The sequence below is a fragment of the Pandoraea sp. PE-S2T-3 genome, assembly GCF_002179965.1.
Classification (GTDB): Bacteria; Pseudomonadota; Gammaproteobacteria; order Burkholderiales; family Burkholderiaceae; genus Pandoraea.
Genome location: NZ_NGUQ01000018.1, coordinates 115,344 through 170,733, shown reverse-complemented (window position 1 = coordinate 170,733; position 55,390 = coordinate 115,344). Strand labels below are relative to the sequence as shown.

56 protein-coding genes and 1 other RNA gene (2 of these 57 only partly in view) are annotated in these 55,390 nt (G+C 63.3%); 41 read left to right on the top strand and 16 right to left on the bottom strand.

The features are described from left to right. From CDV46_RS16225 to CDV46_RS16210, 4 genes are all read left to right on the top strand, one after another. Positions 1 to 1,416, top strand: partial view of an acyl-CoA dehydrogenase C-terminal domain-containing protein gene (locus tag CDV46_RS16225; RefSeq protein ID WP_087689341.1) — the 3' portion only. Its footprint begins 372 nt before the window's first position; the window shows 1,416 of its 1,788 coding nt (coding positions 373–1,788); its start codon lies beyond the left edge, outside the window; its stop codon occupies positions 1,414 to 1,416. A 17-nt stretch (positions 1,417 to 1,433) separates the two neighbouring features. Beyond that, positions 1,434 to 3,878 carry a 3-hydroxyacyl-CoA dehydrogenase/enoyl-CoA hydratase family protein gene (locus CDV46_RS16220; RefSeq protein WP_087723623.1) on the top strand — a complete coding sequence of 815 codons (2,445 nt, stop codon included), beginning with the start codon at positions 1,434 to 1,436 and terminating at the stop codon, positions 3,876 to 3,878. A 17-nt stretch (positions 3,879 to 3,895) separates the two neighbouring features. Continuing rightward, the gene (locus CDV46_RS16215; RefSeq protein ID WP_058377423.1) at positions 3,896 to 5,095 is read left to right on the top strand and encodes an acetyl-CoA C-acyltransferase; all 1,200 of its coding nucleotides are present in this window, start codon (positions 3,896 to 3,898) and stop codon (positions 5,093 to 5,095) included. 126 nt (positions 5,096 to 5,221) lie between these two features. Beyond that, positions 5,222 to 5,989, top strand: coding sequence for an enoyl-CoA hydratase (locus tag CDV46_RS16210; RefSeq protein WP_087689335.1), 768 nt, complete (start codon positions 5,222 to 5,224; stop codon positions 5,987 to 5,989). 120 nt (positions 5,990 to 6,109) lie between these two features. Here the strand turns inward: CDV46_RS16210 and CDV46_RS16205 are convergent, their stop codons facing one another. Next, positions 6,110 to 6,529, bottom strand: coding sequence for an acyl-CoA thioesterase (locus CDV46_RS16205; protein WP_058377425.1), 420 nt, complete (start codon positions 6,527 to 6,529; stop codon positions 6,110 to 6,112). A 207-nt stretch (positions 6,530 to 6,736) separates the two neighbouring features. On the opposite strand from CDV46_RS16205, the gene CDV46_RS16200 reads away from it, so the two are divergent. The 7 genes from CDV46_RS16200 (at position 6,737) to CDV46_RS16170 (ending at position 14,468) form a co-directional block, all read left to right on the top strand. Next, complete coding sequence (locus CDV46_RS16200; protein ID WP_087689332.1) at positions 6,737 to 8,659, top strand: ABCB family ABC transporter ATP-binding protein/permease; 1,923 nt, start codon at positions 6,737 to 6,739, stop codon at positions 8,657 to 8,659. A gap of 94 nt (positions 8,660 to 8,753) precedes the next feature. After that, positions 8,754 to 9,710, top strand: coding sequence for a LysR family transcriptional regulator (locus CDV46_RS16195; RefSeq protein ID WP_058377427.1), 957 nt, complete (start codon positions 8,754 to 8,756; stop codon positions 9,708 to 9,710). Positions 9,711 to 9,854: 144 nt separating this feature from the next. Beyond that, positions 9,855 to 11,144, top strand: coding sequence for a Glu/Leu/Phe/Val family dehydrogenase (locus tag CDV46_RS16190; RefSeq protein WP_058377428.1), 1,290 nt, complete (start codon positions 9,855 to 9,857; stop codon positions 11,142 to 11,144). Between the two features lie 165 nt (positions 11,145 to 11,309). Next, complete coding sequence (locus tag CDV46_RS16185) at positions 11,310 to 12,218, top strand: glutamate/aspartate ABC transporter substrate-binding protein (protein ID WP_087689329.1); 909 nt, start codon at positions 11,310 to 11,312, stop codon at positions 12,216 to 12,218. A gap of 107 nt (positions 12,219 to 12,325) precedes the next feature. Further along, on the top strand, positions 12,326 to 13,066 hold the full coding sequence (locus CDV46_RS16180) for an amino acid ABC transporter permease (protein WP_058377430.1): 741 nt from the start codon (positions 12,326 to 12,328) through the stop codon (positions 13,064 to 13,066). Further along, positions 13,066 to 13,746, top strand: a complete 681-nt coding sequence (gltK, locus tag CDV46_RS16175; RefSeq protein ID WP_058377431.1) for a glutamate/aspartate ABC transporter permease GltK — start codon at positions 13,066 to 13,068, stop codon at positions 13,744 to 13,746. Before CDV46_RS16180 ends, gltK begins: the two co-directional genes overlap by 1 nt. Beyond that, positions 13,743 to 14,468: an amino acid ABC transporter ATP-binding protein gene (locus tag CDV46_RS16170; RefSeq protein ID WP_058377432.1), complete on the top strand. Its 726-nt coding sequence runs from the start codon at positions 13,743 to 13,745 to the stop codon at positions 14,466 to 14,468. Before gltK ends, CDV46_RS16170 begins: the two co-directional genes overlap by 4 nt. 139 nt (positions 14,469 to 14,607) lie before the next feature. Here CDV46_RS16170 and CDV46_RS16165 read toward each other — a convergent pair whose 3' ends face one another. Further along, complete coding sequence (locus CDV46_RS16165; protein WP_058377433.1) at positions 14,608 to 15,438, bottom strand: class II glutamine amidotransferase; 831 nt, start codon at positions 15,436 to 15,438, stop codon at positions 14,608 to 14,610. Between the two features lie 174 nt (positions 15,439 to 15,612). On the opposite strand from CDV46_RS16165, the gene pyrC reads away from it, so the two are divergent. The 3 genes from pyrC to rnpB all read left to right on the top strand — a co-directional run bounded on the left by pyrC (position 15,613) and on the right by rnpB (position 17,982). Further along, positions 15,613 to 16,650: a dihydroorotase gene (gene pyrC / locus CDV46_RS16160; protein ID WP_058377434.1), complete on the top strand. Its 1,038-nt coding sequence runs from the start codon at positions 15,613 to 15,615 to the stop codon at positions 16,648 to 16,650. Positions 16,651 to 16,665: 15 nt separating this feature from the next. Continuing rightward, positions 16,666 to 17,520 carry a DUF3025 domain-containing protein gene (locus tag CDV46_RS16155; RefSeq protein WP_087723621.1) on the top strand — a complete coding sequence of 285 codons (855 nt, stop codon included), beginning with the start codon at positions 16,666 to 16,668 and terminating at the stop codon, positions 17,518 to 17,520. A 53-nt stretch (positions 17,521 to 17,573) separates the two neighbouring features. Further along, an RNA gene (gene rnpB / locus CDV46_RS16150) (RNase P RNA component class A) lies at positions 17,574 to 17,982 on the top strand. 104 nt (positions 17,983 to 18,086) lie between these two features. Here rnpB and CDV46_RS16145 read toward each other — a convergent pair. After that, on the bottom strand, positions 18,087 to 18,509 hold the full coding sequence (locus CDV46_RS16145; RefSeq protein ID WP_087689323.1) for an OsmC family protein: 423 nt from the start codon (positions 18,507 to 18,509) through the stop codon (positions 18,087 to 18,089). Between the two features lie 666 nt (positions 18,510 to 19,175). Here CDV46_RS16145 and rplM point away from each other — a divergent pair. The 4 genes from rplM to erpA all read left to right on the top strand — a co-directional run bounded on the left by rplM (position 19,176) and on the right by erpA (position 21,687). Next, positions 19,176 to 19,604, top strand: a complete 429-nt coding sequence (gene rplM / locus CDV46_RS16140; RefSeq protein WP_010805091.1) for a 50S ribosomal protein L13 — start codon at positions 19,176 to 19,178, stop codon at positions 19,602 to 19,604. A 9-nt stretch (positions 19,605 to 19,613) separates the two neighbouring features. Next, entirely contained in the window at positions 19,614 to 20,009 is a 396-nt protein-coding gene (rpsI, locus tag CDV46_RS16135) for a 30S ribosomal protein S9 (RefSeq protein ID WP_058377436.1), read from the top strand. Positions 20,010 to 20,180: 171 nt separating this feature from the next. After that, complete coding sequence (argC, locus tag CDV46_RS16130) at positions 20,181 to 21,224, top strand: N-acetyl-gamma-glutamyl-phosphate reductase (RefSeq protein ID WP_058377437.1); 1,044 nt, start codon at positions 20,181 to 20,183, stop codon at positions 21,222 to 21,224. Between the two features lie 97 nt (positions 21,225 to 21,321). Then, positions 21,322 to 21,687 (top strand): iron-sulfur cluster insertion protein ErpA, encoded by a 366-nt coding sequence (erpA, locus tag CDV46_RS16125; RefSeq protein ID WP_058377438.1) that lies wholly within the window; start codon positions 21,322 to 21,324, stop codon positions 21,685 to 21,687. A 112-nt stretch (positions 21,688 to 21,799) separates the two neighbouring features. Here erpA and CDV46_RS16120 read toward each other — a convergent pair whose 3' ends face one another. Both CDV46_RS16120 and CDV46_RS16115 read right to left on the bottom strand, forming a co-directional pair. Then, positions 21,800 to 22,957 carry an anhydro-N-acetylmuramic acid kinase gene (locus CDV46_RS16120; protein ID WP_087723619.1) on the bottom strand — a complete coding sequence of 386 codons (1,158 nt, stop codon included), beginning with the start codon at positions 22,955 to 22,957 and terminating at the stop codon, positions 21,800 to 21,802. 113 nt (positions 22,958 to 23,070) lie between these two features. Further along, positions 23,071 to 24,348: a M23 family metallopeptidase gene (locus tag CDV46_RS16115; protein WP_322788727.1), complete on the bottom strand. Its 1,278-nt coding sequence runs from the start codon at positions 24,346 to 24,348 to the stop codon at positions 23,071 to 23,073. A gap of 269 nt (positions 24,349 to 24,617) precedes the next feature. On the opposite strand from CDV46_RS16115, the gene tyrS reads away from it, so the two are divergent. The 4 genes from tyrS to CDV46_RS16095 all read left to right on the top strand — a co-directional run bounded on the left by tyrS (position 24,618) and on the right by CDV46_RS16095 (position 27,894). Continuing rightward, complete coding sequence (tyrS, locus tag CDV46_RS16110) at positions 24,618 to 25,862, top strand: tyrosine--tRNA ligase (protein ID WP_087689318.1); 1,245 nt, start codon at positions 24,618 to 24,620, stop codon at positions 25,860 to 25,862. A gap of 30 nt (positions 25,863 to 25,892) precedes the next feature. Then, on the top strand, positions 25,893 to 26,360 hold the full coding sequence (gene dtd / locus CDV46_RS16105) for a D-aminoacyl-tRNA deacylase (RefSeq protein WP_087689316.1): 468 nt from the start codon (positions 25,893 to 25,895) through the stop codon (positions 26,358 to 26,360). Positions 26,361 to 26,441: 81 nt separating this feature from the next. Further along, complete coding sequence (locus CDV46_RS16100) at positions 26,442 to 27,068, top strand: YbhB/YbcL family Raf kinase inhibitor-like protein (protein ID WP_087723617.1); 627 nt, start codon at positions 26,442 to 26,444, stop codon at positions 27,066 to 27,068. A gap of 115 nt (positions 27,069 to 27,183) precedes the next feature. Next, complete coding sequence (locus tag CDV46_RS16095; protein WP_087723615.1) at positions 27,184 to 27,894, top strand: histidine phosphatase family protein; 711 nt, start codon at positions 27,184 to 27,186, stop codon at positions 27,892 to 27,894. 22 nt (positions 27,895 to 27,916) lie between these two features. On the opposite strand, the gene CDV46_RS16090 is transcribed toward CDV46_RS16095, so the two are convergent. From CDV46_RS16090 to ruvC, 3 genes are read right to left on the bottom strand one after another with little or no spacing between them, the layout of a single operon-like run. Then, positions 27,917 to 28,903 (bottom strand): oxygenase MpaB family protein, encoded by a 987-nt coding sequence (locus tag CDV46_RS16090; protein WP_087689310.1) that lies wholly within the window; start codon positions 28,901 to 28,903, stop codon positions 27,917 to 27,919. A gap of 31 nt (positions 28,904 to 28,934) precedes the next feature. Next, positions 28,935 to 30,020 carry a Holliday junction branch migration DNA helicase RuvB gene (ruvB, locus tag CDV46_RS16085; protein WP_087689308.1) on the bottom strand — a complete coding sequence of 362 codons (1,086 nt, stop codon included), beginning with the start codon at positions 30,018 to 30,020 and terminating at the stop codon, positions 28,935 to 28,937. A 26-nt stretch (positions 30,021 to 30,046) separates the two neighbouring features. After that, positions 30,047 to 30,589: a crossover junction endodeoxyribonuclease RuvC gene (gene ruvC / locus CDV46_RS16080; RefSeq protein WP_058377446.1), complete on the bottom strand. Its 543-nt coding sequence runs from the start codon at positions 30,587 to 30,589 to the stop codon at positions 30,047 to 30,049. Between the two features lie 272 nt (positions 30,590 to 30,861). On the opposite strand from ruvC, the gene CDV46_RS16075 reads away from it, so the two are divergent. From CDV46_RS16075 to CDV46_RS16065, 3 genes are all read left to right on the top strand, one after another. Beyond that, positions 30,862 to 31,278, top strand: a complete 417-nt coding sequence (locus CDV46_RS16075) for a CopD family protein (protein ID WP_058377447.1) — start codon at positions 30,862 to 30,864, stop codon at positions 31,276 to 31,278. Between the two features lie 82 nt (positions 31,279 to 31,360). Continuing rightward, entirely contained in the window at positions 31,361 to 31,981 is a 621-nt protein-coding gene (locus CDV46_RS16070) for a 2-hydroxychromene-2-carboxylate isomerase (protein WP_087723613.1), read from the top strand. Between the two features lie 41 nt (positions 31,982 to 32,022). Further along, positions 32,023 to 33,003: a 2-hydroxyacid dehydrogenase gene (locus CDV46_RS16065; RefSeq protein ID WP_087723611.1), complete on the top strand. Its 981-nt coding sequence runs from the start codon at positions 32,023 to 32,025 to the stop codon at positions 33,001 to 33,003. Between the two features lie 9 nt (positions 33,004 to 33,012). Here the strand turns inward: CDV46_RS16065 and CDV46_RS16060 are convergent, their stop codons facing one another. Continuing rightward, the gene (locus CDV46_RS16060; protein ID WP_058377450.1) at positions 33,013 to 33,858 is read right to left on the bottom strand and encodes an SIS domain-containing protein; all 846 of its coding nucleotides are present in this window, start codon (positions 33,856 to 33,858) and stop codon (positions 33,013 to 33,015) included. 424 nt (positions 33,859 to 34,282) lie between these two features. Here CDV46_RS16060 and edd point away from each other — a divergent pair, with 424 nt between their 5' ends. The 5 genes from edd (at position 34,283) to CDV46_RS16035 (ending at position 40,304) form a co-directional block, all read left to right on the top strand. Then, the gene (gene edd, locus CDV46_RS16055; RefSeq protein WP_087723609.1) at positions 34,283 to 36,118 is read left to right on the top strand and encodes a phosphogluconate dehydratase; all 1,836 of its coding nucleotides are present in this window, start codon (positions 34,283 to 34,285) and stop codon (positions 36,116 to 36,118) included. Positions 36,119 to 36,173: 55 nt separating this feature from the next. Continuing rightward, the gene (gene eda / locus CDV46_RS16050) at positions 36,174 to 36,800 is read left to right on the top strand and encodes a bifunctional 4-hydroxy-2-oxoglutarate aldolase/2-dehydro-3-deoxy-phosphogluconate aldolase (RefSeq protein WP_058377452.1); all 627 of its coding nucleotides are present in this window, start codon (positions 36,174 to 36,176) and stop codon (positions 36,798 to 36,800) included. A gap of 175 nt (positions 36,801 to 36,975) precedes the next feature. Next, complete coding sequence (locus tag CDV46_RS16045; protein WP_058377453.1) at positions 36,976 to 38,331, top strand: GntP family permease; 1,356 nt, start codon at positions 36,976 to 36,978, stop codon at positions 38,329 to 38,331. Between the two features lie 70 nt (positions 38,332 to 38,401). Further along, positions 38,402 to 38,944, top strand: coding sequence for a gluconokinase (locus tag CDV46_RS16040; protein ID WP_087689274.1), 543 nt, complete (start codon positions 38,402 to 38,404; stop codon positions 38,942 to 38,944). 49 nt (positions 38,945 to 38,993) lie between these two features. Continuing rightward, entirely contained in the window at positions 38,994 to 40,304 is a 1,311-nt protein-coding gene (locus CDV46_RS16035) for a THUMP domain-containing class I SAM-dependent RNA methyltransferase (protein WP_087723607.1), read from the top strand. A gap of 98 nt (positions 40,305 to 40,402) precedes the next feature. Here the strand turns inward: CDV46_RS16035 and CDV46_RS16030 are convergent, their stop codons facing one another. From CDV46_RS16030 to CDV46_RS16015, 4 genes are all read right to left on the bottom strand, one after another. Next, positions 40,403 to 41,170: a 5'-methylthioadenosine/adenosylhomocysteine nucleosidase gene (locus tag CDV46_RS16030; RefSeq protein WP_087723605.1), complete on the bottom strand. Its 768-nt coding sequence runs from the start codon at positions 41,168 to 41,170 to the stop codon at positions 40,403 to 40,405. Positions 41,171 to 41,291: 121 nt separating this feature from the next. Next, positions 41,292 to 42,734 carry an NAD(P)(+) transhydrogenase (Re/Si-specific) subunit beta gene (locus CDV46_RS16025; protein WP_058377457.1) on the bottom strand — a complete coding sequence of 481 codons (1,443 nt, stop codon included), beginning with the start codon at positions 42,732 to 42,734 and terminating at the stop codon, positions 41,292 to 41,294. Next, entirely contained in the window at positions 42,731 to 43,051 is a 321-nt protein-coding gene (locus tag CDV46_RS16020) for an NAD(P) transhydrogenase subunit alpha (RefSeq protein WP_058377458.1), read from the bottom strand. Before CDV46_RS16020 ends, CDV46_RS16025 begins: the two co-directional genes overlap by 4 nt. 16 nt (positions 43,052 to 43,067) lie before the next feature. Next, positions 43,068 to 44,198 (bottom strand): Re/Si-specific NAD(P)(+) transhydrogenase subunit alpha, encoded by a 1,131-nt coding sequence (locus tag CDV46_RS16015; RefSeq protein WP_087689266.1) that lies wholly within the window; start codon positions 44,196 to 44,198, stop codon positions 43,068 to 43,070. Between the two features lie 397 nt (positions 44,199 to 44,595). On the opposite strand from CDV46_RS16015, the gene CDV46_RS16010 reads away from it, so the two are divergent. The 11 genes from CDV46_RS16010 (at position 44,596) to CDV46_RS15960 (ending at position 53,146) form a co-directional block, all read left to right on the top strand. Further along, a complete protein-coding gene (locus CDV46_RS16010; protein WP_087723603.1) occupies positions 44,596 to 45,072 on the top strand; it encodes an NUDIX hydrolase in 477 nt (158 codons plus the stop codon). Next, complete coding sequence (gene mnmA / locus CDV46_RS16005; protein ID WP_176399098.1) at positions 45,069 to 46,241, top strand: tRNA 2-thiouridine(34) synthase MnmA; 1,173 nt, start codon at positions 45,069 to 45,071, stop codon at positions 46,239 to 46,241. Before CDV46_RS16010 ends, mnmA begins: the two co-directional genes overlap by 4 nt. A 73-nt stretch (positions 46,242 to 46,314) precedes the next feature. Then, positions 46,315 to 47,916, top strand: coding sequence for an FMN-binding glutamate synthase family protein (locus CDV46_RS16000; protein WP_087689260.1), 1,602 nt, complete (start codon positions 46,315 to 46,317; stop codon positions 47,914 to 47,916). A gap of 216 nt (positions 47,917 to 48,132) precedes the next feature. Then, positions 48,133 to 48,933 carry a helix-turn-helix transcriptional regulator gene (locus CDV46_RS15995; RefSeq protein WP_249277614.1) on the top strand — a complete coding sequence of 267 codons (801 nt, stop codon included), beginning with the start codon at positions 48,133 to 48,135 and terminating at the stop codon, positions 48,931 to 48,933. Further along, the gene (sctF, locus tag CDV46_RS27170) at positions 48,930 to 49,148 is read left to right on the top strand and encodes a type III secretion system needle filament subunit SctF (RefSeq protein ID WP_170936034.1); all 219 of its coding nucleotides are present in this window, start codon (positions 48,930 to 48,932) and stop codon (positions 49,146 to 49,148) included. Before CDV46_RS15995 ends, sctF begins: the two co-directional genes overlap by 4 nt. Further along, entirely contained in the window at positions 49,145 to 49,582 is a 438-nt protein-coding gene (locus CDV46_RS15985) for a DUF1039 domain-containing protein (RefSeq protein ID WP_087723599.1), read from the top strand. Before sctF ends, CDV46_RS15985 begins: the two co-directional genes overlap by 4 nt. Continuing rightward, the gene (gene sctI, locus CDV46_RS15980; RefSeq protein WP_087689251.1) at positions 49,579 to 49,926 is read left to right on the top strand and encodes a type III secretion system inner rod subunit SctI; all 348 of its coding nucleotides are present in this window, start codon (positions 49,579 to 49,581) and stop codon (positions 49,924 to 49,926) included. Before CDV46_RS15985 ends, sctI begins: the two co-directional genes overlap by 4 nt. A 17-nt stretch (positions 49,927 to 49,943) precedes the next feature. After that, positions 49,944 to 50,693 carry a type III secretion system inner membrane ring lipoprotein SctJ gene (gene sctJ, locus CDV46_RS15975; RefSeq protein WP_087723598.1) on the top strand — a complete coding sequence of 250 codons (750 nt, stop codon included), beginning with the start codon at positions 49,944 to 49,946 and terminating at the stop codon, positions 50,691 to 50,693. Then, positions 50,690 to 51,358, top strand: a complete 669-nt coding sequence (locus tag CDV46_RS15970; RefSeq protein WP_176399097.1) for a type III secretion system domain-containing protein — start codon at positions 50,690 to 50,692, stop codon at positions 51,356 to 51,358. Before sctJ ends, CDV46_RS15970 begins: the two co-directional genes overlap by 4 nt. Beyond that, complete coding sequence (locus CDV46_RS15965) at positions 51,334 to 52,023, top strand: hypothetical protein (protein ID WP_087723594.1); 690 nt, start codon at positions 51,334 to 51,336, stop codon at positions 52,021 to 52,023. The genes CDV46_RS15970 and CDV46_RS15965 overlap by 25 nt, the downstream gene beginning before the upstream one ends. Then, positions 52,016 to 53,146, top strand: a complete 1,131-nt coding sequence (locus CDV46_RS15960) for a TyeA family type III secretion system gatekeeper subunit (protein WP_087723592.1) — start codon at positions 52,016 to 52,018, stop codon at positions 53,144 to 53,146. Before CDV46_RS15965 ends, CDV46_RS15960 begins: the two co-directional genes overlap by 8 nt. 75 nt (positions 53,147 to 53,221) lie before the next feature. Here the strand turns inward: CDV46_RS15960 and CDV46_RS15955 are convergent, their stop codons facing one another. From CDV46_RS15955 to sctD, 3 genes are all read right to left on the bottom strand, one after another. Further along, positions 53,222 to 53,695, bottom strand: coding sequence for a hypothetical protein (locus CDV46_RS15955; RefSeq protein WP_140413398.1), 474 nt, complete (start codon positions 53,693 to 53,695; stop codon positions 53,222 to 53,224). Positions 53,696 to 53,897: 202 nt separating this feature from the next. Next, positions 53,898 to 54,194, bottom strand: coding sequence for an EscE/YscE/SsaE family type III secretion system needle protein co-chaperone (locus CDV46_RS27640; protein WP_087723588.1), 297 nt, complete (start codon positions 54,192 to 54,194; stop codon positions 53,898 to 53,900). Continuing rightward, positions 54,169 to 55,390, bottom strand: partial view of a type III secretion system inner membrane ring subunit SctD gene (sctD, locus tag CDV46_RS15945; RefSeq protein WP_087723586.1) — the 3' portion only. It continues 161 nt past the right edge of the window; 1,222 of the gene's 1,383 nt are visible here — the last part of the coding sequence; its start codon lies off the right edge, out of view; the stop codon is at positions 54,169 to 54,171. The genes CDV46_RS27640 and sctD overlap by 26 nt, the downstream gene beginning before the upstream one ends.

Sequence of the window (55,390 nt, the reverse complement as noted above, 5' to 3'; positions counted from 1 at the left end):
TGGACGATGTACCCGGGCCTGTCGCATGGCGCCTACGAATGCCTGCACGCGCACGGCACCCCCGAACAACAAGCCACCTATCTGCCGAAGATCGTCTCGGGCGAATGGACCGGCACGATGTGCCTGACCGAACCGCATTGCGGCACCGATCTGGGCATGCTTCGCACGAAGGCCGAGCCGAACGGCGACAACTCGTACGCCATCTCGGGCACCAAGATCTTCATCTCGGCTGGCGAGCACGACATGGCCGCCAACATCATCCACCTTGTGCTGGCACGTCTGCCGGATGCGCCCCCGGGCACCAAGGGCATTTCGCTGTTCGTCGTGCCGAAGTTCATCCCCGACGCCAACGGCGCACCGGGCGAGCGCAACGGTATCAAGTGCGGTTCGATCGAACACAAGATGGGCATTCACGGCAATGCCACTTGCGTGATGAACCTCGACGGCGCGAAGGGCTGGCTCGTCGGCGAACCGAACAAGGGCCTGAACGCCATGTTCGTGATGATGAATGCCGCACGCCAGGGCGTGGGCATGCAGGGTCTGGGCCTGACCGAAGTCGCTTATCAGAACTCGCTGGTGTACGCGAAGGAACGCATCCAGATGCGCTCGCTCACCGGCCCGAAGGCACCGGACAAGCCTGCCGATCCGATCATCGTCCACCCGGACGTGCGCCGCATGCTGCTCACGCAAAAGGCTTACGTCGAAGGCGGCCGTGCGTTCTCGTACTGGACGGCACTGCACATCGACAAGGAACTCTCGCACGGCGACGAAGCCGAGCGTAAAGAGGCTGCCGATCTGGTCGCGCTGCTCACGCCGATCATCAAGGCCTTCCTGACCGACAACGCGTTCGAGTGCACGAACCACGCGATGCAGATCTACGGCGGTCACGGCTACATCGCCGAGTGGGGCATGGAGCAATACGTGCGCGATGCGCGTATCAACATGATCTACGAAGGCACGAACACGATTCAGGCACTCGACCTGTTGGGCCGCAAGGTGCTGGGGGACATGGGCGCCAAGCTCAAGAAGTTCGGCAAGCTCGTGCAGGACTTCGTCGAAGCCGAAGGCGTGCGCGAAGACATGCAGGAGTTCGTCAACCCGCTCGCGGACATCGGCGACAAGGTCCAGAAGCTGACGATGGAAATCGGCATGAAGGCGATGGCCAACCCCGACGAAGTCGGCGCGGCGGCTGTGCCGTACCAACGCGTGGTCGGCCATCTCGTGTTCGCCTACTTCTGGGCGCGCATGGCAAAGATTGCCCTCGACAAGCAAGGCAGCGGCGACAAGTTCTACGAGTCGAAGCTCGCTACGGCGCGTTTCTACTTCGCCAAGCTGCTGCCTGAGACCGCGTATCACATCCGCGTGGCACGTGCCGGCGCGAAGACGCAAATGGAAGTCGACGTCGACCTGTTCTGAGAGCGGAGGAGATCACCGTGAGTCAAACCAACAAACCCCTGGTCGTTCGCAAGGTAGCCGTGCTCGGCGCCGGCGTGATGGGCGCGCAGATTGCCGCTCATCTGGTCAATGCGAAAGTGCCTGTCGTGCTGTTCGATCTGCCGGCGAAAGAAGGCCCGAAGAACGGCATCGTGTTGCGCGCCATCGACGGCCTGAAGAAGCTGAGCCCCGCGCCGTTCGCCGATAAGGCCGACGCGCAATACATCGAAGCCGCCAACTACGAAGACGACCTCGAAAAGCTGGCCGGTTGCGACGTCGTGATCGAAGCGATCGCCGAGCGCATGGACTGGAAGCACGACCTGTACAAGAAGGTCGCCCCGCATCTGGCCAAGCACGCGATCTTCGCGTCGAACACGTCGGGCCTGTCAATCACCGAACTCTCGGAAGGTTTCGACGCGGAACTGAAGGCACGCTTTTGCGGCGTGCACTTCTTCAACCCGCCGCGCTACATGCATCTGGTTGAACTGATCCCGACCGCCACCACGGCGCCGGCGATTCTCGACCAGCTCGAAACGTTCCTCACCTCCACGCTCGGCAAGGGCGTGGTGCGCGCGAAGGACACGCCGAACTTCATCGCCAACCGTGTGGGCGTCTTCTCGATTCTGGCGGTGTTCGCCGAAGCGCAGAAGTACGGTATCCCGTTCGATGTTGTCGACGACCTGACCGGCAGCAAGCTGGGACGCGCCAAGTCGGCCACGTTCCGCACCGCCGATGTGGTCGGTCTGGACACGATGGCGCACGTCATCAAGACGATGCAGGACGGCCTCAAGGACGATCCGTTCGCACCGACCTACGCCACGCCGCCCGTGCTGAAAGCACTGGTAGAAAAGGGCGCACTGGGCCAGAAGTCGGGCGCGGGCTTCTACAAGAAGGAAGGCAAGGTCATCAAGGTGCTCGACCCGCAATCGGGCGAGTACGTCGAGTCGGGCAAGAAGGCCGACGAGATGGTCGTGCGCATTCTGAAGAAGGCACCGGCCGAGCGCCTGCGCCTGCTGCGCGAATCGACCAACCCGCAGGCGCAGTTCCTGTGGGCCGTGTTCCGCGACGTGTTCCATTACATCGGCATGTATCTCGATCAGATCGCCGACAACGCGCGTGAAGTCGATTTCGCCATTCGCTGGGGCTTCGGCTGGACCACCGGTCCGTTCGAAGACTGGCAAGCCGCCGGCTGGAAGGACGTGGCCCAGTGGGTCAAGGAAGACATCGACGCGGGCAAGGCCCTGTCGAACGCGCCGCTGCCCGCTTGGGTAACGAGCGGCAAGGTCGCCGAAGCCGGTGGCGTTCACTCGGCCGAAGGCTCGTACGCCCCTGCCAAGGACGCCTTTGTGCCGCGCAGCACGCTGCCGGTGTACCAGCGTCAGGTGTTCCCGGCGGCGCTCGTCGGCGAAGCCGGCAACGACCCGCGCAAGTTCGGCAAGACGATCGAAGAGAACGACGCCGTGCGTCTGTGGGTCGACGAGACCCCGGGTCAGGACGACGTGCTCATCGTCTCGTTCAAGTCGAAGATGAACACGATCGGACCGGCCGTCATCGACGGTCTGGTGCGCGCCATCGATCTGGCCGAAGAACAATATCGCGGCGTGGTCGTGTGGCAACCGACGTCGCTCAAGCTCGGCGCGCCGGGTGGCCCGTTCTCCGCAGGTGCCGATCTGGAAGCCGCCATGCCGGCCTTCATGATGGGCGGCGCGAAGGGTATCGAGCCGTTCATCAAGAAATTCCAGGACGGCATGATGCGTGTGAAGTACGCGCAGGTGCCGGTCGTCTCCGCCGTCTCGGGCATCGCCCTCGGCGGTGGCTGCGAACTGCTGCTGCATAGCGCCAAGCGCGTGGCGGCACTGGAGAGCTACATCGGTCTGGTGGAAGTCGGCGTAGGCCTCGTGCCGGCCGGCGGCGGTCTGAAGGAAGCTGCGATTCGTGCGGCAGAAGCAGCCACCGCAGCAGGCAGCGTCCAGTATCTGCAATTCGTCACCAAGTCGTTCACCAACGCCGCCATGGCGAAGGTCTCGGCCTCGGCCATCGATGCGCGCGACATGGGCTACCTGAAGCCGTCGGACACCATCGTCTACAACGTTCACGAGCTGCTGTCGGTTGCCCGTAACGAAGCCCGCGCGTTGTCGCTGGCCGGTTACCGCCCGCCGCTCAAACCGGCCGGTATTCCGGTGGCAGGCCGCTCGGGTGTGTCGACGATCAAGGCGCAACTGGTCAACATGCGCGACGGCAACTTCATCTCGGCGCACGACTTCCTGATCGCCTCGCGTATCGCGGAAGCGGTGTGCGGCGGTGACGTCGAAGCCGGTAGTCTGGTGAACGAAGAATGGCTGCTGGCGCTCGAGCGTCGCGCCTTCATCGAAATGCTGGGCACGTCGAAGTCCCAGGAACGCATCATGGGCATGCTGCAAACCGGCAAGCCGGTGCGCAACTAAGCCGATCGGAGACTGACATGAGCAAACAACTGCAAGACGCCTACATCGTTGCCGCCACGCGCGCCCCGATCGGCAAGGCACCGAAGGGCAGCTACAAGAACACCCGTCCGGACGACCTGCTCGCGACGATTCTCAAGAGCGCGCTCGCTCAGGTGCCCGATCTCGATCCGAAAGTGATCGAAGATGCGATCATCGGTTGCGCCATCCCCGAAGCCCAGCAGGGCCTGAACGTGGCGCGTATCGGTGCGCTGCTCTCGGGCCTGCCGAACACGGTGGGCGGCGTGACGGTCAACCGTTTCTGCGCCTCGGGCCTGACGGCCCTCGCGATGGCGGCCGACCGCATTCGTGTGGGTGAAGCCGACGCGATGTTCGCCGGCGGCATCGAAAGCATGAGCATGGTGCCGATGATGGGCAACACGCCGTCGCTCTCGCCGTCGATCTTCGAGCGCGACGAGAACGTGGGCATCGCCTACGGCATGGGTCTGACCGCCGAGAAGGTGGCGCAGCAGTGGAAGGTCTCGCGCGAAGCGCAGGATGCCTTCGCACTGGCTTCGCACCAGAAGGCCATCGCTGCGCAGCAACGCGGTGAGTTCACGAACGAAATCACGCCGATCGAGATCGTTGAACGTTTCCCGAATCTCGCCACCGGTGAAGTGTCGATCAAGACGCGTACGCTGTCGCTCGACGAAGGCCCGCGCCCGGATACGACGATCGAAGGCCTTGCCAAGCTGCGTCCGGTGTTCGCCAACAAGGGCTCGGTCACGGCCGGTAACAGCTCGCAGACCTCGGACGGCGCCGGTGCGCTGCTCGTCGTGAGCGAGAAGATCCTCAAGCAATTCAACCTCACGCCGCTCGCGCGTTTCGTGTCGTTCGCCGTGCGCGGCGTGCCGCCCGAAATCATGGGCATCGGCCCCAAGGAAGCCATTCCGGCGGCGCTGCGTGCCGCAGGCCTCAAGCAGTCGGACATGGACTGGATCGAGTTGAACGAAGCGTTCGCCGCACAGGCGCTCGCCGTGATTCAGGATCTGGATCTCGACACCAGCCGCGTCAATCCGATGGGCGGTGCCATTGCGCTGGGCCACCCGCTGGGTGCCACCGGTGCGGTGCGTGCGGCTACGGTCGTGCATGCCCTGCGTCGTCACAACCTGAAGTACGGGATGGTGTCGATGTGCGTGGGCACGGGCATGGGCGCAGCGGGGATCATCGAGCGCATGTAAGGACGGGGACCGGACAGGCAAGTGACCGGTCATCAGGCGCCGGGGTGTGGATCGCGTAGTGCGCGTATCTGCCCCCGGCGTTTCTCATAAGACGAACGCGACATTCAGGATCAGGAGACAGTCGAGATGGACGACGTATTGGTGCAACGCCAAGGCGCGGTACAGGTGCTGACCTTCAACCGTGCACACAAGAAAAACGCGATCACCGCCGAGATGTATCAGGCGCTTGCCGATGGGCTGGCCGAGGCGGATGCCGATCCTGCCATTCGCGTGATCCTGATTCAGGGGCAGCCGGAGGCATTCTCCGCCGGCAACGATCTCGAAGACTTCCTGAAGCACCCGCCGAAGGACGACGACGCGCCCGTGTTCCAGTTTTTGCGCCAGATCAGTCAGGCGACCAAGCCGATCGTGGCTGCGGTGGCGGGCAACGCCGTGGGTGTCGGCACGACGATGCTGCTGCACTGCGATGTGGTGTACGCCGCCGAGACGGCGCGCTTCTCGCTGCCGTTCTCGCAGTTGGCGCTGGTGCCGGAAGCCGCGTCGAGCTGGCTGTTGCCGCGCGTGGCGGGCTATCACCGCGCTGCCGAGAAGCTGCTGTTCGGTGAGCCGTTCGACGTGAATGAAGCCGTGGCGATGGGGTTTGTGAACCGGATCGTGCCGGCGGCTGAACTGGCGGAGTTCGCGGCGAAGCGCGCCGCGCAACTGGCCGCCATGCCGGCGGGCTCGCTGCGGGTGACCAAGCAACTGATGAAGGGCGACAGCGCGCGCGACGTGCAGGAGCGCATTCGCGACGAGGCGCTGGAGTTTGGCAAGCGGCTGCTGTCGCCCGAAGCGCGCGAGGCGTTCACCGCTTTCTTCGAGAAGCGCAAGCCGGACTTCAGCCAGTTTTCGTAAGACGGAAACCGGGCGCTCCGGCGTAATGTCGCAACGTCGCAATGTCGCGATGATAAAAAGGCTGGCAACCCTCGGGTCGCCAGCCTTTTTTTTACTGCTTTTTGACGACTTCCCCGGCGTTCAGCCCAGCGTTTCGAGCTTGGGCAATTGGCGCGGGCGACGGTCCTCGTCGGTGGCCACGTAGGTGACCATGGCCTCGGTCACCTTCACGATCTCGTGCGACAGGCGCATGCGCTGTGCGTAGGCCTCGACGTAGACGGTAATCGACGTGTTGCCGGTCTTGACGATCTTCGCGTAGAAGCTCAGCAGATCGCCGACGAATACCGGCTGCTTGAACAGGAACGAGTTGACGGCAATCGTTGCCACGCGGCCATTGGCGCGTTGTGCGGCGGGAATCGAGCCGGCGATGTCGACCTGCGACATGATCCAGCCGCCGAACACGTCGCCATGGGCATTGGCGTCGGCGGGCATCGGCATCACGCGCAACGCCAGTTCTTTTTCGTCCGGCAGGGCCGTGAGGGCAGGGGTCGGGGTACTCATGGGGTTCCTTGCGTGAGCCAAAAAGCGGGAAAACTCGGGAATGCGCCGGCAGGCGGGGCATTCGAGGGGGCTCCCCCAAAGGAGAAGCCCGCCCGGCGCTGGCTCAGCATGAGACGCCGGGTTCTGCGAAAATACGCCATTGACGATTTTAGCGGAAAGCCCCCCACCGGACCTGTTGCCCGGGCCGGACCCCGCCCCCACAGCATCATGAGACGTTTTACTCCGGCCGAGCCTGCGCCGGCGGCGGCCAATGCCCCGAACGCAAAGAACCTTCCGAAGAAGCCGCGCAACGACTGGCAGGTGCTCAAGTCGCTGCTGCCATACCTGCTCGAATTCCGCGGGCGGGTAACGCTCGCGTTGTCGTGCCTGATTCTGGCCAAGGTGGCCAACCTCGGTGTGCCGATTCTGATGAAGCACATCGTCGATGCGCTGGGGCCGGTGGCAACGCTTTCTGCCACCGCCCGTGCCACCGCCGACCCGGCGCTGATCGTGGTCGGCGGGCTGGGCATGCTGGTGATCGCCTACGGGGTGGTGCGCCTGTCCACGTCGCTCTTCACCGAACTGCGGGAAATCCTGTTCTCGAAGGTGACGGAAAGCGCCGTGCGGCAAGTGGCGCTCAGGGTGTTCCGCCATCTGCACGCACTCTCGCTGCGCTTCCATCTGGAGCGACAGACCGGGGGCATGAGCCGCGACATCGAGCGAGGCACGCGCGGCATCCAGTCGATGATCTCGTACTCGCTGTACAGCATTCTGCCCACGCTCATCGAAGTGGCGCTGGTACTCGGTTTCTTCGTCGTGCGCTATGACGCGTTCTACGCACTGGTCACGCTCGCGGCGCTCGTGTTCTACATCGCGTTCACGGTGAAAGTGACCGAGTGGCGCACGCACTTCCGCCGCACGATGAACGAGCTCGATTCGAAGGCTAACGCGCGCGCCATCGATTCGCTCATCAACTACGAGACGGTGAAGTACTTCGGCAACGAGGCGTTCGAGACCGAGCGCTATGACGAGAATCTGAAGCGCTATCGGGCGGCGGCCATCCGTTCGCAGAATTCGCTTTCCGTGCTCAACTTCGGGCAGCAGGTGATCATTGCCACCGGGCTGATTCTGATTCTGTGGCACGCCACGCAGGGCGTGATGAGCGGCAGGATGACGCTGGGCGATCTGGTGCTGGTCAACACGTTCATGTTGCAGCTCTATATCCCGCTGAATTTCCTCGGCGTGATCTATCGCGAACTCAAGCAGGCCATGACGGACATGGACCGCATGTTCACGCTGCTCGACGTCAACCGCGAAGTGGCCGACCCGCCCGGCGCACCCGCGCTGATCTGCACCGGCGGCACGGTGAGCTTCGAGCATGTGAATTTCGGCTACGAGACGACGCGCCAGATTCTGCACGACGTGGATTTCACCATCGCCGCAGGCACGACCACTGCGGTCGTGGGCCACAGCGGCTCGGGCAAATCGACGCTGTCGCGTTTGCTGTTCCGCTTCTATGACGTGGGCTTCCCCGGCACCACCGCGGGACGCATCACCATCGACGGGCAGGATATCCGCGACGTCACGCAAGACTCGCTGCGGGCCGCCATCGGCATCGTGCCGCAGGACACGGTGCTGTTCAACGACACGATCTACTACAACATCGCTTACGGGAATCCGTCGGCCTCGCGCGAACAGGTCATTGCTGCGGCGCGCGCGGCACATATTCACGACTTCATCGAGAGCCTGCCGGCGGGCTATGACTCGATGGTCGGCGAGCGCGGGCTGAAGCTCTCGGGCGGTGAAAAGCAACGTGTCGCGATTGCACGCACGATTCTGAAGAATCCGCACATCCTGATCTTCGATGAAGCGACGTCGGCACTCGATTCGCGCTCGGAGCAGGCGATTCAGACGGAATTGCGCAATATCGCCCGGGAACGCACCACGCTTGTGATCGCGCACCGGCTGTCGACGGTCGTGCACGCGGCGCAGATCATCGTGCTCGACAAGGGCCGCATCGTCGAGCGCGGCACCCACGACGAGTTGCTGCATGCCGAAGGGCTGTACGCGCAGATGTGGGCGCTGCAACAACAGCGGCGTGGCGGCGAGGGCGACGCCGAGGCATCGCACTTCGCGACGGTGGTGTCCTGAGCGGCCGACGCCTCACCGTTGGGTGCGGCCCTGTCGCGCGCGCGGGCGATTGAGTAGACTAGCGCGCTGACACCGTCAGCCCCGGGGGCTCCGCATGGAAATCAAATGGCTCGAAGACTTCGTGTCGCTCGCCAAGACGCACAGTTTCAGCCGCTCGGCCGAGTTGCGCCATGTGACGCAGCCCGCCTTTTCGCGCCGCATTCAGGCCCTTGAGGCGTGGCTCGGCAGTGAGCTGATCGACCGGTCGAGCTATCCGACCCGGCTCACCCCTGCGGGTGAAGTCTTCTACGAGCAGGCGCTCGCGTTGCTCTCGCAAGCGCAGGAAGCGCGGGCCTTGCTGCGCGAGCAGCGTTCTGCCGACCATTCGGTGCTCGACTTTGCCGTGCCGCACACGCTGTCGATGACGTTCTTCCCGCGCTGGCTCAAGACGCTGGAAAAGCGGCTCGGCCTGTTGCGCACCCGTCTGCGGGCGCTCAACGTGCACGACGCAGCGATGTCGCTGACCGACGGCGGCTGTGACCTGCTCATGTGCTACTACCATCCCAGCCAGCCGTTGCAGCTCGACGTGGCGCGCTACGAGATGGTCGTGCTCGGCAGTGAGCGCTTCAGTCCCTACAGCGCGCCGACGCCGCAAAAGCGGGCGCGCTTCAAGCTCCCCGGCACGGCGGAAGCGCCGGTGCCTTATCTGGCCTACACGTCGAACGCCTACCTCGGGCGCATGGCCGACCTGCTGGTTGGCGACACGACCAGCCCGCCTCATTTCGACAAGGTCTACGAGACCGACATGGCCGAGGCCCTCAAGGCCATGGTGCTGGCGGGGCACGGCGTGGCGTTTCTGCCGGAAAGCGCCGTGGTCGACTCGGTCGCCCGCGAGGAACTGATCGACCTCGCGCCACCGGGCAAGACTGCCGCGCCGTGGCATCTCGATATGGAAATCCGGCTCTATCGCGACCGTCTGGCCTACGCCGACGCCAGCAACCGCCGCGAGAAGGCCAAGCGCGAAGCCGTCGAGGCGTTCTGGCAGGCCGTGCGCGATCAGGTCAAAGGGTGAGATTTGTAATCTATGCACGAAACGCATAGATGCATGTTTATTCGGCATTGGATTGTTCTTTGCGGCTCTAGGTAAAGTGCCTGCCATTCGTGTCGCAAGCACGGTGTGTGCGTGCGGCGCTGATTGAAGCCGGAGAATCCAGAGATGTCTCAATCGTCACAACACGCCTTGCCTTCCTACCTCCAAGCCGATGATCTCGGCCCCTGGGGCAACTATCTTCAACAGGTCGACCGCGTTACGCCCTATCTGGGCAACCTCTCGCGTTGGGTCGAAACCCTCAAGCGCCCGAAGCGCATCCTGATCGTCGACTGCCCGATCGAACTCGATAACGGCACCATCGCCCACTTCGAGGGCTATCGCGTCCAGCACAACACCTCGCGCGGTCCCGGCAAGGGCGGTGTGCGTTTCCACCAGGACGTCACGCTCTCCGAAGTCATGGCCCTGTCGGCCTGGATGTCGGTCAAGAACGCCGCAGTGAACGTGCCGTACGGCGGCGCCAAGGGCGGTATCCGCGTCGACCCGCGCAAGCTCTCGCGCGGCGAACTCGAACGCCTGACGCGTCGTTACACCAGCGAAATCAACATCATCATCGGGCCGACGAAGGACATTCCGGCACCCGACGTCAACACGAATGAGCAGATCATGGCGTGGATGATGGACACGTACTCGATGAACGAGGGCTCCACGGCCACGGGCGTCGTGACCGGCAAGCCGATCTCGCTGGGTGGCTCGCTGGGCCGTCGCGAAGCGACCGGCCGCGGCGTGTTCGTGGTGAGCTGCGAGTCGGCCCGCCGTCTGGGCATGGACGTGCGCGGTTCGCGCGTGATCGTGCAGGGCTTCGGCAACGTGGGCGGCATTGCGGCCCGCCTGTTCGCGGAAGCCGGCGCGCATGTCATCGGCGTGCAAGATCACACCGGTACGATCTACAAGTCGGATGGCCTCGATGTGCCGAACCTGCTCAAACACGTGGCCGAAACCGGCGGCGTGGGCGGTTTCCCGGCAGCCGAGACCATCAAGGACGATGAATTCTGGTCGCTCGACTGCGAATTCCTGATCCCGGCAGCGCTGGAAAACCAGATCACCGAGAAGAACGCCGACAAGATTCGTGCGAAGGTCGTGGTGGAAGGCGCCAACGGCCCGACCACGACGGCGGCCGACGACATTCTGCGTGCCAAGAACATTCTGGTGGTGCCCGATGTGGTGGCCAACGCCGGGGGTGTTACTGTGTCGTACTTCGAATGGGTGCAGGACTTCTCGAGCTTCTTCTGGACCGAGGAAGAGATCAACCACCGTCTGGAGCGCATCATGCGCGAAGCCTTCGACGGCGTGTGGCACGTGGCGCAGGAACATTCGGTGTCGCTGCGTACGGCGGCATTCATTGTGGCGTGTAGCCGTATCCTGCAAGCGCGCGAGATGCGCGGCCTGTACCCCTGATCTGGCGGTGCTTTTGCTCTAAGTAGTAATACGCACTAATGCGTAAAAAACGAATGTTCGGGGCGAAATGCGTCAAAAAAGACGTACGTTCCGAACATTCGAGAATAAAAAAACAGGCAATTGCAGTGCTAAAATGCATTCGTTTTGTGCCAAGGAGACCAAGGAATGACCCTCTCGAAAATTGCATTGGCGTTGTGTTGTGTGGGCCTGATGGCAGGTGCTGCACAAGCGCAGGAAAGCGGTACGCTCAAGAAGATCAAGGACACCGGCGTGATTTCGCTGGGTAACCGGGAGTCGTCGATCCCGTTCTCGTTCTATGACAACAACCATAATGTCGTTGGTTACGCGAACGATGTCGCGATGGCCATCGTCGATGAAGTCAAGAAAGAACTGAAGCTCACGAAGCTCGACGCGAAGCAGACCCCGATCACGTCGCAGAACCGTATTCCGCTGGTGCAAAACGGCACGATCGATATCGAGTGCGGTTCGACCACCAACAATGCCGAGCGCCAGAAGCAAGCGGCATTCTCGAACACCTTCTTCATCATCGGTACGCGCCTGCTGACCAAGAACAGCTCGGGCGTGAAGGATTTCGACGATCTGAAGGGCAAGAACGTCGTGACCACCGCCGGTACGACCTCTGAGCGTCTGCTGCGTCAGATGAATCAGGACAAGAACATGGGCATGAACATCATCAGCGCGAAGGATCACGGCGAGGCAGCAATCACGCTGCATCAAGGCCGTGCCGTTGCGTTCATGATGGATGACGCCCTGCTCGCCGGTGAGCGCGCCAAGTTCAAGGATGCCAAGGACTACACCATCGTCGGCAAGCCGCAATCGTACGAAGCGTACGGCTGCATGATGCGCAAGGACGATCCGGGCTTCAAGAAGGTGGTGGACACGGCTGTGGCCAACTACCAGAAGTCGGGCAAGGCTTTCACGGACTACAAGAAGTGGTTCCAGTCGCCGATCCCGGCGTTGAACGGCACGAACATGGACTTCCCGCCGTCGGCTGAAATGGCCGCACTGTGGAAGGCGCCGAACGACAGCGCTGACGTGACGCCTGCCAAGTAAGCCTTGTGGCTTATCGCAACGCTGAGCATGATCAGTAAGTAATGCCGAAGCGGAAGGAGTCATCCTTCCGCTTCTTTTTAAGCAAGACAAGTAGAAAAGGGGAGATCATGGCTCTCGGTCTCGATTTCAGTTTTTTCTTCCAGCCGGTAGCGACCGGTGAGAACAGCACCTATTTCGGGTGGCTGCTCTCGGGCTTCAAGCTCACGCTTGAAGTCGGCCTCGGCGGCTGGATCATCGCGTTGATCGTCGGCTCCGTGCTCGGCGTGATGCGCACCGTTCCCAATAAGTGGATCTCGGGCTTCGCGGCGGGGTACGTCGAGCTGTTCCGAAACATCCCGTTGCTGGTGCAGTTGTTCTTCTGGTACTACGTGGCGCCCGACTTCCTCCCGGAAGCGATCCGCCAGTGGCTGTTCTCGCTCAATCCGGCGAACGTCTCGCTGCTCACCGGCGTGATTGGCCTGGGTCTCTTTACGGCCGCCCGCGTGTGTGAACAGGTGCGTTCCGGTATCAATTCGCTGCCCAAGGGTCAGAAGAATGCCGGTCTGGCCATGGGGCTCACGCTGCCGCAGACGTACCGCTTCGTGCTGCTGCCGGTGGCTTTCCGCGTGGTGATCCCGCCGATTACCTCGGAATTCGTCAACATCTTCAAGAACTCGGCCGTGATCTCGACAGTGAACCTGCTCGAACTGACCGGCCAGGGCAAGCAACTGATCGACTACACGGCGCATAGCTACGAGTCGTTCATCGCCGTGACGGTTGCCTACATGATCATCAACATCGTCGTGCTCACGTTCATGCGTTGGCTCGAAACGAAGACCCGCCTGCCGGGCTACATCGGGGGCAAATAATGGGTGAGATCTTCGCTTGGGGCGGCGTGGTAGACGCGTGGCCCCTGTTGGTCAAGGGCATGGTCACCACGTTGCAGATCACGGCGCTCGCCGTGATCGTGGGCATCGTGTGGGGCACATTGCTCGCGATGATGCGTCTGTCGGGCGTGGCGGCGTTGAAGTGGTTCGCGGATCTTTACGTGAACGTGTTCCGCTCGATCCCGCTGCTGATGGTGCTGCTGTGGTTCTTCCTGATCGTGCCGCAGGTGCTGCGCTCGTTGCTCGACGTGCCGCCCACGTGGGACATCCGGATGGTCTCGGCGCTCGTCGCCTTCTCGCTGTTTGAAGCAGCGTATTATTCGGAAATCATTCGCGCCGGTATTCAGAGCGTGTCGCGCGGCCAGTTGTCGGCAGCGTTTGCGCTCGGTATGTCGTACTGGCAGGCAATGGGTCTCGTGGTGCTGCCGCAGGCCTTCCGCAATATGGTGCCGTTGCTGCTCACGCAGGGCATCATCTTGTTCCAGGATACGTCGCTCGTGTATGCGATCGCCCTGTCCGACTTCTTCGGAATGTCGTACCAGGTGGGTCAGCGCGATGGCACATTGCCCGCAATGATTGTGTTTGCCGGGGCGGTCTACTTTGTGATCTGCTTCACGGTTTCGATGTTGGTTAAACGTCTTCAAAAGAGGTTGGCGAAATGATTTCCCTCAAAAACGTCTCCAAGTGGTACGGCCAGTTCCAGGTGCTCACGGACTGTTCCACTGAAGTCAAGAAGGGTGAAGTCGTGGTGGTGTGCGGCCCGTCGGGTTCGGGCAAGTCCACGCTCATCAAGACCGTCAACGGTCTCGAGCCGATCCAGCAAGGCGAGATCATCGTCGACGGCACCTCGGTCGCAGACCCCAAGACGAACCTGGCCAAGCTCCGCTCGCGCGTGGGCATGGTGTTCCAGCACTTCGAACTGTTCCCGCATCTGTCGATTACCGAAAACCTGACGCTCGCACAGATCAAGGTGCTCGGCCGCCGCAAGGACGAAGCCAACGACAAGGGTCTGAAGCTGCTTGAGCGCGTGGGCCTGAAGGCGCATGCACACAAGTTCCCGGGCCAGTTGTCGGGCGGTCAACAGCAGCGTGTCGCGATTGCCCGTGCCCTGTGCATGGACCCGATCGCCATGTTGTTCGACGAGCCGACGTCGGCACTCGATCCGGAAATGATCAATGAAGTGCTCGACGTGATGGTCGAATTGGCGCACGAAGGCATGACCATGATGGTGGTTACGCACGAAATGGGCTTCGCCAAGAAGGTCGCCAATCGCGTGATCTTCATGGATCAGGGCCTGATCGTCGAAGACGACAAGAAGGAAGAGTTCTTCGACAACCCGAAGTCGGATCGCGCCAAGGACTTCCTGGCCAAGATCCTGCACTGAACTCGGGGCACGGCACGGCGCGTCAGCCTGCAAGGCGACGCGCTGCTGTACGGTTCGAAGTACTCGCAGCAACGAAAAAGCGTGCCCTCGGGCACGCTTTTTTTATGGCCGCTCGGTGCGCACGAGACGCACCGGAGGCTTACTGGCAGGCGGTGTTCTGCGCGTTGCGCAGGCGCACGGCTTCCGGAATCGGGACGACGGCGCGCTGCGTCGGGGCGCCGTTTTCGAACAGAATCAACTCGCCCGGTTCGAAGGTCGTCCAGACTTCGTTGTCAGTCAGCGGTACCGTCGCGATGACGGCCACGCGGTCGGCCGGCGTGGTGAACTTGGCGAAGTCGATTTCCCAGTCGGCATCGATCAGGTGCGCCTTGGCGAACGGCCACTGACGGGCGATGAAGTGCAGTTTGGTCGAGCAATGGGCAATCAGGGCCTGTCCGTTCGAGAGCACGAAGTTGAACACGCCGTGGCGGGTGATCGTGCGTGTGATGTCTTCGACGGCGTGGAACAGCTCGTCGAGCGGCGGTTGCGAACCGGGGAAGCGCTTGCGCAGGCCCTGCATGATGTCGCAGAAGGCGCGCTCGCTGTCGGTGGTGCCGACCGGCTGGTACACGCCGGAGAGGAACGGGTCGTAATCGTGCAGGTCGCCGTTGTGCGCGAAGATCCAGTGACGTCCCCACAGTTCGCGCTGGAACGGATGGCAGTTCTCCAGCTCAACGATACCTTGCGTCGCCTTGCGGATATGCGCGATGACGTTTTTCGACTTGATGGGGTATTTCTTCACCAGTTCGGCGATGGGCGAATTGGCAGCGGCCTGATGATCGATGAAGAGCCGGCAGGCTTTGTCTTCGAAGAAGGCGATACCCCAGCCGTCGGCATGATGGTCAGTGCCGCCCCCGCGCGCCGCAAAACCGGTAAATGAGAACGTGATGTCGGTCGGTTCTGCGCAATTCATTCCAAGCAGTTGGCACATGGGGCGGGCAAATCTCTGATTGGCAGCTCACGTCGTGTCAGTGCGCAGCTGCCGTTACAATATGGGGTTGCACAAGCATAGCACCGGCCCCTGTGCACGTACATTCCCGTCCTAAAAAGTTCGTCGCGCCGACGCCCCACCCGCCGGCACGGCCCAGCAGCCCCGGAACCGATCATGACCACCGAACTGACTATCACCCGTCCCGATGACTGGCACCTGCACGTGCGCGATGGCGCCGTGCTCAAGAGCGTGCTGCCCGACAGCGCCCGCCAGTTCGGCCGCGCGATCATCATGCCGAACCTCAAGCCGCCGGTCACCACCACCGAGCATGCCGCCGCCTACCGCGAGCGCATTCTGGCGGCACGCCCGGCCGGCAACACGTTCGAGCCGCTCATGACGTTGTATCTCACCGACAACACTCCCGGTGACGAGATCCGTCGCGCCAAGGCGTCGGGTTTCGTGCACGGCGTGAAGCTGTACCCGGCAGGCGCCACGACGAATTCGGACGCCGGCGTGACCGATCTGGCCAAGTGCCGCGGCGCGCTCGAAGCCATGCAGGAAGTCGGCATGCCGCTGCTCGTGCACGGCGAAGTGACGAGTTCGGATATCGATATCTTCGATCGCGAAAAGGTCTTCATCGACCGCGTGATGAAGCCGCTGCGCCGTGATTTCCCGGCACTCAAGGTAGTGTTCGAGCACATCACCACGAAGGATGCCGCCGAGTACGTCGCCGAGGCCGAAGGCCCCATCGGCGCCACGATCACTGCGCACCACCTGCTGTACAACCGCAATGCGATCTTCACCGGCGGCATCCGTCCGCATTACTACTGCCTGCCGGTGCTCAAGCGCGAAATCCACCGTGAAGCGCTGGTCAAGGCCGCCACGTCGGGCAGCGCACGCTTCTTCCTGGGCACGGATAGCGCCCCGCACGCCCGTGGCGCGAAGGAAATGGCTTGCGGCTGCGCCGGTTGCTACACCGCCCTGCACGCGGTGGAGTTGTACGCAGAAGCGTTCGACAACGCGGGCGCGCTCGACAAGCTCGAAGGATTTGCCAGCTTCCACGGCCCGGACTTCTACGAACTGCCGCGCAACGCCGACAAAATCACGCTGGTGCGCGAAGACTGGGAACTGCCGGCCGAGCTGCCGATGGGCGACGCGACCGTCGTGCCGCTGCGTGGTGGCGAAGTCATCGGCTGGAAGCTCAAGGGCTGAGGCAGGGCGTCGTAGATGCTGTCTGCGTTGCCCGTGACGACCCAACCGCACACGGCGGGGGCGTTGCCGGATATCGACTGGCCGCAACCATGGTTTGCCGCGGTGAGGGCGCACGGGCAGGGCGCGCTCGCCAGCGGCGACTGGCGAGTGGCGCTGTCTTCACTGGCGAGGGCGGCCGCTCAGGTCAGCGGGCACGGCAAACCGTTGTGCTTCGTCGCACAAGGGGATTTGCCGGAAGGGACGGCTTACGAAGCCTTCATCGCCGCGACCGGCGGCGTGCCGACCCGCCCCAATCTGCATGACTTCTTCAATGCGCTGATTTGGCTGGCCTACCCGCGCAGCAAGGCGGCGCTCAACGCCCGGCAAGCCACCGCCATTGCAGCCGATGGCGTGCAGGCCACCCGTGGGGCAACCCGCGACGCGGCGACCTTGTTCGACGAGAACGCCGTCATCTTTGCCTGTAGCGACCCGGCATTGGGCGCTGCGCTGCGCGGCTTCGACTGGCAGACCCTGTTCGTCACGCGCCGCGCGGATTGGGGACGTGCCTGCGAGGTGCAGCCCTTCGGGCACGCTTTGCTGGAGAAGCTGGTCGTGCCCTATAAGGCGATCACGGCGCATGCATGGATTGTCGATGTGCCGGTCGATTACTTCCGACTGACACCTGCCGAGCGCCTCGACTGGCTCGACGCCCGGCTGGCACCGGGGCTCGCCGATATTCCTTTCACGCCGCGCGATTTCGCACCATTGCCGATACTGGGCATCCCGGGGTGGTGGCCGGCGAACGGCGATCGAGACTATTACAACGACACGTCGGTGTTTCGCCCGGGGCGCCGGGCCGATTTGCCCGCAGGGCAGCCGCAGGCGCGGTAATCCGGGGCGGTCGGGCGTGGGGAAAGGCGCGCGCGTGATACACTTCGGCCCGCAGAGTCGGCCAGACAATCGCCGCCTTCTTCGGAAGGGGGAGGAAAGTCCGGACTCCATAGGGCAGGGTGATGGCTAACGGCCATCCGTCGTGAGACGCGGAACAGGGCAACAGAGAACAGACCGCCGATGGCCCCTGGCGAAAGCCAGGCGGATCAGGTAAGGGTGAAACGGTGCGGTAAGAGCGCACCGCGGCGTGCGGCAACGCACACGGCACGGTAACCTCCACCCGGAGCAATTCCAAATAGGCAGGTGAGCGGCATGCGCCTTGTGCGTGTGTCGGCAACGGGGCCCCCGGGAGCCTGCGGGTAGGAAGCTTGAGCGGCGTAGTGATGCGTCGCCTAGAGGAATGGTTGTCAGGCGCGGCGCGAGTCGCGTTCACAGAATCCGGCTTATCGGCCGTCTCTGCATCGATACAAAAGCGAAAGGCTCCCGTGAGGGAGCCTTTTGTCTTTCTGCGACGCGGCCTTCCAAGGCGTGGCAGGCGCGACGGTAATCGCTCGCGCCCTGCGGCCTCAGCCTTCGACGATTTCCACGCTGTGCGTGAGTTCGGCCGTCTTGGCGAGCATGATCGACGCCGAGCAGTACTTGTCGTGCGAGAGCGTCACGGCGCGCTCGACGGTGGCCGGGTTCAGGTTGCGCCCCGTCACGGTGAAGTGGAAGTGAATCTTCGTGAAGATCTTGGGGTCTTCGCTGGCGCGCTCGGCCTTGAGCGTGACGCTGCAATCCTTGACCTCTGCGCGGCTCTTCTTGAGGATCATCACCACGTCATACGCGGTGCACCCTCCGGTGCCGACCAGCAGCATCTCCATCGGACGCGGCGCCAGATTACGGCCACCGCCTTCCGGCGCTCCATCCATCGCGACGATATGCCCACTGCCTGTTTCCGCGATGAAGGCCATGCCATCCTGGCCCATCCAGCTAACCTTGCATTCCATAATCTCGATACCCCGAATTCTCGTTCAAGCAAAAATTGTAGCGGCTTCCGCAATAGTGCGTACGATGCCGTCCGACTCGCGTCCGGCAACCTCCGGGCGGTCTGAGTTGTTGCGTCGCAATATTGGCGCTTTTTTGATCGGGTTTTCAGGGGGAAAAACCCTAAATTTAGGCAAAAGGCTCTAGCGAGCAGGGCAGTCCGAACATGGATTTTTGTGTAAGTTGTTGAACTTAAAGCGCTATCTTGGTTTGTGTGCGAATTTTGAGAATTTCATAATGTGGTGTTGTATTTCGCACTATAAATTTTCTTGCAACGCACCATCGGCTTTGCTAGACTTCAGTCATTGGTTGTTGTGCTTCACAGCAATTCTGCAAGTGTCTCCTCCACCCTCCTCCTTTGGTGGATTTAACCCGGACCCAATGAGGTTCGGGTTTTTTTTTGTGCCCCCGAAAAGTGCTGCGAAAAGGCGGTTTACCTAAGCGCGTTTACCGGGCGGTCGTTTTTTCTGTATAATCAACGGCTTTTCCGGAAATGCCCACGGAAAAAGCATCAGGGAGAGCCTGCAAGCACAGGACTGCGCCATGTGACCCAAATCACAAGGACGCGGCCGGCAGACAAGCAGGAAGTTGGTGTCTATGGGGCAAGCAGTTTTTTAATTGGATCGATCATGAAGACGTTTTCCGCTAAGCCGGCAGAGGTGACGCGCGAATGGTTTGTGATTGACGCGACGGACAAAGTCCTCGGCCGTGTCGCCAGCGAAGTGGCACGCCGTCTGCGCGGCAAGCACAAACCGGAATTCACGCCGCACGTTGACACGGGTGATTACATCATCATCGTCAATGCTGCCAAGCTGAAAGTTACGGGCGCAAAGCAAACTGATAAGAAGTACTACCGTCACACGGGTTACCCGGGCGGTATCTACGAAACCACGTTTGGCAAGATGCAAGAGCGTTTCCCGGGCCGTGCGCTCGAGAAAGCCGTGAAGGGCATGCTGCCGAAGGGTCCGCTGGGCTACGCGATGATCAAGAAGCTGAAGGTTTACGCCGACGGTAACCATCCGCACGAAGCGCAGCAACCGAAGTCGCTCGAGATCTAAGGGCCAGCCATGTTCAAAAACGATTGGAATTACGGCACGGGCCGTCGCAAGAGCGCAGTGGCTCGTGTGTTCATCAAGGCTGGCAAGGGCGACATCGTCGTCAATGGCAAGCCGATCAAAGAGTACTTCGCTCGCGAAACGTCGCTGATGATCGTGCGTCAGCCGCTCGAACTGACCAACCACGCTGAAACGTTCGACATCAAAGTCAACGTGTCGGGCGGTGGTGAAACGGGTCAGGCCGGTGCGGTTCGTCACGGCATCACGCGTGCACTGATCGACTACGACGCGACCCTCAAGCCGTCGCTGTCGACCGCTGGTTTCGTTACCCGCGATGCTCGTGAAGTCGAACGTAAGAAGGTTGGTCTGCACAAGGCCCGCCGTCGCAAACAGTTCTCGAAGCGTTAATCGCACGAGTGCTTGTTGGCATCTGCCGACTCGGCAGATCCGGAGAAAAGGCCGCCTCGCGCGGCCTTTTTTCTTATGTTTTTGGTTTGTGATGTTTCGGGGTGCGGCGCCGTCTCACACGTGTCGTCGAAGCTTGATAGAATCCCGTTTCCAATTTCGTTGGGGTAGGACATGGTCAAGGTAGGTATCGTAGGCGGCACCGGCTATACCGGTGTGGAGCTGCTCCGTTTGCTGGCGCAGCACCCGGAAGCACAATTGACGGCGATTACCTCGCGCAAGGAAGCAGGTACGCTGGTCGCCGATATGTATCCGAACCTGCGTGGCCGCGTGGATCTGGCGTTTTGCACGCCCGATGACGCCCGTCTGACCGATTGCGACGTGGTCTTTTTTGCGACCCCGCACGGTGTGGCGATGGCGCAGGCGCGAGAGTTGCTCGCTGCCGGCGTGCGCGTGATCGACCTGGCCGCCGACTTCCGTCTCAAGGACACGGCCACGTTCGAGAAGTGGTACGGCATGCCGCATGCCTGCCCGGATATTCTCGAAGAAGCCGTTTATGGCCTGCCCGAAATCAACCGCGAGCAGATCAAGCAGGCCCGTGTGATCGGCCTGCCGGGCTGCTACCCGACGTCGGTGCAACTCGGCTACGCGCCGTTGTTCGCCGGTGGCCGCAAGCTGGTCGATGCGAAGCACCTGATCGCCGACGCCAAGTCGGGCGCCAGCGGTGCCGGCCGCAAGGGCGAGACCTCGCTGATCCTGGCCGAGACGCTGGACAACTTCAAGGCGTATGGCGTGAAGGGCCATCGCCACCATCCGGAAATCAAGCAGGGCCTCGAAGCGATTGCAGGCTACGATGTGGGCCTGACGTTCGTGCCGCACCTGCTGCCGACGATTCGCGGCATTCATTCGACGCTGTACGCGACGATCCTGCCCGAAGCGCGCGACACCGATTTCCAGCAATTATTTGAAACGTATTACGAGAACGAGCCGTTCGTCGACGTGCTGCCGGCGGGTTCGATGCCGGAAACGCGTTGGGTGCGTGCTTCGAACTACGTGCGCGTGGCGGTGCATCGCCCGGGCAACGAAGACACGCTGGTCATCCTCGTGGTCGAGGACAACCTGGTCAAGGGCGCGTCCGGTCAGGGCGTGCAATGTATGAACCTGATGTTCGGCCTGCCGGAGAACATGGGTCTGACCCATATTCCCGTACTGCCGTAACGGTATTTTTTGTCCCTAAGCTCTTGATTTTTCTGCCGTCGGCACGATTTCGGAATAGGGAATAGAATGGTACCCAACCGAATTATGGAGATTTGCGATGAACGCACCGCTTGAGGCCGCCGTCACGGAAATGCCCGCGTTTCTGGTCTTTACGGACAGCGCCGCGGACAAGGTCAAGCAACTGATCGACGAAGAAGGCAACCCGGAACTCAAACTGCGCGTTTTCGTGCAGGGTGGCGGTTGCTCCGGCTTTCAGTATGGTTTCACCTTCGACGAAGACGTGAACGAAGATGACACCGTGCTCGACAAGAACGGAGTCTCGCTGCTGATCGACTCGATGAGCTACCAGTATCTGGTGGGCGCCGAGATCGACTACAAGGAAGACATTAACGGCGCACAGTTCGTGATCAAGAACCCGAACGCCTCCACGACTTGTGGCTGCGGCTCGTCGTTCTCGGTCTGAGCGACACGACGGCAGTACCGGAAGTATCAAGAGAAAGGGCCCGCAAGGGCCCTTTTCTCGTTAGCGCGTTGTTTGCTTCATCTCAACAGCCGGTATCGCCGCCGTATCCCCGTCAGCGGGGGTAGATCGCCCCGAGAACGCGCGGGCCGGCAGCGCCAGTGACCGATGGCAGATTGCCCGGCAGGCGCGCCAGACACCGCTCAGCCAGCCACGCGAAGGCGAGCGCTTCGACCTGATTCGGCGGCACGCCGAGCGCATCCGTCGTCGTGACCGTCATTCCCGGCAGGCGGGCGGCAATCGCCTGCATCAGCGCCTGATTACGCGTGCCGCCACCGCAGGCGTAGAAGCCCTTGCAGTCCGGTGCATAGCGAAGCACGTCGTCGGCCACGCATTGGGCCGTGAGCGCGACCAGTGTCGCCTGAACATCGACCGGCGCAATGCCGGGGAAGGCCGCCAGATGGGCATCCAGCCATGCCGCGTGAAACAGGTCGCGCCCGGTGCTCTTGGGGGGAGTTTGTGTGAAATAGGGTTCGCTCAGCAGTGCGGCGAGCAGGGCATCGTCGACGCGTCCGCTGGCACCCCATGCACCGCCATCGTCATAGGTCTTGCCAAGATGCCGTGCGGCCCAACCGTCGAGCAGTGCATTGCCGGGGCCGCAATCGAAACCGGTCACCGGCTTGCCCAATGCCGCCGCGGGCAAAATCGTCACATTGCTGATGCCGCCGAGGTTGCACACGACGCGGGACTCACTCGCGTCCGAGAACTTCGCCTGATGGTAGGCGGGCACCAGCGGTGCCCCTTGGCCGCCGGCAGCGACGTCGCGGCTGCGAATGTCCGCAACCACGTCGATGCCGGTCAGTTCTGCAATCAAGGCGGGCGCATTCAATTGACGCGTGTAACCCACACCGTCAAATTCGCCGGGACGGTGGCGAATGGTCTGTCCATGCGCGCCCACCGCGGTGATCGCCGCCGCAGGTAACCCGGCGCTCGCGAGGAGTGCTTTCACGCAATCGGCGTAATGCCGTGCGAGCGCATTCGCGGCCAGTGCTTCCCTGTGTAATTCGTTCTCCGACGGCGCTTGCAGCACCATGAGCGTCTCGCGCAATTCCGCCGGAAAGGGGACGTACGCTTCGGCAAGCACGTGGCCTCCGGGAGACGCAACGAGTACACCGTCGACACCATCGAGGCTGGTGCCGGACATAAGACCGATGAAGTGGGAAGTTGCAGCAGCGGCGGCCGGATGGGCGCCTTGGGAAGCGGTGTCGGTCATGAGCGGAGCGCAGACGTTCGAGGGGAGCCGGGAAACTTCTCGCACCGGCGGGCGACGCGCGCGAATCCTACATTTCGCACGTCATCGCCCGCCGGTGCGGCCTCCAGCATACCTTAGTCGCGCTCGGCGACCTGCACGGTGCGCATCAGATCGATGCGCTTGAGAAGGTTGGCGGCATACATGTCGAAGAGCTTCAGGCGCGGGCCCGAGAGCGGTGCGACGGCGGCCACATCGGTGGCAAACGGATTGCGCGGCACGTTCTTGTAGCGCAGTTCGTAATGCAGATGCGGACCGGTTGCCCAGCCCGTCTGGCCGACAAAGCCGATGACCTGACCCTGCGTGACGCGCGCCCCCGGTTTCAAGCCCGAGCTAAAGCCCGACAGGTGGGCGTAGCGCGTCTGATAGTCGCCAGCGTGGTTGATCTCGATCAGGTTGCCGTAGCCGTTCTGCTTGCCGACGAATTTCACCACGCCGTCGCCCGCAGCAAACACGCGCGTGCCGACCGGGGCGGCAAGATCGACGCCTTCGTGCTTCTTCCACTGATGCTGGAATGGATGCTCACGGCCGCCGAATGCCGACGAAATCCGCGAGAACTCGACCGGCGTGCGCAGGAAAGCCTGCTTGAGGTTGCGTCCGTCGAAGCCGTAATACGCGCCGTCGGTGTTGCCTTGCGGGTCCGCGTACCAGATGGCCTGATGCGTCTTGCCCTGATTGATGAACTCGATGGCGAGAATGCGGCCGGTGCGCACGGTGCGGTCTTGCTGCTTGACCACTTCGTACACGAGCCGGAACCGGTCGCCCCGGCGCACGTCGCGCTGGAAGTTGATCACACCGGAGAAGATGTTGACCATCTGCGCGACCACGGCGTCGGGCACGCCCGCGTCGTCCATGGCCGTGAAGAAGTTGCCGGCGATGGCACCCGAGCGCATGGACCACTCGGTGTCGTTCGCGAGCTGTTCCATGCGGGCGCGCAGCTTGCCGGCGTCATTGCGCTCGATCACGAGCTGCTGGGCGTTGGCCGTGCCGGACGAGATCAGGGTGGAGAGCGTAACGAGCTTGCCGTCGTCGTCGGTTTCGGCCTGAACGACCTGACCGGCGGGCACGCCGATGAGACGCCGTGCGACGGCATTCTCACGGATGAAGCGCTCGGCAGCAGGGTCCTGGATCGACAGCCGTGAAAGCATGTCGCCAAGCGTCTCGCCGCGCCGCAGCGCCACTTGATGGATGAAGGTCTGGGATTGCGCGTCGAGCTGCTGGATTTGTCGGGCCAGATCGGGGAAGGTGAGCGGCAGCGTGATGCTGGCACCATTGCGTGCCGAGTCCGGCACCATGGGGGCCACGCCGAATGCGGTCACCATTCCCAACGTCAGGGCCGAACCGACCGTCGCCACGATTTGCACCTTTCTTCGACGGTGCTTCGGCTGCGTGGGATCAATCAGGGTCAGCAGTTCACGCGCAAAAAAATCACGGAGTTTTGGCCACATCACGTAAAATTCTGCGCAACTTACGAAAAAGCCCGGGCGGAGCGACACGCTTCGAATTGCCTTCCGGCAACCCGGCGGCGCCTTGGCCCGAGCCGAGAATTGAGCGGCGATTATAGCAGACGCGCCAACATCTCTTGCGTTGGGGGAAATCCTAACGCAGTCTGGACAATGAAGTTATGACAAGTGAACACACACTCACCCCGGAAAAGACGTACCCAGTGACTGACGCCACGCGGGCCGCTATGGCGATCGCCAAGCGCGGCTGCGACGAGCTGCTGGTGGAGGAGGAGTTCCTTCAGAAACTGGCGCGCAGCGAAGCCACGGGCAAGCCGTTGCGCATCAAGCTGGGTCTGGACCCGACGGCGCCGGATATCCACATCGGCCACACGGTGGTGCTCAACAAGATGCGCCAGTTGCAGGATCTGGGCCATACGGTCATTTTCCTGATCGGCGACTTCACCTCGCTGATCGGCGACCCGTCGGGCCGCAACAGCACGCGCCCGCCGCTCACGCGCGAGCAGATCGAGGCGAACGCCAAGACCTACTTCGAACAGGCCGCGCTGGTGCTCGATCGCAGCAAGACCGAGATTCGCTACAACAGCGAATGGTCGATGAAGCTCGGCGCCGACGGCATGATCAAGCTCGCGTCGCGCTACACGATGGCGCGCATGCTGGAGCGTGAAGACTTCACCAAGCGCTTTCAGGGCGGTGTGCCGATCGCGATTCACGAGTTTCTGTACCCGCTCATGCAGGGCTACGATTCGGTGGCGCTGGAGTCGGATCTGGAACTGGGCGGTACCGACCAGAAATTCAACCTGCTGGTGGGCCGTGAGCTGCAAAAGCAGTACGGTCAGGAGCCGCAGTGCATTCTGACGATGCCGCTGCTCGTCGGGCTCGATGGCGTCGAGAAGATGTCGAAGTCCAAGGGCAACTACATCGGCATCAGCGAAAAGCCGAGCGAGATGTTCGGCAAGCTGATGAGCATCTCCGACGACCTGATGTGGCGCTACTACGAGCTGCTGTCGTTCCGCACGCTCGAAGAGATTGCGCAACTGAAGCAGGACGTCGACGGCGGGCGCAACCCGCGCGACGTGAAGGTGCTGCTCGCGCAGGAAATCGTTGCCCGCTTCCACTCGCAGGCCGATGCCGAGCGCGCGCTCGAAGACTTCAACGCGCGCGCCAAGGGCGGCGTGCCGGACGATATTCCGGAAGTTTCCCTCGATGGCGCCCCGCTGGGCATCGCCCAACTGCTCAAGCAGGCGGGCCTCGTGCCGTCGACCTCGGAAGCCAACCGCAATATTGAACAGGGCGGTGTGCGTGTCGATGGCGAAGTGGTGTCCGACAAGGGCGCGAAGATCGACGCCGGCACGTACGTGGTGCAAGTCGGCAAGCGCCGCTTCGCCCGCGTCACGCTGGCGTAATCACCTCGGCACGACGCAAATTCACCTCTCATGATCGCGCTCATTCAACGCGTACTGGAAGCTGCGGTGACGGTCGATGGCCGCACCGTGGGCGCCATCGGGCCGGGCCTGCTGGCGCTGGTCTGCGCGGAGCGCGGCGACACCGAGGCGAGTGCGGACAAACTGCTCACGAAGCTGCTCGGCTATCGCGTCTTTTCCGACGATGCGGGCAAGATGAATCGCAGCGTGAGCAGCCTGGACGGCAACGGACTGGCGGGCGGGCTGCTGCTCGTCTCGCAGTTCACGCTGGCGGCCGATACCAACAGCGGCACGCGTCCGAGCTTTACGCCGGCAGCGAGCCCGGCCGACGGTCAGCGGCTGTTCGACCACTTCGTGACGCAGGCGCGTGCGCGTCATCCGCAGGTGGAGACGGGCGAATTCGGCGCGCATATGCGTGTCTCTCTCGTCAACGACGGCCCCGTCACGTTCTGGCTGCAAACGCGTCCCGAAGGCGTGTAATTCAGACTTGGCATCTCACGCGATACTCGACGGTGTGATACCGTCGTTGGGTTTTGAAATGACATCGCAAGGGAGAAGCTGATGAAAGTCTGGAGTGACTCGTTCGCCGACAATGCGGCGATAGATGCACAGTTTGCGTTCGGTAAGCCGGACGCGCAGTCGCACGTGGCGCTGTCGCAAAACAAGAATCCGCATCTGGCGTGGTCTGACGTGCCTGCGGGCACGCGTTCGTTTGTCGTGATCTGTACCGACAGCGACGTGCCGAGCCAGGGCGATGACGTCAACAAGGAAGGCCGCGAAGTGCCGGCCGATCTGTCGCGCGTCGACTTCTATCACTGGGTGCTGGTCGACGTACCGGCATCGGTCAACGAAGTCCCGGCCGCCAGCCATAGCAATCACGTCACGCCGCGCGGCAAGTTCGGCCCGGACGCGCTCGACGGCATGCGTCACGGCGTCAACGACTACACCGCGTGGTTCGCTGGCGACGAAAGCATGAAGGGCGACTACTACGGCTACGACGGCCCGTGCCCGCCGTGGAACGATACGATCGTTCACCACTATCACTTCACCGTGTATGCGCTCGACGTTGCACGCGTGCCGCTCGACGGCCGCTTTGGCGGTGACGACGTCGTCCATGCGATTCAGTCGCATGTGCTCGGCAAAGCAAGCGTGACCGGTACCTACACCCTCAACCCGAAGGCGGCATAACGGGTGAGTCACTCGTGAGGGCGGATGGGGCGAGGTTGCTCCGTCCGTTGCACCGGCAGATCCCCGCAGACCCTCGCAGACCTTCGCGCAATCGCGCACGAACGTAATTCTCAGAATGACTGGCAAGACAACGACGCTGACCCTGATTCGCCATGGCGAGACCGACTGGAACCGCGTGAAGCGCATTCAGGGGCATACCGACATTCCGCTCTCCGCCGAGGGCGAGCATCAGGCCGTGCGATTGGGTGCACGCGTGGCGCGTGAAGTTGCGGCGCAAGGTCACGTATTCGATCAGGTGCTGACGAGCGACTTGCAGCGCGCGGTGCAGACGGCCGAGCCGGTGGCAAAGGCCTGTGGGCTGCCGCTGGTGCGCACGGCTAACTTGCGCGAACGGCACTACGGTGCGTTCGAGACGCGCACGCCCGACGACATTCAGGCGCAATTTCCGCAGGACTATGTGCGATGGCAGACCCGCGATCCGGATTTCACCATCCCGGGCGGTGAGTCGACGCGCGGTTTCTACACACGCATTACCGATTTCGTCCGCCAATTGGTGCGCGACTACGAAGGGCAGCATCTGGCGCTGGTGGCACATGGCGGCGTGCTTGACTGCTGCTACCGGCTGGCCACAGGGTTGGATCTGTCCGCGCCGCGCTCGTACCCGCTACTCAATGCGAGCGTGAACCGCATCGCGTTCGATGGCGAGCATTGGCAGGTGTTGAGTTGGGGCGACGTCACACATCTGGATGATGCCGTGCGCGACGAGATCAACGATAAGCCGGCCGAGGGCAATTCGACCGATCGCGTGGATCCTCGCGTGGTTTGATGCGTTTGTGACGCGTTCGGCGTCACCGCTCCAGCGACGGCGCTTGCGAGACGGCGTCGGGTGTCGCCAGCGCTCGCTTGCGTGCCCGATGCGCGACGCTGTTGCGCATCGCCCATCGTGCCAGTTGTGCCGTGTGACGCACGGCCGGCCGCACCGTAAGGCGCCGGACGACGGCACCCTGTTCGAAGCCAAGCATCCCCTGCGCCCAATCGGGCAGCAAATCCACTCCCGCACGGAACAGCAATCCCCCGAAGACGCGCGCGCCCGCAAACGGTGACGGCAGGTTGCGCAGCACGTGTACCACTTCGTCGGTTCGCTCGCTCGTCGCTAACGAGGGCCGCATGGCGGCCAGATAGGCGTCGATCTCGGCAACGCTCGCCGGCACGTTGCGCGCACCCAGCGCAATCGCAATGCGCGCGACTTCCGCGTAATACCGGTCCTGCTCACTGCGCGGGAATGCGGGGTTCTTGTAGACGAGATAGCTGCGCAGAAAACTCGACGTCTCCGCCACGTGCACCCACGTCAGCAAATCGGGATCGTAAGCCGCATAGGGCCTGCCATCCGGCGCGGTGCCTTTCACCTGAAGATGAATGCGCCGCACCCGATCGAGCAGTGCCTCGGCATCGGCCGTATTGCCGAACGTCGTGCCGCCGATGAAGGTGGCTGTGCGGCGCAGGCGGCCGATGACATCCTGCCGGAAGGTCGAATGATCCCAGACGCCCGCCATCGCGAGCGGATGCAGCGACTGCATCAACAGCGCACTGATGCCGCCGATCATCATCGACGTGAAGTCACCATGGACATGCCAACAGGCGGCGTCCGGGCCGAACAGGCCGGGGTCGCCCGCAGGGGTGTCGTAATTCAGACGGGGTGCGCCGGGGCCGGAAGTGAGGCTTACGAGCCGCATGGCAATCGCGTGCCGCACCCGGCCCGACACGCCCACGACGGGGCCGGCGGGCTGTAGCGGTGTTTTCGGCGGCGGGGTGGGGAGATCGTCCTGTGCGCTCATACGCGGCTGACTACGACGACACGGCGCACCGTCAGTTGCCGCCCGTCGCGCCGGCTGGCGGCTCGGGTGACCACAGTGAGTCGCTCGTAGGCGCGCTGCCGGGGGCGGACAGGCCGAAGTGACGATAGGCCGCGAGCGTAGCCACGCGCCCGCGCGGCGTGCGCTGCAAGAAGCCTTGTTGGATCAGGTACGGCTCGATCACGTCTTCGATGGTGTCGCGCTCTTCGCCAATGGCGGCGGCGAGATTGTCGACGCCTACCGGGCCGCCGTCGAACTTGTGCAGCACGGCCTCGAGCAACTTGCGGTCCATCACGTCGAGGCCGCTGGCATCGACGTCGAGCATCGACAGCGCGGCGTCGGCCACTTCTGCCGTGATGCGTCCGTCGGCGCGCACTTCGGCGTAATCGCGCACCCGGCGCAGCAGCCGGTTGGCGATACGCGGCGTGCCGCGCGCGCGGCGGGCGATTTCAAACGCGCCGTCGTCCACGATGACCGCGCCCAGCAGGCCGGCCGAGCGTCGCACGATGCCGGCGAGTTCGTCTGCCGAATAAAACTCCAGCCGCGCGACGATACCGAAGCGATCACGTAGCGGGTTGGTCAACATGCCGGCGCGCGTGGTGGCGCCGACCAGCGTGAACGGTTGCAGGTCGAGCTTGACGCTGCGCGCCGCCGGCCCTTCACCGATCATGATGTCGATCTGATAGTCCTCGAGCGCGGGGTACAGAATTTCTTCGACGACCGGCGAGAGCCGGTGAATTTCGTCGATGAACAGCACGTCGTTGGCTTCGAGATTGGTCAGCAGGGCGGCGAGGTCGCCGGGACGCTCGAGCACGGGGCCCGAGGTCTGACGAAGATGCACGCCCATCTCGCGCGCGATGATGTGCGCGAGCGTCGTCTTGCCCAGACCCGGCGGGCCGAAGAGCAAGACGTGGTCGAGCGGCTCGGCACGCTTGCGGGCTGCCTCGATGAAGATTTCCAACTGGCCGCGCACCTTGCGCTGGCCGACGTATTCGTCGAGCAGCTTGGGGCGCAGCGCGCGCTCGAAGGCTTCTTCGTTGGGCGAGGCCGGTGTCGGCGCAATGATGCGCTCGGCGGCGAGTTTGTCGGTTTCGATCATGGCAGCATTGTAGCGCTTTGGCGGTGTCAGCCGACCAGCCGTCCGCGCCGCACGCGCAGGGCTTTGCCGGCCAGCGCGGGCGAGACGTCGGCCAGCGCCGTGAAGGTTTCGCCGCAGTGCGCGTGGCAGATGGCGACACCTAGCGCGTCGGACGCATCGGTGCCCGGCTTGCCCGTGAGCGCCAGCAGGCGCATCACCATGTCTTGCACTTGCTCCTTGCGTGCGCGTCCGGTGCCGACCACGGCTTGCTTGAGCTGCGAGGGGGTGTATTCGAAGACTTCGAGCCCGCCGACCGACAGCGCCGTGATGGCCGCGCCGCGCGCCTGCCCGAGCAGCAGCGTCGATTGCGGGTTCACATTGACGAAGACTTTTTCAACGGCGGCTTGATCGGGCTGGTAGGTGGCGACCAGTTCTGCCACGCTCTCGAAGATGATGCGCAGACGGGCGGACAGCGTGCCTTCGCCGCTGCGAATGACGCCGCTCGTCACATACTGCAAGCGGTTGCCGTGCTTTTCGAGCACGCCGAAGCCGGTGACACGCAGGCCGGGGTCGATACCAAGAATTCTCATGCAGGGGCCGGTGGCCGGCGCGCAGGGCGCCGAAGGGGTAAAAGCGTCGTAAGCCGATATGGCCCGTATTCTGGCACAGCCGGGTGGGGGCGTCGCGTGCCGGAGATGTTTCATAGGGCAAGACGCCGCGATGCCCGTTATGCCCTCGCGTCGATTTGCCGCATCCCCGCACCCCGTTGGGACGAGACGGCGCCCTTCGCGAGCGAGCGGATTGTTGTACATTGCTTGCTGTTCAAAATATTCGATGGCCCGCCCGTGGTCGCCTGTCCCCGATGCTCTGGATCAAAGCGTTTCACATCGTTTTCATCGCCTCATGGTTCGCGGGCTTGTTCTATCTGCCGCGCATCTTCGTCAATCTCGCGATGGAGACCGACGCCGCCGCCACGCAGCGCCTGCTGCTCATGGCCCGCAAGCTCTACCGCTTCATGACGATTCTGGCCGTGCCCGCGCTCGCGTTCGGTCTGGTGCTGTGGCTTTACTACGGCATCGGCCGCCAGAGCGGCTGGCTGCACGCCAAGCTGTTGATCGTGGTGCTGCTGCTCGGCTATCACCATGCGTGCGGCCGTCTGCTGCGCAAGTTCGAAACCGGCCGCAACACCCACTCGCACCGCTGGTATCGCTATTTCAACGAATTCCCTGTGCTCGGGCTGCTCGCCGCCGTGATTCTCGCGGTCGTTAAGCCGTTCTGACACTGCACGGACACGTACTGCACACGCACTTCATACGTACCGCAATATCACCGATATCCAAGAGAACCGAGAGGAGCCTGCCGTGAGCCTGACCTGCGATTACTACCTCGCCCCGCCGTCGCCCTATGTGTATATGGGCCACGCGCGATTCATCGAACTGGCACGCGAGTACGACGTGCAGGTCCAGCTCAAGCCCGTCGATCTTGGCCGGGTGTTTGCGGTCTCGGGCGGCCTGCCGCTTGCGAAGCGCACGCCGCAGCGTCAGGCGTATCGTCTGGTTGAACTCGCGCGCTGGTCGAAGTACCTCGACTTGCCGCTCAACCCGCAGCCGAAGTTCTTCCCGGTGGCGGGCGATCCGGCTGCACGCCTGATCATCGCCACGCAACTCGCACACGGCACGGCGAAGGCGCTCGAACTCGCAGGCGCCATCTCGGCGGCGCTCTGGACGCAGGAGCGCAACATCGCCGACGAAGCCACGCTGCTGGCGATTGCCAACGACCTGTCGCTCGACGGCAAGTCGTTGCTCACTGCGTCGCAAGGCGCGAGCGTGCAGGCGGCGTATGACGCGAACACCGAAGATGCGATGTCGGCCGGTGTGTACGGCGTGCCTTGGTTCGTGTTCGAAGGCGAGCCGTACTGGGGGCAGGACCGCCTCGATTTTCTCGAGCGCGCGTTTGCCGTTGCGCGTGCGAAGCAAAGCTGATGACTGTGGCACCAATCGAGCATCAACAGGGAGTCAAGAGGATGAGTCGTCCGGAAGTCGTGTTGTACAAGAGCGTGCCGGCGGACGTGCGTGCGCGTCTCGCCGAGCATTTCGAACTGAGTGAATTCGACGGTGTGAACGACGCCAATCGCGCAGCGTTCACGGCGGCGCTCGGCCGTGCCGATGGCGCGATCGGCGTGGGTACCAACGTCACGCCTGCGCTGCTCGACGCGGCCCCGAAGTTGAAAGCGTGGGCCACGATCTCGGTCGGCTATGACCAGTTCGACGTGCCCGACCTCACGCGTCGCGGCATCGTGTTGATGAACACGCCCGACGTGCTGACCGAAACCACGGCCGACACGGTTTTCTCGCTGATTCTCGCGAGCGCGCGGCGCGTGGTGGAGCTGGCTGAGTTGGTGAAAGCGGGCGGCTGGAAGGGCAGTCTGGGCGAGGCGTATTTCGGCACCGACGTGCAGGGCAAGACGCTGGGTATCGTGGGCATGGGGCGTATCGGCGGTGCCGTGGCGCGCCGGGCGGCGCTCGGTTTCGGCATGAAGGTGTTGTACAGCAACCGTTCGCGCAACGAAGCGGCAGAGACGGCCTACGGTGCGCAGTACCGCACCTTGCCGGAGCTTCTCGCACAAGCCGATTTCGTCGTCACGCTGGTGCCGCTGTCGCCGGCGACCGAGCGCATCATCGGTGCGAAGGAATTCGCGCAGATGAAACCCGGTGCGATTTTCATCAACGCGGCACGCGGCAAGGTGATTGACGAAGCGGCGTTGATCGAGGCGCTGGCATCCGGCCATCTGCGTGGCGCAGGGCTCGATGTTTTCGAGCGCGAACCGGTGTCGGTCGACTCGCCGTTGCTGAAGATGAAGAACGTCGTCGCGTTGCCGCACATCGGCTCTGCCACGCACGAAACGCGTCACGCCATGGCGTCGTGTGCGGCCGACAATCTGATTGCGGCGCTCACCGGAAAGTCACTGCAAAACGCGGTGAATCCGGACGCAAAGCGGGGATAACTCCCCCGGTTATCGACCGTCGCTCGCCGTGCGGCGGCGGTTGATGACTTCCTTCGCGCGGGCGAGTTGGGCGGGCAGACGATCGCCCAGACGCAGCGCCATCCCGACGGCGAGCACATCGCCAATGGCCAGATGCGCAATGCGAGAGGTCAGCGGCGAGTACACATCGGTGTCTTCGTCGACATCGGCGAAGAGCGCCACACTGGCCAGTCGCGCCAATGGCGAATTGCTGTGGGTGATGGCAATCACGCTCGCCCCGGCCGCGCGCGCCAACTGGGCCGCTTCCAGCAAATCCTGCGTGCGCCCGGTGTTGGAAATCGCAATCACTACATCACCTTCGTGCAACAAGGCGGCCGACATCCCATAGACGTGCGGATCGCTATAGGCCACGGCCGGCACGCCCAGTCGGAAGAACTTGTGCTGCATGTCCTGTGCGGCAATTCCCGAGGCCCCCGCGCCATAGAACTCGATGCGCTTGGCATTGGCGAGCAGGTCGATGGCGAGCCCGATGCTGTCGGGCGAGAGGTTGTTGCGCACTTGCATTAGGCTGCCGATGGTGCGGTCGAGCACCTTGCTGGCAATGCCCGGCACTGGCTCGTCGGGGCGCACGTCGCGATGCACGAACGGCACACCCTGAGCAATGCCTTGCGCCAGCCGGATCTTGAATTCGCGATACCCGCTGCATCCGACCGCCTGACAAAAACGGGCAATGGTCGGCTGGCTGACGTTGGCCCGCTCGGCCAGTTCGTTCATCGACAGATCGACGACTTCACGCGGGGCGTCCAGCACATAGGTGGCGAGCTTGCGCTCTGAAGGGCGCAATTGAGTCAGTGTGGCTTCGATTCGGTTCAGCATGGCAGGCAGCAACCCACATAAGCAATCAGGTTTCACGAGTCTCGCGCTGTCTACTGTGCGCATCGGACGGGTGAAACCCTTCTGCGACAACCCCATTGGGCCGGGCGCTGGCGCGTGTTCACGCGCGTGGAATGCCCGGCTTGTCAGGCGCTCACTATAGCACCCGCGCCGCAAGGTGCCGTGGCCCGTCCGTCATGGCTCAACGACGGATGGGAATGATTGGAATGTACAAAAACTACAAAATTATGGCATTTCACATTATGGTGATTGTTTTCTCAATACGGCAATAATCGCCGTAACTCATGGAAAACACTCAGTAAAACCCCGTATGCCGATGGCTTTTGATTGATGGGATGTAGAATTTCTACTAAACTCCGCTCCCAATCGTGCCCAGCCGGGCACATCAAATTCAAGCCGAGCCGGCATGACGTCTGAGCAAACGAAGCCCCTGCACCCGACCCTGATGGCGGTCACCGCGCGCATTGCCACGCGCAGCCGCGATTCGCGCGCGGCCTATCTGGCACGCATCGCGGCCAGCCGTGGCAGTTTCCCGCAGCGCGGGGCACTCTCGTGCGCCAACCTCGCCCACGGTTTTGCGGCCATGCCGGCCAACGACAAGCTGATGCTGCGCGAGCAACGTCGCCCGAACGTCGGCATCGTGACGGCCTACAACGACATGCTCTCGGCGCACCAGCCGTATGAGCAATATCCGGCGCGTCTGCGCGAAGCCGCCCGCAAGCTGGGCGCCACGGCACAGGTGGCCGGTGGCGTGCCCGCGATGTGTGATGGCGTGACGCAGGGCAACGCGGGAATGGAGCTGTCGCTGTTCTCGCGCGAAATCATCGCAATGAGCACGGCCGTGGCGCTCTCGCACAACATGTTCGACGCGGCACTCATGCTCGGCGTGTGCGACAAGATCGTGCCCGGTCTCGTGATCGGTGCGCTCCAGTTCGGCCATCTGCCCACGATCTTCGTGCCGGCGGGACCGATGGCGAGCGGCCTGTCGAACGACGAGAAAGCCCGCATCCGCCAGTTGTACGCCACCGGCAAGGTCGGCCGCGACGCGCTGCTCGAAGCCGAGTCGCAGGCGTACCACGGCGCGGGTACCTGCACCTTCTACGGCACGGCCAATAGCAATCAGTTGCTGATGGAAGTCATGGGCCTGCACCTGCCGGGTGCCGCCTTCGTGCATCCGCACATGCCGCTGCGCGACGCGTTGACCGACGCCGCGCTCGCACGCGTGCTGGCCATCGGTGCCGATACCGCCGAGTACACGCCCATCGGCCATGTGGTCGACGAGCGCGCGGTGGTCAACGGCATCGTCGGTCTGCTCGCAACGGGCGGCTCGACCAATCACACCCTGCATCTGGTCGCGATGGCCCGTGCAGCCGGCGTCGTGATCGACTGGGACGACTTCGATGCGCTCTCGGCCGTGGTGCCGTTGCTGGCCCGTGTGTACCCGAACGGCAAGGCCGACGTGAACCACTTCCACGCCGCCGGCGGCATGAGCTTTCTGATCGGCGAACTCCTCGACGCGGGGCTTCTGCACGACGACGTGCAGACCGTGGCGGGCCCGGGCCTGTCGCGCTACCGCCAGGAGCCGTGGCTTTCGGCCGAAGGGCTGGCATGGCGCGACGGTAGCGCCTACAGTGGTGATCGTGACGTATTGCGCGGCCATGCCGAGCCGTTCGCCCCCGATGGCGGACTGCGCCTCATGCACGGCAATCTGGGCCGCGGCGTCATCAAGGTGTCGGCGGTCAAGCCGGAACATCGGCGTGTGAGCGCAGCGGCACGCGTATTTACGTCGCAGGAAGCGGTCAAGGACGCGTTCGACGCCGGTGAGCTGCATCGCGACGTGGTGGTGGTGTTGCGTGGTCAGGGACCGCGCGCCAACGGCATGCCCGAGCTGCATCGCCTCACGCCGTTGCTCGGTGCTTTGCAGGACGAAGGGTTTGCCGTGGCGCTGGTGACCGATGGCCGCATGTCGGGCGCCTCGGGCAAGGTGCCGGCGGTGATTCACGTGTCGCCGGAAGCCGCCGGTGGCGGCCCGCTCGCCCGCGTGTGCGACGGCGATCTGATCGTGCTCGATGCCGCGGCCGGCATGTTGCATGCCGAAGTGAGCCCGGAGGTGTGGGCGGCGCGCGAGCTTGCGCCGGTGCCCGCCTCGGGCGACGACACCGGCCGCCTGCTGTTCGGCCATATGCGCGCCGCCGTAGGCGCGGCGGAAGCGGGCGCTTCCGTGTTCTTCGGATCTGAATAAGTGGGAAGACCCCGGTGGCGCGCAGGCCGCGCCGCCGACTTCAAGGAAAAACGCAATGGACATCAATGACATCGTTCGTGCCGGCCCCGTGGTCCCGGTGCTCCAGTTCGACACCGTAGAGCAGGGCGAGCATGTCTCGCGTGCACTGCTCGCGGGCGGCGTACGAGTGCTCGAAATCACACTGCGCACGCCGGCGGCGATGGACGTCATCAAGCACGTGGCCAGCCTGTCGGACGAGCTGATCGTCGGCGTGGGCACGCTCACGCGCCCTGAAGAAATGGCGCAGGCCGTGGCCGCCGGTGCGCGCTTCGGCGTCTCGCCGGGCTACACACCCGCGCTCGGTGCAGCAGCCAAGGCGGCCGGCCTGCCCTTGCTGCCGGGCGTGGTCACCCCCTCGGACATTCTCGCGGCACTGGCCGACGGCTACGACACGGTGAAGTTCTTCCCGGCAGAACCGTCGGGCGGCGTGCCGATGCTCAAGGCGTTGTACGGCCCGTTCCGCCACGTGCGTTTCTGCCCGACGGGCGGTATCAGCGCCGAGTCGGCCCCGTCGTACCTCGCGCAGCCGAACGTGGTGTGCGTGGGCGGTTCGTGGCTCACCCCCAAGGCACTCGTCGACGCCAAGGACTGGGACGGCATTACGCGTCTGGCCCGTGCGGCGACGGCACTGCCCCGAGGCTGAATTAAGCGGGCTGACGGAAGCGGGCAGAAGGACGCAGGTTGAAGGAAGCAGGTTGCAGGAAGCAGGGCTGAAAGACGCAGGACTGATTCAGGCATCGACCGAATAAAACAGGATTCCAACAATGGGGCGTGAGCCCTGCGGGCAGCCGCCCAACTAGCCAATCGAGGAGACCCCCATGGCTGCGGTGCAAGGTAACTTGCTGCTGGTGTACGCGCTTGTCGCGGTAATTGCGCTGATCGTACTGATCGCGAAATTCAAACTGAACCCGTTCATCACCCTGATCGTCGTGTCGCTCGTGCTGGGCCTCGCGGTGGGGATGCCCATGGGCGGCATCGTCAAGGCGTTCGAGACCGGCGTGGGCAACACGCTTGGCCACATTGCGCTGGTGGTGGGCCTGGGGACGATGCTCGGCAAGATGATGGCGGAGTCCGGCGGGGCCGAGCGCATTGCGCGCACGCTCATCGGCTTCTTCGGCGAGAAGAACGTGCATTGGGCGATGGTCGTGATCGCGTTCATCGTCGGTCTGCCGGTGTTCTTCGAAGTCGGCTTCGTGCTGCTGATCCCGATCGCGTTCAACGTCGCCAAGCGCACCGGTACCTCGATGGTGCTGGTGGGTATCCCGATGGTGGCCGGCCTGTCGGTCGTGCACGGTCTGATTCCGCCGCACCCGGCCGCACTGCTCGCCGTGACCGCCTACAACGCGGACATCGGCCACACCATCATGTACGCGCTGATCGTCGGTATCCCGACGGCTGCCATTGCCGGCCCGCTGTTCGCCAAGCTGATGGCGCGCCACGTGGTGCCGAACCCGGATAACCCGCTGCTGTCGCAGTTCGTCGACGAAGATCGTCCGATGAGCCAACTGCCGGGCTTCGGAATCACCCTCTTCACGATTCTGCTGCCGGTCATTCTGATGCTGATCGGGAGCTGGGCCGACCTGTTCTTCGCACCGAAGACGTTCGCCAATGATTTCCTGCGCCTGATCGGCAACTCGGTGATGGCGCTGCTGATTGCCACGCTGGTGAGCTTCTTCACGTTCGGCAAGCAGCGCGGCTTCAACCGCGACCAGATTCTGAAGTTCACCAACGAGTGTCTGGCACCGATCGCCACGATTACCCTGGTGGTGGGCGCAGGCGGCGGCTTCGGGCGTATTCTGATGGACGGCGGCGTGTCGAAGGCGATTGTCGACGTGGCTACGCATGCCAGCCTCTCGCCGCTGTTGCTCGGCTGGCTGGTGGCGGCGCTGATTCGCGTGGCAACGGGGTCGGCCACGGTCGCCATGACCACGGCTTGCGGTATCGTCGCCCCGATCGCGGCGGCGGCCGGTGCCACGGTCAAGCCCGAGTTGATGGTGCTGGCCACGGGCGCAGGCTCGCTGATCCTGTCGCACGTGAACGATGGCGGCTTCTGGCTGGTCAAGGAATACTTCAACATGACCGTGCCGCAGACGTTCAAGACCTGGACGGTTTGCGAGACGATCATTTCGGTGGTGGCACTGCTGCTCACGCTGGGTCTGGCCAGCGTGGTGTGAGGTAAGCATGCAGGGCACGCAACATCGGCAACACGCTGACGCGAGTCGGCAGGTCACAAGGAGACGAGCCATGATCGTCGTGGTAATGGGCGTATCGGGCAGCGGCAAGAGTACGGTCGGGCAGATGCTGGCCGACCGGCTGGGCTGCGGGTTTTCCGACGCGGATTCGTTTCACAGCGCCGCGAACATCAACAAGATGCGTCGCGGCGAGGCGCTCAACGACAGCGACCGCGCACCGTGGCTCGCCGCGATTCGCGAAGCGATCGTCGCGCGCCGTGTGGCGGGGCGTCACCATGTGTTTGCGTGCTCGGCGTTGCGTTCGCGGTATCGCGACGTGCTGGGCGAGCATGACGGCGACGTCGTGTTCGTCTATCTGAAAGGCGCACCCGAGGTGATCGGCGAGCGTCTGGCGTCGCGCGGCGGGCATTTCTTCGATCCGGCACTGCTGCAAAGCCAGTTCGATACGCTCGAAGAGCCGCGCGACGCGCTCGTGATCGACATCCGCGAATCGCCCGAAGCCATCGTCGAGACGTTGCTGCACAAACTCGCCGCCTGCCCGGGTGGCATCCCCCTCACGCCAAACACGCCGGGCAAGCCGGCACGCGTACAATAGCGCTTTATTCCCTCTGCCGGCGCCCCGTGCGCCGGCCGTACGCATCACTATGGCTTCCTTCGAATTTTTCGCACCCTGTCCCCGTGGACTGGAAGAAGCGCTCGCCGCCGAGCTGGCTGAACTGGGGCGTCTGGCCCCCTTGTCGGTCGGCAAGCAGGTGCCCGGCGGCGTGCACTTTGCGGGCCCGTGGGCAGCCGGCATGGCCGCCAACCTGCATTCGCGCATTGCGAGCCGCGTGCTGCTGCGCATCGCTCAGCAAGGCTATCGCACCGAACAGGACATTTACGCCTTCGCCCTCGGCCAACGCTGGGAAGACTGGTTCTCGTACCAGCAGACCCTGCGCGTGGACGTCACGGGCATCAAGGCACCGGTGCGCAGTCTCGAATTCGTCACGCTGCGCATCAAGGATGCCGTGTGCGACCGTCTGCGCGAGAAGACCGGCTCGCGCCCCAACATCGATACGTCTGAACCCGATGTGCGCGTGTTCGCGTTTCTGACGGCGACCGACGCGACGCTTTATCTCGATACGTCCGGCGAGGCGCTGTTCAAGCGCGGCTGGCGTCTGGACAAGGGCGCGGCGCCGCTGCGCGAGAACCTTGCGGCAGGCATTCTGCGTCTGGCCGGCTGGCGCACGGACACGGCTGCCGACATGGTGCTGTACGACCCGATGTGCGGCAGCGGCACGTTCCTCGCCGAAGCGGCACAAATTGCGCTTGGCGTGCCGGCCGGTGTGGCGCGCCGCTTCGGTTTCGAGAAGCTCAAGGGCTACGACATCAACGCGTGGCAGACCATGAAGGTGCAAGCGCAGGAAGCGCAACGCGATGCCCGCGTGCGCGGTGTGCCGTCGACGATTTTCGGCAGCGATATCTCGGGCGACATGCTGGTCAAGGCGCGTGCGAATCTGGAGCGCGCGGGAGTGGGCGACGTGGGCCTGAAGCAGGTGGATGCGCGCGACATGGCGCCGCCGGTGGATCGTCCTGGCATCATCGTGGCAAACCCGCCGTATGGCGAGCGTATTGAAGTGCGCGGCCGCCGTTCGCCGCGCGACGCTGGGGAAGATGGCGATTTCGAATCGTCGGGCGGTCGCGGCCAGTTCCAGCGCGCGCAGCCGGACGGCGTGGATGCGCAGTTCTTCAAGGCCTTCGGTGACATGCTCAAGCAACGCTTCACGGGCTGGAGTGCTTATCTGCTGACGGCCGACATGAGCTTGCCCGGCCAGATGCGTCTGCGCGAATCGCGTCGCACGCCGCTCTTCAACGGCGCGCTCGAATGCCGTCTGTTCCGCTTCGATCTGATTGCCGGCTCGGTGCGCAAGCGCCCGCAGGAAGGCGAGGCCGAAGGCAGCAAGCCCGAGGCATGATCTGCACTTGTGCACTTGTGCACTTGGCAGTGGTAATGCCAAGACATAACGCCATGAAAAAAGACCGGCCATTGGCCGGTCTTTTTCGTTGTGCGTGCCTAGCTTCGCGCTGACAGAAATCGCGCAAGAATGCCGTGCGAATACACACTCGCGACATCGCGCAGAAATCTCGGAAAATCGACGTGAGCCGCATCGTCGGCGGCGTCGGAGAGCGTGCGCATGACGGCAAACGGCACGCCATATTCATGGCACACCTGTGCGACCGCTGCGCCTTCCATTTCCACTGCCAATGTCTGCGGCAACGCCTCGCGCAAGCGCGCGACTTCCCCGGCGCTGCTGATGAACTGATCGCCACTCGCGATTTGTCCGACGTGCACGCGCGGTGCGCTCATGCCCAGTTCGCTTCGTGCGTCCGCCGTGACGTGGTCCGGCATCTCTTGTGCGAGCCAGTCGCGCGCGGCTTGAGCGAGCGCGTCGCGTAACGACGGTTCGGTCTCGAACGTGGCGCGGCCGAGCAGGGGCACTTCGAAACGCGGGAAAAGGGGGCTGGCGTCGAGATCGTGCTGCACGAGGGTGTCGGCCACGACGACATCGCCGACAGCGATTCCGTGGGCGAGGCCACCCGCGAGCCCGGTGAAGACGATTTCGCTAACGCCAAAACGGTGAATGAGGGCTGTGGTTGTCGCGGCGGCGGCCACTTTGCCGATGCGCGCGAGTACGATCACGCAGTCTTGCCCGTGGAGCTGCCCCACGTGATAGTCGCGCATGCCGAGGTGTTCGACGCGGGCACCGGGGGCCATTTCCGCGAGCAGGTCGGCAATTTCTTCATGCAGAGCGGCAACAATGCCGAGCGGGCCAGACGTCATGGCGCGATTCCGTGTGCCGTAAGGCAGGGTGAGAATGAGCGCGCATTGTAGCGCGGGGCGACTTTCGCCGCCCCGCTTGTCCTGCGTCGTGCGCCATTGCAGCGCACGGGTCCGTGCGGCCTTAGTCGACGGCCTTGACCATTTCTTCGACCACTTTCTTCGCGTCGCCGAACACCATCATCGTCTTGTCGAGATAGAACAGTTCGTTATCCAGCCCGGCGTAACCGGCGGCCATCGAACGCTTGTTCACGATGATCGTCTTGGCCTTGTAGGCTTCGAGAATCGGCATGCCGGCAATCGGCGATTGCGGATCGTTCTTTGCGGCCGGGTTCACCACGTCGTTCGCGCCGAGCACGAGCACCACGTCGGTCTGACCGAATTCACCGTTGATCTCGTCCATTTCCAGCACTTGATCGTAGGGGACTTCGGCTTCTGCGAGCAGCACGTTCATGTGACCGGGCATGCGGCCTGCGACCGGGTGAATCGCGTAGCGCACTTGCACACCCTTTTCGGTGAGCTTGTCGGTCAGTTCCTTGAGGGCGTGCTGCGCGCGCGCCACGGCCAAGCCGTAGCCGGGCACGATCACGAGCGATTCCGCATTGCTCATCAGGAACGCGGCGTCGTCAGGCGAACCTGACTTCACCGGACGTTGCTGCTGTTCGCCGCCTGCCGCTGCTGCACCCGCTTGGGCGCCGAAGCCGCCGAGAATCACGTTGAAGAACGAGCGATTCATTGCCTTGCACATGATGTACGAGAGAATCGCACCCGACGAGCCAACCAGCGAACCCGCGATGATCAGCATCGGGTTGTTCAGCGAGAAGCCGATACCGGCGGCGGCCCAGCCCGAGTACGAGTTCAGCATCGACACGACCACCGGCATGTCGGCACCCCCGATCGGGATGATGATCAGCACGCCCAGCACGAAAGCGATGGCCGCCATCAGGATGAACGGCAGCCAGCTTTGCGACAGGAAGAAGATCACGCCGAAGCCGAGCATGGCGATGGCGAGCAGCAGGTTGATCGTATGCTGCCCCGTGAACTGCACCGGCGCGCCTTGAAACAGGCGGAACTTGTACTTGCCAGAGAGCTTGCCGAACGCGATAACCGAGCCCGAGAACGTGATCGCGCCGACGAACGTGCCGATGAACAACTCGATGCGGTTACCCGGCGGCAACAACGTTTCACCCGCAGGCACGATGCCGAACGCGGCCGGTTCTGCGACTGCCGCAACGGCGATACACACCGCCGCCAGACCAATCAACGAGTGCATGGCCGCGACCAGTTCCGGCATCTTCGTCATCTCGACCTTGCGAGCGACGTAAGCACCGATGCCGCCACCGACGACGAGACCCGCGAGGATCAGGCCGAGGCCCGAATAGTTGCCGCCCGAGAGCCTGCGCAATTCGTAAATCAGGGCAATCGTGGTGACGGCCGCGATGGCCATGCCGATCATGCCGAACGCGTTACCGCGCCGCGCCATCTTCGGGTTCGACAGGCCTTTGAGTGCCTGAATGAAACAGATCGACGCAACCAGATAGAGCAACGTGACGAGATTCATGCTCATTGCTTGTTCCCCTCAGCCTTAACAGGCTTGTCTTTCTTCTTGAACATCTCGAGCATGCGCTGCGTGACGAGGAAGCCCCCGAACACGTTCACGGCTGCCAGTGCCACCGCCACGACACCCATCGTCTTCCCGAGCCCGCCTTCCGTCAGGCCAGCCGCGAGCATGGCACCCACGATCACGATGGCCGAAATGGCATTCGTGACCGCCATCAGCGGCGTGTGCAGCGCCGGTGTGACGTTCCACACCACGTGATAGCCGACGTACACCGCCAGCACGAAGATGATCAGATTGATCACCGTGTGATTGATCATTTCCATTCTTGTGTCTCCCCCCTTAAGCCGCGCGCAGGACTTGGCCGTCGCGGCACATCAGGCACGCGGCGACGATGTCGTCGTTGGTATCGATGACGAGCTTGTTTTCCTTGTCGATCACCAGCTTGAGGAAGTCGAGCACGTTGCGCGCATACAGGGCCGACGCGTCAGCGGCGACCATACCCGCGAGGTTCGTGTAACCGGCAATCGTCACGCCGTGTACCTTCACGATCTCATCAGCCACCGACAGCGGGCAATTGCCGCCGCCGTTCGCACCACGCCCTGCGGCGAGGTCGATGATGACCGAGCCCGGCTTCATGGCTTTGACGGTGTCTTCCGCGATCAGCGTCGGCGCAGCACGCCCCGGGATCAACGCGGTGGAGATGACGATGTCCGCTTGCGTCAGACGCGTATGCACGAGCTGCGATTGGCGGGCAAGCCAAGCCGCAGGCATCGGACGAGCGTAGCCGCCCACACCCTTGGCGATCTCGCGTTCTTCATCTGTCTCGAACGGTACGTCGATGAACTTCGCACCGAGTGATTCGATCTGCTCCCGAACCGCCGGACGCACGTCCGACGCTTCAATCACCGCGCCCAGACGTTTGGCCGTAGCGATGGCCTGCAAGCCTGCAACGCCAGCGCCCAGCACAACGAGACGCGCGGCCTTGACCGTACCGGCCGCCGTCATCAGCATCGGCATGAAACGCTGATACAGATTCGCGGCAAGCATCACGGCCTTGTAACCGGCAATGTTGGCCTGTGAAGACAGCACGTCCATGCTTTGCGCGCGCGTGGTGCGCGGCGCGGCTTCGAGCGCGAACGCGGTAATGCCCGCGGCGGCCATGCGTGAGTTGTTTTCGGCGTCGAACGGATTGAGCATGCCCACGAGCACCGTGCTGCGGGGGATCTGCGCAAGTTCTTCCGGGGATGGGGCGCGCACTTTGAGGACGAGTTCCGCCCCCAATGCCTCGGCCGCGCTGCCAATGGAAGCACCTGCGGCGACAAAAGCGGCGTCGGGGACGCTGGCTGCGTCTCCTGCGCCATGTGCAACGACCACCTGATGACCTGACGCGACCAGCTTCTTGACCGTTTCTGGCGTGGCCGCCACACGGGTTTCGCCGGCAAGCGTCTCGGCGGGGATGCCGATTCTCATTGCGTCTCTCCTTGGGTTTGTGAACTGATCTCATCAACGGCCAAGGAGCCGCAGCCAGTGCTGCTGGGGGAGCAAGGCGGCCGGAGAGGCGCCCCGCGCCGGCCATATCGCCACTGATGACATTAGTCCTGCAACAAACCACTGCGAACGAACTACTGCACAAACCGATGAGGCGGTACTGCCACTGCACACTGCTGGTGCTCGCAGCTTACCCGAAGATGACAAACGCGCCTATTGCGCGAAACGGCATATGGATATTCGCGCCGGAGGGGGTGACGCGGCCATACAAGGCCGACCGACCGGTCGGTCGCCCCCCCCGTCTTGAGCGCCGATTACCGCCAGACGGTAAAATGTCGCTTTTATCGGGGTAACGTCCCGCGACCAGTGAGGATGCGCCATGGATGAGCGCTGGAAGCCCAACGTGACGGTCGCGGCGGTTGTCGAGCGCGACGGCCGCTTTCTCTTTGTCGAAGAGCAGAAAAGCACGGGCCTGTTGATCAATCAACCGGCCGGGCATCTCGACCATGGCGAATCGATTCTCGACGCGGTTGCGCGCGAGGTGCTTGAGGAGACGGCGTACGTCTTCACGCCACGGCAACTGCTTGGCGTCTATCTGGCACCGGGCCCGGGCGACATCACCTACCTGCGTTTTGCCTTCACCGGCGAGCTTGGCGAGCACGACGCTTCGCGCACGCTCGACGAGGGCATCGTGGGCACGGTCTGGCTCACGCCAGACGAGATGCGCGCCCAGCGCGCGCGTCACCGCTCGCCGCTGCTGGAGCGGTGCGTGGACGATTACCTGCGGGGCGTACGATACGACCTCGCGCTACTTCAGACCCATCCGGCGGTGACCGATGGGCAAGGCAATACATGAGTCAAAAACGCGTAGTAGTGGGCATGTCGGGCGGCGTGGATTCGTCGGTCACGGCATGGCTGCTCAAACAACAAGGCTACGACGTCGTCGGTCTGTTCATGAAGAACTGGGAAGACGATGACGACAGCGAATATTGCTCGACCCGGCAGGACTGGATCGACGTGGTGTCGGTCGCCGACCTGATCGGCATCGATGTCGAAGCCGTGAATTTCGCTGCCGAATACAAGGACCGCGTGTTCGCGGAGTTCCTGCGTGAATATTCGGCGGGCCGCACGCCCAATCCGGACGTGCTGTGCAACGCCGAGATCAAGTTCAAGGCCTTCCTCGATCACGCCATTGCATTGGGCGGCGAGACGATTGCGACCGGGCACTACGCCCGCGTGCGCGAACGCGAAGGGCGCTTCGAACTGCTCAAGGCGGTCGATCACACCAAAGACCAGAGCTACTTCCTGCATCGCCTGAATCAGCACCAGCTCTCGCGCACGATGTTCCCGCTCGGTGAAATGCCGAAGACGAAGGTGCGTGAAATCGCAGCCCAAATTGGCCTGCCGAACGCGAAGAAGAAGGATTCGACGGGCATCTGCTTTATCGGCGAGCGTCCGTTCCGCGACTTCCTGAATCGGTACCTGCCGACCAAGCCGGGCCCGATGAAGACGCCCGACGGTACGGTGGTGGGCGAGCACGTCGGTCTGGCGTTCTACACGCTGGGTCAGCGCAAGGGCATCGGTCTGGGCGGTAGCCGCGATGGCTCCGGCGAGCCATGGTTCGTCGCACGCAAGGACATGGCGAACAACACGCTATACGTGGTGCAAGGTCACGATCATCCGTGGCTGCTCTCGGGCACGCTGAACGCCGAAGACGTGTCGTGGGTTGCGGGCGAAGCCCCGGCCGGCGGCCTGCGGTGTGGTGCCAAGACGCGCTATCGTCAGGCCGACGCAGCGTGCGAAGTCGTGCAGGCGAGTGCCGAAGCGCTGACGTTATCGTTTGCCGAGCCGCAATGGGCTGTCACGCCGGGTCAGTCGGCGGTGCTCTACGACGGTGATATCTGTCTGGGCGGCGGCATCATTGCGTCCACCACGGCCATCGATCCGGCAACGGCCGCTGCTAACTCGGCGGCCACCGGCAACGCGACGAACGCCGCGAATCAAACGATCCTCAATACGCATTAAAAGCCGCCGGCGCTCGCCGGGGGGACACCCGGCAGCGTGCCGGCGTGTGTCCCCCCAAAAGCAAGGAGGTTTCATGTTTTCGCGCCGATTCCTGGCACTGTGGCTGGCTGTCGCGTTGCTCGCCGCAACGCTTGCGTTAGTGCTGTTCGACGGATGGCATCCGTTATGGCCGCTACCGTTCGCGGCGTTGGTGGCGCTCGGGGCATGGGACGTGGTGCAGCAACGCCACGCAGTGTTGCGCAACTACCCGCTGTGGGGACATTTCCGTTTTCTGTTCGAATTCATTCGACCGGAAATCCGTCAGTACTTCGTGGAAGACGACACGTCCGAGACACCGTTCTCGCGGGCGCAACGCAGCATCGTCTACCAGCGCGCCAAGGGGGACGTCGACAGCCGCCCCTTCGGCACCGAAATCGACGTGAAGGCCGCGGGCTACGAATGGATTGCGCATTCGCTGGCGCCCACCGTGCTTGATAACCACGACTTCCGCATCACCATCGGGCCCGATCGCGCGCAGCCTTATTCGGCGTCGATCTTCAATATCTCGGCGATGAGTTTCGGCGCGTTGTCGGCCAATGCCATCCGCTCGCTCAACCGGGGCGCCAAGCTCGGCAACTTCATTCACGACACCGGCGAAGGTTCGATTTCGCCGCATCACCGCGAGCAGGGCGGTGACCTGATCTGGGAAGTGGCGTCGGGGTATTTCGGCTGCCGCAACGACGACGGTACCTTCAGTGCCGAGAAATTCACCGCGCAGGCCACGACGCCGCAGGTGAAGATGATCGAGGTGAAGCTCTCGCAAGGGGCGAAGCCGGGTCACGGCGGGGTGCTTCCGGCCGCGAAGATCACGCCCGAGATTTCGGCGACGCGCGGCGTGCCGATGGGGCAGGACTGCATTTCGCCCGCGCGTCACAGCGAGTTCTCCACGCCGCTGGGTCTGCTGCAATTCGTCGATCGTCTGCGCAATCTGTCGGGCGGCAAGCCGACCGGCTTCAAGCTGTGTATCGGGCATCCGTGGGAGTTCTTCGGCATCGTCAAGGCGATGCTGGAGAGCGGCATCCTGCCCGACTTTATCGTTGTCGATGGCTCGGAGGGTGGCACCGGTGCTGCGCCGCTGGAGTTCACCGATCACGTCGGCACGCCGCTGCAAGAGGGGCTGCTGCTCGTGCATAACACGCTGGTGGGCGCGGGGTTGCGCGACAAGATCCGCATTGGTGCGTCGGGCAAGATCGTGACGGCGTTCGACATTGCGCGCACGCTGGCGATTGGCGCCGACTGGTGCAACTCGGCGCGCGGCTTCATGTTTGCCATCGGCTGTATTCAGTCGCAGAAGTGCCATACCGACCGCTGTCCGACCGGCGTCGCCACGCAAGACCCGCTGCGTCAGCGTGCGCTCGTGGTGCCCGACAAGGCCGAGCGCGTTCATCAGTTCCACCAGCACACATTGCACGCGTTGCAGGAGCTGATTCAGGCCGCAGGGCTGGCGCATCCGTCCGATCTTCGGGCGCATCACATCGTCAAGCGTGTGTCGTCGAACGAGATCCGCCTGATGTCGGAGTCCCTGAAGTATCTCGAACCCGGCGACCTGCTGCGCGGACAATTCCGCTACCAGCTTTACGAGAAGTATTGGCCGATGGGACGGGCCGACAGCTTTGCGCCGGCGACGGCGGCTTGAGCAAAACCGCAAAGCATCAGAGGAAGGAAAAACAACAACCCGGCGCGAGAACGCCGGGTTTTTTCATGGATTCGACAATCGGGGAGCAGAACCCGTAACGCAGCGGCGACACCACTCACTTTAAGGTCTCCACCGGATGACATTCGCAGGCGCACCCGCCTATCTTGCGAAGACTGACTTTGTCATCCCGCCCTGAACTTCCGTACAGGAGGACCCATGAGTACGGTGCGATTTCTCATCAGCCGCAACGACACCAATCTGAAAGTGAATGGTCTCGTGCAAGCCTTGCCCGCCGGTAGCATGACGGCAACCAGTTCCGATGCGGAAACAGACGCCTCGGACGGCACGACCGCACACGATTTTCATGTGTGCGATTTGCAGGCGTTGTATCCGGATGTGGTGGATCTGCTCGACCGGCGCCCGCTCGGCGTCTTTCATCGGCAGGCGGCGCGCACGCTATTGCTTGAGCCGAGCATGCTCGATGTAGCCGTCGCGTTGCAGAACATCGACCGCATGGCCATGTTGCGGTTCTTCTATGTCTATTGCCTGTGTCGCGATCAGCGCTATTTCTCCGCGATGTTGCGGCAGTCGATCGCAGGCAGCCATTCATTGTTCGATTTTGTCGAAGCCAACTTCCACAAGCCGTGGCCGGTGGGACGGCTGGCCGACGAGTTCGGCATGCCGCTTCGCAAGTTCCGCTATCTCTTTCAGCAAACGTACGGCATGCCCGCCAAGCAATGGCTGCTTGAACGACGCTTGCGGCTTGCGCGCGATCTGCTGCTCTCCACGCGACACAAGGTGCTCGACATTGCGCTCGAATGCGGTTTCACGAATCACGCGCATTTCACCGATACCTTCCGCAAGCGTTTCGATTGCGCACCCACGGAGATTCGTCTCGGCACTCCCCCGCAGCGTGGCGGCCAGCGCGTGGCGATGACGCGCGCCGATGCCTACGCCGCCATGCGCGCAGATCTTGTCGCCGGGCACGGCGCGCTAGCCGACGGAGGCGTGGTGTGAACGTCGAGGAAATCAACAGCCAGTTCGGCGAATCGTCGCGCCGGGTGTCGGAGCAGGCGATGCAAAGCCTGCGCACGCGAAAGCTCGATGACCCGGCACAGATGATCGCCGTGCAGTTCGAATTGCAGCAGGCGACGACGCTCTTTGGCCTGCACAGCTCGATTATCAAGCTCATCAAAGATGTGTTGATGGGCATCATCGCCAAGATCGCATGATGTCAGCGGCCCGTGAAACGATGCCGGACCGGCAAACGGATGCCATCTCCGCTGCCGGTCGATGGCTCGACGTGTCGACGCGACAGGCCATCGTCGAACTGGCGTTCGCGGGGGCGTGCCACGGCATGGCAACCGAAGCGCGGGCTATCCTCGATGCGTTGCCCTGTCTGATTGACGACGTCGAGACACGGCAGTGGCTGCACACGGCACTGCTGATGGCGCTGGGCGATGTCGAGGCGGCTCGCGCAGCGCTCGTCAACGACGCGCAAATTGCGGCATCGGATCCGGCAGCAACGCAGGTTCTGTATGACTGGCTCGCCGCAACGGCGGCCTTACCGTCGATCGCACCGAGTGCACCCAGTGCAGCAAGTGCGTCGAGTGCGAACGACGCCTCGCGCAACCTTCCCGAAATTCATTCCTTCTCCAGATCATGAGTGTCGATTCGATCCACGAAAGCGTGCAGCGGATCACCGCTGTCAGCCTGCCGACGTCGCGGCCAACCCTTGCCGAAGCGGGCGAAGCCACCCGCTTCGCCGAGGTGCTGGCGCACGCAGCGCCCTTGCCCGAGCATCACTTGTTGAGTGCCGCAGGCAAGCTTGCAGCGAACACCGACAACCTGACGACGCGCGTCACGCTCGACGACCGCACGCTGAACGATCCACAACGCCTGCTTCAATTGCAGCGCGATTTGACCGAGCGCGTGCTGTCGCTCGAACTTGTCGCGAAAGTGGCCGGTGCCACGACGCAGGGTGTGAACAAACTTGTTCACATGCAATGACGCGGGGGATTTCATTCATGCGTCTGCGGTGCGTGGTTGCGGTGCTGGCGCTTGCGTTTCTGGTATCGGGTTGCAAAGAGGATCTGCATCGCGGATTGGGTGAGACCGAAGCCAACCAGATGCTCGCGCTGCTTCTCATTTCGGGGATGGACGCCGACAAGCGTGCGGAGACCACGGGGGCGACAGTACGTGTAGCGAGAAACGATTTCGTGCGTGCTGTCGAAGTGCTGCGTCAGCACGGCTTGCCCCGTGAAAAGCGCGCTTCGGTGGAGGATGTCTTCCCGCCCGGGCAACTCGTGAGTTCGCCCGTGCAGGAGCAGGCAAAGCTGGTCTATCTCAAAGAGCAACGACTTGAGCGAATGCTGGCCGCCCTCGACGGGGTGATGGTCGCCGAAGTCTCGATCGCTCAGGTGCCGATCGATTCCGCCGGGCGCGCAACACTGCCGCCCGGCGTTGCCGTTTTCGTGAAGTACAGCCCGGAGATCAACATGGCCAAACGCATGACGGATATTCGCAGCCTGATTCACGACAGCGTGCCCGGCGTCGTGCCGGAGCGTATCAGTGTCGTGATGCAACCGGCCGACTATCGTTTGCCTCGCGTGGCACTTGCCACGGAGACGACGAACGGCGAGCCGCAAGCGAGTCGTGGCGCGATGAGCCGATGGTGGTTCGCCGGCGTTGTCGCGGGCATCGCCCTGTTCGCCGCCGCAATACTCGCGTGGCGAGTTCGGTCGAAAGGGCAGGTACGGGTGCCGGAGGCGCTGTGACAGCGGCGGTCGATATCCGGGTGATCTCCTTCGAGGCCACACAACTGGTTCAACTCATCTGGCAGCCGGGGCGTTTTATGGATGCCGGTTGGTGGCAAGCGCTGGACATGTCGCCCTGGCAATATGTCTATCACCACCAGCCGGCGACGCGCCCACCAATTGATCGATGCCTGGTCGAACGTCGTGGGTGGCCGACGACACCGGACGGGCTGGGTTTGGCACTGCCGCTGAGTGACGCCGCGTGCGTGACGTTGCGTCTGGTGCCGAATCTGCGTCGTGTGGCACTGGCGTACGCGCTACGCATGCTGGGGTGCCCCGACTATCTGTGGCTCGGGGATTATCGACGCGCCCTGTCGCCTTGGCTGGATGCGTGGCAATGTGATCGCTTGCTGCTGACGCGCCGTGACTGGCTGGGGCGCGCGGCGTTCACACCCGACCAGCTTGTCGATGCCGCGTTCACCGCGATGGCGGCCTTGCTCGACGCTATGCCCGCAAGCCCTTCCCCCTCCTCGGACGTCAGTGTCGCCTGCCAGGCGACGCGTATCTTGTTGCCACCGGGCGAATCGGAACGGCCCGCGCACGTCGACCTGACGGCGCCGCCGGACCTTTGGGCGCGAATGGCGGCATTGGAGAAGATGTTATGTCTGTCATCGACTACCCGCTGACGTCGATAGAAACGCTGGACGGCCCTGTTCCCCAGGGCGCCATCATTGCGCGCGAGACACTCGATCTGATGCGCGAAGAATCCCGATGCCGTGAACAGTGGCTGGCCGAAGCCAAGGCCTGCCGCGACGCGGCGGTGGTTGAGCGCGAACGTGCTCAGATCGACAGCGACGCCATGTGTGCTGCCTTGCTGGACGCGGCACGCGTACAGTCGCAGCAGCACGCGGCGCAGTGTGCGGAAGATGCGCGTCGGGAGGCGATCGCACAAACCCTCGACTGGCTGGTCGACGAGGCCTCGATCGAGCGCGCGACCGTGCATTCGCTTGAACGCCGGATCGCCGAGGCACTGATCGGTGCACTCTCGAATTTTGTTGCAACCCTCGATATCGGCGAACGCTTTGCCCATCGTGTGGCCAACACGTTGCCGTCGTTGGTGCGCGAAGGCGCGCTGGTGTTGCGTGTGCCACCGGCTCACCACGAAGCGGTGGCGAGCGCGCTCCAGCGGGAGAATATCGTGCTGGCGTGTACGCCTGACACGACCCTGAGCGGCCACCACGCACGTATCGAGAGCGAATGGGTGACGCTCTGCCTCGACCTCGACGCGGACCTCGCGGCCGTCGTCGAACGGTTGCGCGTGGCACCCAGTCTCGAAGTGGCTTATGGTTGATCGCGTCCAGACACCGGGTAATGCCAGACCGGGCACGACCGGAGAGAACCGTGCGCTCGAAAGCATCCTCGACGACGAGATGCTGGAACTTGAAGGCGCGGTGCCCAACCCGGGCCGAGGGATGGCGCGTGTCGCCAGACCCGCCGGCGAAGGGTACATCGCGATGATCGAGTCGGCCATCGCCCGAGATGAAGAGGCCGCGCTCGCGGAATCTCAGGAAAATCTCAGCCTGGCCCTGGGGGTTCGTTTCCGTCGGCCCGGCCGCCCCGAGCCGCGCGACGACAAGGCCAGGGCGCGTGCGTTGCTGGAACAGCAGACGAGGCAACTTGAACGCGTCAGCGCGCCGCAGCTCGATCGGCTGCGTCAGCAATTGCGTGACCTGCCTCATGTGCCCGATCCTCGTGAATTGATACGCCGCGCTGGCCTATCGGCGGGGCACGCGGCGCTGGTGGTTTGCGCTTGGCTTGCCGACGGCGGCCTGCATCCGGCAGCACGCAGCCGTTTGCGTCGCCTGCTCGACGAACTCACGTCCGGTGATGACTGGGCCATCGAGGCCTTCGCCGTGCTCGAATGCGGTAACCCCAGTGCAGCATTGCTCCAGCAACTCAAGACACTTTACCGACAGGCGCACGGCCAACAGCGCTCGCTTGTGCAGTGGTTCGACGAATGTCGCAAGTTCGGGCAACGACGGGCCCGTCTGCGGGCACTGTTGCAAGCGCTGGGGCTGGAGTTGGGTGCGCAGAACGCCGATGCCGACACCGCACATCTGGCGGCGGTGATCGATGACTTGCGGCGTGTCGTTCTCTTTCTATCGCTGGAATCGACCTGTGAGCAGTCCGCCGCGGCCATGCGAGCGGCCGGATATGGCGCCTGTGAGACCGATACGATGATCGCCGAAATGCTCACGTTGCTCGATCAACCGTGGGCGGGGGCGGAATGGCTCGCACAGCGTGCGACGTATCTTGGGATGACGTCGCGCGGTGTGCGCTATGCGTTTTCCCGCGAGCTGACGCAGTTGGTGAAAACGGCGCACGACGGCTGCTTTCGGGATGAGACGCAGCGTGACGCCTTGAACGAGGCGCTCGACACGTGGCGGACAGGCATTGCGCAGGAAGACTTGTAGCCGCACATGGGGACATGGCGGCCCGCTTACATCGTTCAGATGGCAATCAGCACCATCGGCGCAATCCGCGCAATCTCACGCGCGCAGATGTTCACGGCAGAGCTTGATGCGATCGTAAAAATCAGTGAGCGCTTGCGCGAACGGTTCCGGCTCGGCAGACGCCTCCTCGTTCACCAGCGCGTGCAGAACGAGCCGATTGTCTTGCGCACGCAATTGCACGTGACCGGTGATTGCCCATTCCGCTGGCTCGATAAGCAGTTGCAGAAGACGCTCGCTGTTGGCGCGATGCAAGCGCGCCGCTTCGTCGGTGGCGACAACCGAATGAATGCCGCAGGTTTGATTTTCCAGCGTCTCCACGATGATGCTCGGTGAAGCGTTGAACGTCAGTTCAATGGGCGAATGATTGTCGACGGTGTGGATCTTGCCCGGATCGCAGCCGATCAGCTTGAGAGCGTCTACAAGGGTCTGCGCGAGGTCGTGACGTGACATGGTGTACGTGCTCTTAAAATTTGACGGTGATGGGACCTCGGGCGATTCGCGCGTGGTCATGACATCGACGCTCACCCCACCATTCCATGATCGAATCGGTGAAGCGTCGTGCGCGAACGCCGCGGTGCCGAATGTTCACACGCGGTGGCGTCTCCGCCTTTCGAGACGTGATTCGCTTTGTCGCTTCCGGGCGCATCGGTCATCGATTTCCGGGCACTCTCACACCGATTCGATGTCATCGCGACGATTGCCGTCAGCGAGGCTATTGCGCTCCTCCTGTACTTCCTGTGCCTCCTGTACTTCCCGTACCTTCTGCTGCACGGCCGTAGGACGCGCGAAAGCGCTGCGTCAGCCGCGAGAGAATACCTATCGCCGCGTCGACCGCCTCGGACTGTGTCCGGGCGTGCCGGTGCAAGGCGGGTGAGAGCGGTGATTGCAGCGCGTCGTTCAGCGTCCTCTGCGCGTCGCTCAGTTGGGCAAGTTGTGCCGACGGTGAAGCCGGCACATCAGGTGCCGAAGCGGCAAGTTGGTCCTCAATCTTCGTCAGGCGTGTCGTCATAGGTGTTCTCCGGTGTCAGTGGCAAATAGAAGAGCCGGTCGTGCGCCGCAATCGACACGCCGTCGGCCGCGACGGCAATGACGTGCGCCCCGCCTGCGAGCCGTGCGCCTTGCATGAGGCGAGTGCCGTCGGCCAACGTAATGTGTGGCGCCGTGGGCGAACCGCCAATGCTCACCACCGGTGCGGGCAGTCCGGTTTGTGAAAGCGTCGGCATGCGCACCGGCAACGGCTCGATGCGAAGGCGCAACGTGCGTGCTGCGTCATTCCATGTGTCCGCGAGTGACTGCAAGGCCACCTGACGCTGTGCGGATACCGGACCTGTGAGCCGCCAGCCGTCGCGCTCGCGGGTGACGTTGACGCCGCGCAACTGATTCGCGTCTTTCAGAAGTTGCACGACCGTGTCGAAGCCGTCGGCTTCGTCGTTGTCGACCCGCCAGCCGTGGGGCAGGGCGAGCGCATCCAGCGCATCGGAGGTGGCTCGCCAGCGCGCGTCCGCGACGAAGGCGCCGCTGATCACAATCTCGCCACTGGGCGCGACGCCGACATAGGCCGCACCGTAGCCATAAAGACGCAACAACGTCTGGACGGACTGTGTCAGATCAGCGGGACACCAGGTGTCGTCGCGTACGACCTTGTCGAGCCCCCGCGCTTCGGTACGCAGTCGCGAACGCACGTCGTCAGACGCGCAGCCACCGGAGAACAGCACGGCCCCGTCGGAGATCGTCAGTGAGATGCCGGGGGCGATGCGTGCCGCAAGAGACTTCAGCGTGCCAATGCCGCCCGGTGATGTGATGACGTTGGCCGAACCCGTTCGCCAGATCATGGCGCCGACGGCGAGCGCGACCAGCGAGATGCCTGTGGCTGCAAGCCATGTCGCCCGGCGCGGGCGCTTCGAGGGCTTCCGCTTCAGGGACCACGAGAATGCCGGACCGTCCTGCGCCAACAGGGGCTGCGTATGGGCTTGCCGCTGCGCAGACGGGTGGACGGCGTCAGACGCGAGACGTGCCGGACGCTGGGGCAATGGCATCGGCACCGGCGATTCGGCATCGCCGGTGTCCAGCCAGATGCCGAGTCCCGCCAGATCAATGACCGACCTTAGCGGGAGCCGGACGCAGAGGGGGACGTCCAGCAAGGTGTCATCCGGCCATTCGAGTGACGCACCGTTGACCCAGACGTCGGTGCGCGTCAGCAGTCGC

Bases quoted from the DNA above. Each gene is read 5' to 3' on its own strand.
- CDV46_RS16215 (WP_058377423.1), top strand. From the start codon at position 3,896: ATGAGCAAACAACTGCAAGACGCCTACATCGTTGCCGCCACGCGCGCC.
- CDV46_RS16210 (WP_087689335.1), top strand. From the start codon at position 5,222: ATGGACGACGTATTGGTGCAACGCCAAGGCGCGGTACAGGTGCTGACC.
- CDV46_RS16205 (WP_058377425.1), bottom strand. From the start codon at position 6,529: ATGAGTACCCCGACCCCTGCCCTCACGGCCCTGCCGGACGAAAAAGAA.
- CDV46_RS16200 (WP_087689332.1), top strand. From the start codon at position 6,737: ATGAGACGTTTTACTCCGGCCGAGCCTGCGCCGGCGGCGGCCAATGCC.
- CDV46_RS16195 (WP_058377427.1), top strand. From the start codon at position 8,754: ATGGAAATCAAATGGCTCGAAGACTTCGTGTCGCTCGCCAAGACGCAC.
- CDV46_RS16190 (WP_058377428.1), top strand. From the start codon at position 9,855: ATGTCTCAATCGTCACAACACGCCTTGCCTTCCTACCTCCAAGCCGAT.
- CDV46_RS16185 (WP_087689329.1), top strand. From the start codon at position 11,310: ATGACCCTCTCGAAAATTGCATTGGCGTTGTGTTGTGTGGGCCTGATG.
- CDV46_RS16180 (WP_058377430.1), top strand. From the start codon at position 12,326: ATGGCTCTCGGTCTCGATTTCAGTTTTTTCTTCCAGCCGGTAGCGACC.
- gltK (WP_058377431.1), top strand. From the start codon at position 13,066: ATGGGTGAGATCTTCGCTTGGGGCGGCGTGGTAGACGCGTGGCCCCTG.
- CDV46_RS16170 (WP_058377432.1), top strand. From the start codon at position 13,743: ATGATTTCCCTCAAAAACGTCTCCAAGTGGTACGGCCAGTTCCAGGTG.
- CDV46_RS16165 (WP_058377433.1), bottom strand. From the start codon at position 15,438: ATGTGCCAACTGCTTGGAATGAATTGCGCAGAACCGACCGACATCACG.
- pyrC (WP_058377434.1), top strand. From the start codon at position 15,613: ATGACCACCGAACTGACTATCACCCGTCCCGATGACTGGCACCTGCAC.
- CDV46_RS16155 (WP_087723621.1), top strand. From the start codon at position 16,666: ATGCTGTCTGCGTTGCCCGTGACGACCCAACCGCACACGGCGGGGGCG.
- CDV46_RS16145 (WP_087689323.1), bottom strand. From the start codon at position 18,509: ATGGAATGCAAGGTTAGCTGGATGGGCCAGGATGGCATGGCCTTCATC.
- rplM (WP_010805091.1), top strand. From the start codon at position 19,176: ATGAAGACGTTTTCCGCTAAGCCGGCAGAGGTGACGCGCGAATGGTTT.
- rpsI (WP_058377436.1), top strand. From the start codon at position 19,614: ATGTTCAAAAACGATTGGAATTACGGCACGGGCCGTCGCAAGAGCGCA.
- argC (WP_058377437.1), top strand. From the start codon at position 20,181: ATGGTCAAGGTAGGTATCGTAGGCGGCACCGGCTATACCGGTGTGGAG.
- erpA (WP_058377438.1), top strand. From the start codon at position 21,322: ATGAACGCACCGCTTGAGGCCGCCGTCACGGAAATGCCCGCGTTTCTG.
- CDV46_RS16120 (WP_087723619.1), bottom strand. From the start codon at position 22,957: ATGACCGACACCGCTTCCCAAGGCGCCCATCCGGCCGCCGCTGCTGCA.
- tyrS (WP_087689318.1), top strand. From the start codon at position 24,618: ATGACAAGTGAACACACACTCACCCCGGAAAAGACGTACCCAGTGACT.
- dtd (WP_087689316.1), top strand. From the start codon at position 25,893: ATGATCGCGCTCATTCAACGCGTACTGGAAGCTGCGGTGACGGTCGAT.
- CDV46_RS16100 (WP_087723617.1), top strand. From the start codon at position 26,442: ATGAAAGTCTGGAGTGACTCGTTCGCCGACAATGCGGCGATAGATGCA.
- CDV46_RS16095 (WP_087723615.1), top strand. From the start codon at position 27,184: ATGACTGGCAAGACAACGACGCTGACCCTGATTCGCCATGGCGAGACC.
- CDV46_RS16090 (WP_087689310.1), bottom strand. From the start codon at position 28,903: ATGAGCGCACAGGACGATCTCCCCACCCCGCCGCCGAAAACACCGCTA.
- ruvB (WP_087689308.1), bottom strand. From the start codon at position 30,020: ATGATCGAAACCGACAAACTCGCCGCCGAGCGCATCATTGCGCCGACA.
- ruvC (WP_058377446.1), bottom strand. From the start codon at position 30,589: ATGAGAATTCTTGGTATCGACCCCGGCCTGCGTGTCACCGGCTTCGGC.
- CDV46_RS16075 (WP_058377447.1), top strand. From the start codon at position 30,862: ATGCTCTGGATCAAAGCGTTTCACATCGTTTTCATCGCCTCATGGTTC.
- CDV46_RS16065 (WP_087723611.1), top strand. From the start codon at position 32,023: ATGAGTCGTCCGGAAGTCGTGTTGTACAAGAGCGTGCCGGCGGACGTG.
- CDV46_RS16060 (WP_058377450.1), bottom strand. From the start codon at position 33,858: ATGCTGAACCGAATCGAAGCCACACTGACTCAATTGCGCCCTTCAGAG.
- edd (WP_087723609.1), top strand. From the start codon at position 34,283: ATGACGTCTGAGCAAACGAAGCCCCTGCACCCGACCCTGATGGCGGTC.
- eda (WP_058377452.1), top strand. From the start codon at position 36,174: ATGGACATCAATGACATCGTTCGTGCCGGCCCCGTGGTCCCGGTGCTC.
- CDV46_RS16045 (WP_058377453.1), top strand. From the start codon at position 36,976: ATGGCTGCGGTGCAAGGTAACTTGCTGCTGGTGTACGCGCTTGTCGCG.
- CDV46_RS16040 (WP_087689274.1), top strand. From the start codon at position 38,402: ATGATCGTCGTGGTAATGGGCGTATCGGGCAGCGGCAAGAGTACGGTC.
- CDV46_RS16035 (WP_087723607.1), top strand. From the start codon at position 38,994: ATGGCTTCCTTCGAATTTTTCGCACCCTGTCCCCGTGGACTGGAAGAA.
- CDV46_RS16030 (WP_087723605.1), bottom strand. From the start codon at position 41,170: ATGACGTCTGGCCCGCTCGGCATTGTTGCCGCTCTGCATGAAGAAATT.
- CDV46_RS16025 (WP_058377457.1), bottom strand. From the start codon at position 42,734: ATGAGCATGAATCTCGTCACGTTGCTCTATCTGGTTGCGTCGATCTGT.
- CDV46_RS16020 (WP_058377458.1), bottom strand. From the start codon at position 43,051: ATGGAAATGATCAATCACACGGTGATCAATCTGATCATCTTCGTGCTG.
- CDV46_RS16015 (WP_087689266.1), bottom strand. From the start codon at position 44,198: ATGAGAATCGGCATCCCCGCCGAGACGCTTGCCGGCGAAACCCGTGTG.
- CDV46_RS16010 (WP_087723603.1), top strand. From the start codon at position 44,596: ATGGATGAGCGCTGGAAGCCCAACGTGACGGTCGCGGCGGTTGTCGAG.
- mnmA (WP_176399098.1), top strand. From the start codon at position 45,069: ATGAGTCAAAAACGCGTAGTAGTGGGCATGTCGGGCGGCGTGGATTCG.
- CDV46_RS16000 (WP_087689260.1), top strand. From the start codon at position 46,315: ATGTTTTCGCGCCGATTCCTGGCACTGTGGCTGGCTGTCGCGTTGCTC.
- CDV46_RS15995 (WP_249277614.1), top strand. From the start codon at position 48,133: ATGAGTACGGTGCGATTTCTCATCAGCCGCAACGACACCAATCTGAAA.
- CDV46_RS15985 (WP_087723599.1), top strand. From the start codon at position 49,145: ATGATGTCAGCGGCCCGTGAAACGATGCCGGACCGGCAAACGGATGCC.
- sctI (WP_087689251.1), top strand. From the start codon at position 49,579: ATGAGTGTCGATTCGATCCACGAAAGCGTGCAGCGGATCACCGCTGTC.
- sctJ (WP_087723598.1), top strand. From the start codon at position 49,944: ATGCGTCTGCGGTGCGTGGTTGCGGTGCTGGCGCTTGCGTTTCTGGTA.
- CDV46_RS15965 (WP_087723594.1), top strand. From the start codon at position 51,334: ATGTCTGTCATCGACTACCCGCTGACGTCGATAGAAACGCTGGACGGC.
- CDV46_RS15960 (WP_087723592.1), top strand. From the start codon at position 52,016: ATGGTTGATCGCGTCCAGACACCGGGTAATGCCAGACCGGGCACGACC.
- CDV46_RS15955 (WP_140413398.1), bottom strand. From the start codon at position 53,695: ATGACCACGCGCGAATCGCCCGAGGTCCCATCACCGTCAAATTTTAAG.
- CDV46_RS27640 (WP_087723588.1), bottom strand. From the start codon at position 54,194: ATGACGACACGCCTGACGAAGATTGAGGACCAACTTGCCGCTTCGGCA.